The organism is Dactylosporangium sp. NPDC049742 (assembly GCF_040674675.1).
In the GTDB taxonomy this organism is placed as follows: domain Bacteria; phylum Actinomycetota; class Actinomycetes; order Mycobacteriales; family Micromonosporaceae; genus Dactylosporangium; species Dactylosporangium maewongense.
The window spans coordinates 1-57,671 of record NZ_JBFANF010000055.1; the positions used below are offsets into that span (position 1 = coordinate 1).

Annotated in this window: 27 protein-coding genes; 18 read left to right on the forward strand and 9 right to left on the reverse strand. The window is 75.8% G+C overall.

All coding sequences use genetic code 11. The features are described from left to right. From AB0J72_RS44035 to AB0J72_RS44045, 3 genes are all read right to left on the reverse strand, one after another. The coding region (locus AB0J72_RS44035; RefSeq protein WP_363411099.1) for a hypothetical protein at positions 1–242 on the reverse strand (242 nt) is incomplete at its 3' end. A 6-nt stretch (positions 243–248) separates the two neighbouring features. Continuing rightward, positions 249–743, reverse strand: a complete 495-nt coding sequence (locus tag AB0J72_RS44040) for a SigE family RNA polymerase sigma factor (protein WP_363411102.1) — start codon at positions 741–743, stop codon at positions 249–251. 111 nt (positions 744–854) lie between these two features. Beyond that, on the reverse strand, positions 855–3,761 hold the full coding sequence (locus AB0J72_RS44045; RefSeq protein WP_363411105.1) for an ATP-binding protein: 2,907 nt from the start codon (positions 3,759–3,761) through the stop codon (positions 855–857). A 64-nt stretch (positions 3,762–3,825) separates the two neighbouring features. Between AB0J72_RS44045 and AB0J72_RS44050 the strand changes: the two genes are divergently transcribed. Both AB0J72_RS44050 and AB0J72_RS44055 read left to right on the forward strand, forming a co-directional pair. Next, a complete protein-coding gene (locus tag AB0J72_RS44050) occupies positions 3,826–4,677 on the forward strand; it encodes a PIG-L family deacetylase (protein ID WP_363411108.1) in 852 nt (283 codons plus the stop codon). Between the two features lie 70 nt (positions 4,678–4,747). Beyond that, positions 4,748–5,629 carry an expansin EXLX1 family cellulose-binding protein gene (locus tag AB0J72_RS44055; protein WP_363411111.1) on the forward strand — a complete coding sequence of 294 codons (882 nt, stop codon included), beginning with the start codon at positions 4,748–4,750 and terminating at the stop codon, positions 5,627–5,629. Between the two features lie 4 nt (positions 5,630–5,633). On the opposite strand, the gene AB0J72_RS44060 is transcribed toward AB0J72_RS44055, so the two are convergent. Next, positions 5,634–6,581, reverse strand: a complete 948-nt coding sequence (locus tag AB0J72_RS44060; protein ID WP_363411114.1) for a methionyl-tRNA formyltransferase — start codon at positions 6,579–6,581, stop codon at positions 5,634–5,636. A 199-nt stretch (positions 6,582–6,780) separates the two neighbouring features. Here AB0J72_RS44060 and AB0J72_RS44065 point away from each other — a divergent pair, with 199 nt between their 5' ends. From AB0J72_RS44065 to AB0J72_RS44100, 8 genes are all read left to right on the forward strand, one after another. Further along, entirely contained in the window at positions 6,781–8,112 is a 1,332-nt protein-coding gene (locus AB0J72_RS44065) for a lysine N(6)-hydroxylase/L-ornithine N(5)-oxygenase family protein (RefSeq protein WP_363411117.1), read from the forward strand. Then, the gene (locus AB0J72_RS44070) at positions 8,109–9,281 is read left to right on the forward strand and encodes an iron chelate uptake ABC transporter family permease subunit (RefSeq protein ID WP_363411120.1); all 1,173 of its coding nucleotides are present in this window, start codon (positions 8,109–8,111) and stop codon (positions 9,279–9,281) included. The genes AB0J72_RS44065 and AB0J72_RS44070 overlap by 4 nt, the downstream gene beginning before the upstream one ends. Further along, on the forward strand, positions 9,278–10,381 hold the full coding sequence (locus AB0J72_RS44075) for an iron chelate uptake ABC transporter family permease subunit (protein WP_363411123.1): 1,104 nt from the start codon (positions 9,278–9,280) through the stop codon (positions 10,379–10,381). Before AB0J72_RS44070 ends, AB0J72_RS44075 begins: the two co-directional genes overlap by 4 nt. 133 nt (positions 10,382–10,514) lie before the next feature. Further along, positions 10,515–11,321, forward strand: coding sequence for an ABC transporter ATP-binding protein (locus AB0J72_RS44080; RefSeq protein ID WP_344498875.1), 807 nt, complete (start codon positions 10,515–10,517; stop codon positions 11,319–11,321). 30 nt (positions 11,322–11,351) lie between these two features. Then, positions 11,352–11,591: an MbtH family protein gene (locus AB0J72_RS44085; RefSeq protein WP_344498877.1), complete on the forward strand. Its 240-nt coding sequence runs from the start codon at positions 11,352–11,354 to the stop codon at positions 11,589–11,591. A gap of 11 nt (positions 11,592–11,602) precedes the next feature. Further along, positions 11,603–13,330 (forward strand): ABC transporter ATP-binding protein, encoded by a 1,728-nt coding sequence (locus AB0J72_RS44090; protein ID WP_363411127.1) that lies wholly within the window; start codon positions 11,603–11,605, stop codon positions 13,328–13,330. Positions 13,331–13,412: 82 nt separating this feature from the next. Next, a complete protein-coding gene (locus tag AB0J72_RS44095) occupies positions 13,413–15,176 on the forward strand; it encodes an ABC transporter ATP-binding protein (RefSeq protein WP_363411130.1) in 1,764 nt (587 codons plus the stop codon). A 32-nt stretch (positions 15,177–15,208) separates the two neighbouring features. Continuing rightward, positions 15,209–38,125 (forward strand): non-ribosomal peptide synthase/polyketide synthase, encoded by a 22,917-nt coding sequence (locus AB0J72_RS44100; RefSeq protein WP_363411133.1) that lies wholly within the window; start codon positions 15,209–15,211, stop codon positions 38,123–38,125. A 57-nt stretch (positions 38,126–38,182) separates the two neighbouring features. On the opposite strand, the gene AB0J72_RS44105 is transcribed toward AB0J72_RS44100, so the two are convergent. After that, the gene (locus AB0J72_RS44105) at positions 38,183–39,205 is read right to left on the reverse strand and encodes an ABC transporter substrate-binding protein (RefSeq protein WP_363411136.1); all 1,023 of its coding nucleotides are present in this window, start codon (positions 39,203–39,205) and stop codon (positions 38,183–38,185) included. Positions 39,206–39,358: 153 nt separating this feature from the next. Between AB0J72_RS44105 and panD the strand changes: the two genes are divergently transcribed. Genes panD through AB0J72_RS44125 form a run of 4 tightly spaced genes read left to right on the forward strand, consistent with a single transcriptional unit; the run spans position 39,359 to position 45,709 of the window. Then, positions 39,359–39,814, forward strand: coding sequence for an aspartate 1-decarboxylase (gene panD, locus AB0J72_RS44110; protein WP_363411139.1), 456 nt, complete (start codon positions 39,359–39,361; stop codon positions 39,812–39,814). Positions 39,815–39,851: 37 nt separating this feature from the next. After that, positions 39,852–40,190 (forward strand): hypothetical protein, encoded by a 339-nt coding sequence (locus AB0J72_RS44115; protein ID WP_363411230.1) that lies wholly within the window; start codon positions 39,852–39,854, stop codon positions 40,188–40,190. A gap of 57 nt (positions 40,191–40,247) precedes the next feature. After that, positions 40,248–41,117: an alpha/beta fold hydrolase gene (locus AB0J72_RS44120; protein WP_363411141.1), complete on the forward strand. Its 870-nt coding sequence runs from the start codon at positions 40,248–40,250 to the stop codon at positions 41,115–41,117. Between the two features lie 32 nt (positions 41,118–41,149). Next, positions 41,150–45,709 (forward strand): HEAT repeat domain-containing protein, encoded by a 4,560-nt coding sequence (locus AB0J72_RS44125; protein WP_363411144.1) that lies wholly within the window; start codon positions 41,150–41,152, stop codon positions 45,707–45,709. Between the two features lie 47 nt (positions 45,710–45,756). On the opposite strand, the gene deoC is transcribed toward AB0J72_RS44125, so the two are convergent. Next, on the reverse strand, positions 45,757–46,458 hold the full coding sequence (gene deoC / locus AB0J72_RS44130; protein ID WP_363411147.1) for a deoxyribose-phosphate aldolase: 702 nt from the start codon (positions 46,456–46,458) through the stop codon (positions 45,757–45,759). Next, entirely contained in the window at positions 46,455–47,204 is a 750-nt protein-coding gene (locus AB0J72_RS44135; protein WP_363411150.1) for a GntR family transcriptional regulator, read from the reverse strand. The genes deoC and AB0J72_RS44135 overlap by 4 nt, the downstream gene beginning before the upstream one ends. A gap of 124 nt (positions 47,205–47,328) precedes the next feature. On the opposite strand from AB0J72_RS44135, the gene AB0J72_RS44140 reads away from it, so the two are divergent. Next, positions 47,329–47,766 carry a hypothetical protein gene (locus tag AB0J72_RS44140; protein ID WP_363411153.1) on the forward strand — a complete coding sequence of 146 codons (438 nt, stop codon included), beginning with the start codon at positions 47,329–47,331 and terminating at the stop codon, positions 47,764–47,766. 763 nt (positions 47,767–48,529) lie between these two features. Beyond that, the gene (locus AB0J72_RS44145; protein WP_363411156.1) at positions 48,530–50,185 is read left to right on the forward strand and encodes a hypothetical protein; all 1,656 of its coding nucleotides are present in this window, start codon (positions 48,530–48,532) and stop codon (positions 50,183–50,185) included. Between the two features lie 19 nt (positions 50,186–50,204). Here the strand turns inward: AB0J72_RS44145 and AB0J72_RS44150 are convergent, their stop codons facing one another. Continuing rightward, the gene (locus AB0J72_RS44150; protein WP_363411159.1) at positions 50,205–50,885 is read right to left on the reverse strand and encodes a response regulator transcription factor; all 681 of its coding nucleotides are present in this window, start codon (positions 50,883–50,885) and stop codon (positions 50,205–50,207) included. A 1,736-nt stretch (positions 50,886–52,621) separates the two neighbouring features. Beyond that, positions 52,622–53,926 (reverse strand): histidine kinase, encoded by a 1,305-nt coding sequence (locus AB0J72_RS44155; RefSeq protein ID WP_363411162.1) that lies wholly within the window; start codon positions 53,924–53,926, stop codon positions 52,622–52,624. A 178-nt stretch (positions 53,927–54,104) separates the two neighbouring features. On the opposite strand from AB0J72_RS44155, the gene AB0J72_RS44160 reads away from it, so the two are divergent. After that, the gene (locus AB0J72_RS44160) at positions 54,105–54,809 is read left to right on the forward strand and encodes an ABC transporter ATP-binding protein (protein WP_363411233.1); all 705 of its coding nucleotides are present in this window, start codon (positions 54,105–54,107) and stop codon (positions 54,807–54,809) included. Positions 54,810–55,063: 254 nt separating this feature from the next. Continuing rightward, the gene (locus tag AB0J72_RS44165; RefSeq protein ID WP_363411165.1) at positions 55,064–57,547 is read left to right on the forward strand and encodes an FtsX-like permease family protein; all 2,484 of its coding nucleotides are present in this window, start codon (positions 55,064–55,066) and stop codon (positions 57,545–57,547) included. Positions 57,548–57,671: the final 124 nt, after the last annotated feature.

Consider the following 57,671-nt stretch of genomic DNA (forward strand, 5'->3'; position numbering starts at 1 on the left):
GTCCGGCCCAAGCTTCGGCCCCGGGTCAAGCAGGTGCTCATCGTGGTGGCCGTGTGGGCCGTCGTGTGGGCCTTCTTGTACGTGGCCGCTGCGAGGACCTGCAGCGTGCGGCGGCGCCGGGCGGCGCGGCGGCCGGCGGTGACGGCGCCGGCCGAGGTGAGGCCGAGCGGCGGCTCGCCGCCCGTGACGTAGTCGTGCAGCGCCGCCCGCAGCGCGCCGTCGTCGGTGTCGGTGCTGGTCATTGCGGCTCACTCCCTGGAGTGGGTGGATGCGCCGAGGTACGCGCGTAACGTGCGGGTGGCCCGGAAGGTCTGGCTCTTCACCGTGCCTTCGGAGATGCCGAGGAGGCTCGCGGTCTCGGCGACGGACACGTCCTCGACGAACCGCAGCGCGATCAGGGTCCGCTGCTTCGGGGTGAGCGTGGCCATCGCCCGGGCCAGGTCGACCGCGTCGGTCACCGGGACCTCGGCGGCGGGCCGGTCCGGCACCTCGGCGACGATCCGCTCGCCGCGCAGGCCGCGGCCGCGGGACAGGTAGCTGTTGACGAGGACGCGCCGGGCGTAGGCGTCGACGGTGTCGGCCCGGATGCGCGGCCAGTGCTGGTACAGCTTCAGGAACGTGCCCTGAACGAGGTCCTCGGACAGGTGCCAGTCGCTGCACAGGGCGTAGGCCAGCCGGCGCAGGGGCACCGCCCGCAGGGCGAAGTACTCCGAGTACTCCGCCTCCCAGCTCGCGCGTCCCACCCGTGACTCCCTTCGCCGCCGACACCTGTAGTACTCGGTGCGGCGCCGCCGGGTTGTCGCGCCGGACGGAAAAGATTCCGGCGGGGCTCAGGGCAGGGCTCGGGGTGGGGCTCAGGGCAGGGTGAACGTGAAGGTCGTGCCGGTGGGGTCGGCCGGGCCGGCGGCGATCGTGCCGTGGTGGGCGTCGATGATCGCCTTGGTGACGGCGAGGCCCAGGCCGGTGCCCTTGATGCCATGGGCGAGGGCCGTCGAGGCGCGGAAGAAGCGGGTGAAGAGCTGCTGGTACTGCTCGGCGGGGATCCCGATGCCGGTGTCGGTGACGCTGACCGACGCGGGGCCCTCAGCGCCGGCGGCGGTGGCGGCGACGGTGACGGTGACGGTGCCGCCGCCCGGAGTGTACTTGACGGCGTTGGACAGCAGGTTGTCCAGCACCTGCCGCAGCCGCGCCGGGTCGGCCCGCACGGTGAGGTTCGCGGCGGCCTCCAGGCGCAGCGCGACGCCCTTCGCGTCCGCGGCCGGCCGGTGGTCCTCGACCGCCTCGCGCAGGAAGCGGGTCAGCGGCACCGGCCGCGGGTCGACGGCGAGGCTCGCGCTGCCGAGCCGGGCCAGGTCCAGCAGGTCGTCGACGAGCTGCTGCATGTGGCTGCTGTGCCGGCGGATGACCTCGCCGTAGTGGCGCACGTCGTCGCTGACGCCGGGCTCGTCGCCGATGATCTCCGCGTACCCGAGGATCGTGCCGATCGGGTTGCGCAGCTCATGGGACACGAGCGCGACGAGGTCGTCCTTCATCCGGTCGACCTCGCGCAGCCGCCGCACCTGCTGCCGCTGCTCGGCGAGCAGCTCCTCCCGGTGCTCGGCGAGGATCCGGCGCTCGGTGACGTTGGTGCTCATCCCGTCCAGGAACAGCCGCCCGCCCTCCCGCCGTGGGACCGCGCGGGTCCAGACCCAGCGGGTGACGCCGTCGAAGCCGGTGACCCGCACCTCCATCTCCGCCGGCTCGTCGGCGGCGAGCGAGGCGTGGAACCCGCCGTACAGGACGTGGTCCTCCGGGTGGACCCGGTCGGCGAGCACCGTCGCGAGGTCGGTGCCGGCGGGCACCGGCGAGCCGAAGACGCCACCGCCGTCAGGGCTCGCGTAGACGGAGCGGACGGACCGGTCGGGGAGCACCTCGACCGTCCACACGAAGTCGTTCACGTTCGCGACGACCCGGTCGAAGTCGCGGCGCGCGGCGGCGAGGGCGGTGCTGAGGTCGTCGGCGCGCAGCCGCTCGATGTGCCGGGCGATGTGGGCGCAGACGCCGTCGAGCATCGCCAGGACGTCCGGGTCGGGCGGGACGAGCCGTTCGGTGGCGAAGACCAGCACGCCGAGGACGGTGCCGCCGCTGAGGACGGGCAGCCCGATCGCGGCGTGCAGGCCCGCCGCCAGGGCGTCGTCCCGGCGCGGTGACGGGTACGGCAGCTGCCCGATGTCCCCGAGCCACTGCGGCCGGCCCGTGCTCCAGACGCGGCCGATCATGCCGTCGCCGGGGCCGGCGGGCGGCGCGTCGTCGACGAACGCGGGCCGGGCCCGGCCGGGGGAGACCCACACCCCGAGCCGGTCGGCGACGCCGGCGTCCGGGTCGACGTGCCAGTACTCGCCGAGCGCCCAGTCGAGCGCGACGGTGACCGCCTCGACGACGGCGCCCGCCGCCTGCGCCGCCCCGGCCGCGGTCGTCAGCGCCTCCGCGACCGCGAGCTGCGCGCCGCGCAGCCGCTCGGCCCCGTGCGCGTCGGTGATGTCGTGCATCGCGACGACCGCGCCGAGCCGGCCGCCGTCCGGGGCGTCGATCGGCTGGCCGTTGCACAGGAACCGGCGCTGCGGGCCGCCGGGGTCGCCGACGACCATCTCCTCGCCGTGCACGTGCTCGCCGGCGAACGCGCGGGCGAGCGGCACCTGGTCGGGGCGCAGCCGGCGCCGGCCGTCGGCGGCGTAGAGCTGGTAGGTGCCGGCCCAGTTCGGCGCGCTCGTCGGCTCGACCGCCACGCCCGGGTGCGCGTCGCGGAAGGCCCGGTTGACGGTGGCGATCCGGCCCTCGCCGTCGCAGGCGACGACGGCGGTGTCGAGGCTGTCCAGCAGCGCCCGCTGGAAGGTGCGCTCGGCGTCCAGCTGCCGCCGCGCGGCCTGCCGCGGGCTCAGATCGTGCACGAACGCGTGGATGACGGGTCGGTCGCGCTCCACGTACGGCTGCCCGATGACCTCGATCGGGAACCTGCGACCGGCCCGGTCGACCGCGGTCACCTCGAGGGTGCCGGCCGATCCGCTCCCGGCGGCCTCGGCGGTCTCCGTCAGCCACGCGGCGAACGCGTCCCGCGACGGGCCGGCGACGACCACACCGGCCGGCCGGCCCAGGGTCTCCGCCGCCGACCGGCCGAACATGCGCTCCGCGGCGAGGTTCCACGCGAGGACCGTGCCGGCGGCGTCGAGCGACACGAACGCGTCGGCGGCGCTGTCCAGCACCGCCTGCGTCCGGGTCGAGGCGAGCAGCAGCTCGCTGTTGGCCAGCCGCAGCGCCAGCTCGACCTCGGCGGCGCCGGCGAGGTCGGCGACCGTGTCGAGGTCCTCGGCGCTCCACTGCCGCGGCGCGTGGTCGGCCACGCAGAAGCAGCCGAGCACCTGCCCGTCCGGGGTGCGCAGCGGGTACCCCACGAAGGCGGCGACCAGGTCCGGCCGCTCGGCGGCCCGGATCACCAGCGGCGCGCCGTCGTCGACCACGGTCCGGCAGGAGGCCTGGGCGAGCGCGGAGTCCCGCGCGCCGGTGGGGCCGGCGGCGCTCACGAACACCTGGCGGTCGGCATCGACCAGCGACACCAGCGCGACCGGCGCCCCGACCGCGCGCCGCGCGAGCCGGGTCAGCCGGTCCAGCGACGGCACCCCGCCGGCGTGCAGGAGACCGGTGGCGTGCAGCGTCTCCAGGCGCGCCGGATCGCCGGCGCGGCCCGCGGCTGCCGCACCCGCCGGTCGTGACCCACGCCCCCGCACGCCACATTATCGGCGGGCCCGGCGTGGACCTGAGCCGCGCGCGCGAGTGGATAGGGTGGGTCGCATGGCAGAGCGACCCTTGACGCTGATGGCAGTGCACGCACACCCCGACGACGAGGCGACCGGCACCGGTGGCGTGCTGGCGAAGTACGCCGCGGAGGGCATCACGACCGTGCTCGTGACCTGCACGGACGGGCGCTGCGGCGACGGGCCCGGCGGGGTGAAGCCGGGGGAGCCCGGGCACGACCCCGACGCGGTGGCGGCGATGCGCGCCGAGGAGCTCGAGGCCGCCTGCGCGGCGTTGAAGGTGTCGCACCTGGAGCTGCTCGGCTACCCCGACTCGGGGATGATGGGCTGGTCGACCAACGACGTGGCCGGCTCGTTCTGGACCACGCCCGTGCCGGAGGCCGCCGAGCGGCTCGCCGGGCTGATCCGGCAGTACCAGCCGGACGTGATCGTCACCTACGACGAGAACGGGTTCTACGGCCACCCCGACCACATCCAGGCGCACCGGATCACGATGGCCGCGGTCGAGCTGACCGGCAGCCCCGCCAAGGTGTACTGGACGACCGTGCCCCGCTCCGGCATGGAGGAGTTCGGCCGGACGCTGCGCGAGCTCGGCGTCGAGTTCGACGTGCCGGACCCGGAGCCCGACCCCGCGTCGGACACCGCACCGCAGGGGCCGCCGATCGGCCTGCCGGACGAGGAGATCACGACGTGGGTCGACACCAGGGCGTACGGGTCGCAGAAGTACGACGCGCTCGCCGCCCACGCCAGCCAGGGCGAGAACATCTTCTTCCTGAAGATGGGCCGGGAGCGCTTCACCGCGCTGATGGGCGTGGAGACGTTCCTGCGGGTGCGTGACACGACCGGCGCGCCGCTGCCGGAGGACGACCTGTTCGCCGGCCTCCGCTGAGGTTGTGCGGCGCCTTAAGCGTTCCTTTGGCGGCGGCCCGGCGGCCCGGGACCCGGCTACGATGCCGATCGTGCTGGACAACCCCGAACCGCAGCAGCCGTGGTGGACGCGCCGCAGCGCGTGGGTGGTCGCGGCCGCCGGTGCCGTCGTCGCCGGCACCGCGACCGTCGCGCTCGTCGCCCAGGCGTCCGGCGCGGCGTGTGCCGCGCCCGCGGCGTCCTCGGGGCAGGCGACCTTCTACGCGGCCGACGGCGGCGGCAACTGCTCGTTCGACCCGGTGCCGAACCCCCTGGTGGTGGCGCTCGGCAACGCCGAGTACGCGGCCGGCGCGGCGTGCGGCGGCTACCTGGACGTGAAGGGGCCCAAGGGCACGGTCCGGGTCAAGGTCACCGACCGCTGCCCGGAGTGCGCCGCCGGGCACCTGGACCTGAGCCGGCAGGCGTTCGCGAAGATCGGCGACCCGGTCGCGGGGGTCATCAAGGTGACCTACAGCCGGGTGACCAGCCCGCCGGTGCCCGGTCCGATGACCGTCCGGGTCAAGGAGGGCTCGTCGCGGTACTGGCTGGCGCTGCGCCTGGACAACACCGGCAACCCGCTGTCGGCGGTGGAGCTGCAGTCCGGCGGCGGCTGGAAGGCGCTGAGCCACACCGACTACAACTACTGGATCGCGCAGAACGGCGCCGGGAACGGGCCGTTCACGGTCCGCGTGACCGACACCGCCGGCCGGCGCACGACGCTGAGCGGGGTGACGCTGAGCGTCGGCACGGTGCAGCGCCCGGGCGCCACCGCGGCCGCGCCGGCGCCGTCGAAGACCCCTCCGGTCAGCAGGTCCGCGGCGTCGCCCGCGCCGGTGTCGCCGGAGGCCGTCGCCGCGTCCGCCCCGGAAGAGACCGCCGGCGTGCCGGCGACCCCTGAGGCCCCTGAGGCGCAGCCGCCGACCCGCTGCGGCTGAGGGGTCACCGCCGGGCGGTGAGGTATCCGCCCATGGTCGTGAAGTAGTCCTTGGCGGCGAGCTCGGTGCCGTCCTCCGTGCGGATCCGCTCGACGGCCAGGCCGTGGCTGCGGCCGCGGCGGGCCTCGGCGCCGGCGACGATGACGACGGCGTCGCCCTCGCGGATGAAGATGCGGCCCGGGGTGCCGCCGTAGATGCCCTGGGACACCGACGCGGCGACGATCCGGATGCGGTGGCCGCGGTGGTACGTGAAGGCGTTCGGGTACGGGTCGGACTGGGCGCGCACGAGCCGGTCGAGGTCCTCCGCCGGCCAGGTCCAGTCGATGCGGCTGTCCTCCTCGGCGCGCTTGTGGAAGAAGCTGGCCTTGGCGCGGTCCTGCGGGGTCCAGTCGGTGCGCCCGGACGCGATCAGGTCCAGGCCGTCGACGGTGATCGGGCCGAACAGGGCGAGGGTCTTGTGGAACAGGTCGGTCGTGGTGTCGCGGTCGCCGACGGGGACCGCCCGCTGCAGGACGATGTCGCCCGCGTCGAGCTCCGCGTCCATCATGTGCGCGGTGACGCCGACCTCGCGCTCGCCGTTGATGAGGGCCCAGATCAGCGGGGAGAAGCCGCCGTAGGCCGGCAGCAGCGAGTCGTGCACGTTGAGGGTGCCGAGGCGGGGCAGCTCGAAGATCTCCGGCGGGATCCAGGTGCGCCAGTTGGTGGCGACGATCACGTCCGGGTCCGCCTGCTTGAGCCGGCCGAGCAGTTCGGCGTCGTCGGGCCGGTCCCGGACGATCACCTCGACGCCGTGTCCGGTCGCGAGGTCGGCGACGGAGTCGTTCCAGATCCGCTCGTACGGGTGGTCGCTCACCGGGTGGGTCACGACCAGCGCGACCTCGTGCTCGGAGGCCAGCAGCGCCTGGAGCGTGCGGTGCCCCCAGGTCTGATATCCGAACATGACGACGCGCATGGGGCCTCCCAGATGAGTGACGGCATTCGATGCCATAGCCTTCGATCGGGAGTTAGGTTAGTCTACCCTTCATTCACGTGGTAGCCGCAGGGCGGTCGTGACAAGCGCGAAAACTAAGGTTAGGCTTCCCTAACTCCTCGCCGGTCGGTGGTGGAGGCGGAGCGGTCGAGCCGGGCTCGACATGGACGATGGGACTGCGATGCCAGAGCCGCGCGGGGATCAAGGACCGGTCTTCGATCTGGTCGGGGTGGGCTTCGGGCCATCGAACCTGGCGCTCGCGATCGCCGTGCAGGAGCGCGCCGCCGCCGGCGGCCCGCCCGTGAGTGCCGTGTTCCTGGAGCGGCAGGCCTCGTTCGGCTGGCACCGGGGCATGCTCATCGAGGACGCGACGATGCAGGTCTCCTTCCTCAAGGACCTCGTCACGATGCGCAACCCGACCAGCTCCTTCAGCTTCCTGTGCTACCTGCAGGAGCGCGGCCGGCTCATCGACTTCGTCAACCACAAGAGCCTGTTCCCGCTGCGGGTCGAGTTCCACGACTACCTCGAGTGGGCCGCCGCCCGCGTGGACGACATGGTCCGCTACGGCCAGGACGTCACGGCGGTCCGCCCCGTCTTCGACGACGACACCATCAGCGCGTACGACGTCGAGACCCGCGACCGGACGGGTGCCCGCAGGACCGTCCGCGCCCGCAACGTCGTGCTCGCCAGCGGGCTGCGCCCCGCCCTGCCGCCGGGCATCGAGGCGTCGAAGCGCGTCTGGCACAGCCGCGACCTGCTGACCAATGTGGACGATCTGGCCGGCACCGACCCGTCCCGGTTCGTGGTCGTCGGCGCCGGGCAGAGCGCCGCCGAGGTCACCGCGTTCCTGCACGAGCGCTTCCCGTCGGCCGAGGTCTGCGGCGTGCTGTCCCGCTACGGCTACAGCCCCGCCGACGACAGCCCCTTCGCCAACCGCATCTTTGACCCCCTGGCCGTCGACGACTACTTCGACGCCTCCGCCCAGGTGAAGTCGATGCTGCTCGGGTACCACGCCAACACCAACTACTCCGTCGTGGACACCGACCTCATCGAGGCGCTCTACCGCCGGGTGTACCGGGAGAAGGTCCTCGGCTCGCAGCGGCTGCGCCTGCTCAACGTCTCCCGCCTCACCGCCGCCGAGGAGCTCGGCGACCGGGTCGCGGTCACCGTCGAGTCGATGCTCACCGGCGCCCGGACCGTGCTGGACGCCGACGTCCTCGTCTGCGCCACCGGCTACACGCCCGCCGACCCGTTCCCGCTGCTCGGCGAGCTGGCCGGCCGGTGCCACTACGACGAGGAGGGGCGCGCGGTCGTCGAGCGCGACTACCGCATCCGCACCGACGCGAGCGTGCTGGCCGGCATCTACCTGCAGGGCGGCACCGAGCACACGCACGGCATCAGCTCGTCGCTGCTGTCCAACACCGCGATCCGCTCCGCGGAGATCCTGGAGTCGGTCTGCGACCGGCGCCGCGCCTCCGTGCCCGCACTGTCCGGGTCGGGCTCCTACGCGTGAGCCGGTCGACCACACCGGAGCCGCCCGGCGCGGCGGTCCTCACCTCAGAGCTCACTTCAGAGCTCACCTCAGGGCCCACCACGGCACGCCCGCTGCTGGCACTCGGGCGTGCCGTGGTGCCGGACCTCCAGCCGGCCGCCGCCGGGAAGAGCCGGCCGGCCGGGCTGGCCGCGACGAACGCCCGCCGGGCGGGGTGGCTCGCCGGGTCCGTCGGCGTGCTCGCCGTGGTCTGCCTGCTGAGCATCGCCGTCGGCACCAAGAACCTGTCCCCGGCGACGATCTGGGGCGCGTTCGCGCACTACACCGGCACCGGCGACCAGTCGATCGTGCGGGACCTGCGGGTGCCCCGGACCGTGCTGGCGATCCTCGCCGGCGCCTCGCTCGGCATCTCCGGCGCCGTCATCCAGGCCGTCACCCGCAACCCCCTCGCCGACACGCAGGTCCTCGGGATCAACGCGGGCGCCGGGCTGTTCGTCGTCGTCGCGATCGGGCTGCTCGGCCTGTCGAGCATCACCGCGTACGTCTGGTTCGCGTTCGCGGGCGTCGTCGTCGCGATGCTGCTCGTCTACGCCCTCGCCGCCGTCGGCCGGGGACCGGCCACCCCGGTGCGGCTGCTGCTCGCCGGCGTCGCGCTCGGCGCCGTGCTCGACGGCATCGCCTCGGGCATCCGGCTCGTGCGCCCGCGCGCCTTCTACTACCTGCGGTTCTGGGACGTCGGCGCGCTGACCGGCCGCGGCTGGGACGTCATCGGCGCGGTCACGCCGTTCGTGGTCGCGGGGCTCGTCCTCGCGCTGCTCGTCGCCCGGTCCCTCAACACCGTCGCGCTCGGCGACGACCTCGCCCGCTCCCTGGGTGCCAGCCTCGGCCGGACCCGCGCCGGCGCCGTGCTGTCGGTGACGCTCCTCGCGGGCGCGGCGACCGCGGCGGTCGGGCCGATCGGCTTCGTCGGCCTCATGGTCCCGCACGTGGCCCGCTGGATCACCGGCCCCGACCAGCGCTGGATCTTCGCGTTCACGCTCGTCGGCGGGCCGGTCCTGCTGCTGTCCGCCGACATCGTCGGCCGCGTGGTGCTGCGCCCCGGCGAGCTGCAGGCGGGCATCGTGACCGCGTTCATCGGCGCGCCCGTGCTCATCTGGCTCGTCCGCCGCCGCTCGGCGAGCGCCCTGTGAAGCCGCTCGTGTCGCCGCCCGTGCCGGCGAAGTCCACAGTGGATCCGGCGGCGCGGCGGACCGTCGACTTCGGACGGACGGTGCTCACGCTGCGGGCCGGGCGGCGCGTCTCGGTGCGCGCCGGGGTGCGGGTCGCCGCCACCTGCGCCGTGCTGCTGCTCGCCGCCGCGGCGGTCGCCGTCCTCGCGCTCGGCACCGGAGAGTTCACCGCGACGCCCGCCGAGGTGCTGCAGGCCCTGTCCGGCGACGGGTCCCGCGCGGTGCGGCTCGTCGTCGTCGAGTGGCGGCTGCCCCGGGTGCTGCTCGCGCTGCTCGTCGGCGCCGCGATGGGCATCTCCGGCGCCATCTTCCAGGCGCTGACCCGCAACCCGCTCGGCAGCCCCGACATCCTCGGGTTCAGCACCGGCGCGTACACCGGCGTCCTGGTCTGCGTCGTCTTCATCGGCAAGAGCTACCCCGCGACCGCCACCGCCGCGCTGGCCGGCGGCATCGCGACCGCCGCGCTGGTCTACGTGCTGTCGCTGCGGCGCGGGGTCCAGGGCTTCCGGCTCATCATCGTCGGCATCGCGGTCAGCGCCGTGCTGAGCTCCGTCAACCAGTGGTTCATCATCAAGATGGACCTGCAGACCGCCGTCGCCGCCACGATCTGGGGCAAGGGCACCCTCAACGGCCTCGGCTGGGACCAGGTCACGCCGGCCGCCGCCGCGATCGGCGCGCTGTGCCTCGGGGTGGCGGCGCTCGGCCGGCGGCTGCAGGTGATGGAGCTCGGCGACGACGCGGCCGCCGCGGTCGGCGTCGGGGTCGAGCGGACCCGCCTCGCCTACCTGGCGCTCGGCGTCGCGCTCATCGCCGCCGCGACCGCCGTCGCCGGGCCGATCTCGTTCGTGGCGCTCGCCGCGCCGCAGCTGGCGCACCGGCTCGCCCGCACCGCCGGGATCGCCCTCGTGCCGTCCGCCGCCATGGGCGCGCTGCTGCTCATGGCGAGCGACTTCGCGGCGCAGCGGGTGTTCGCGCCGACCCAGCTGCCGGTCGGCGTGGTCACCGTGTCCATCGGCGGCCTGTATTTCGTGTGGCTGCTGGCCCGCCAGGCGAGGAGATGAGGATGAGCGGACAGCGAAGCGGCTCGGGCCGCGAATCAGGTGGCGGCGTGAGCGGCCAGCGGAGCGGCTCGGGTCGCTCACTGAATTGCAGGTCTGGGTCAGGCCGGCGCCGGGGCGCAGCGGAGGTGGCGGCATGACCCGGTTGCGCGCCGACCGCATCACCGTCGGCTACGACCGCAGGACGATCAGCACGGACCTGGACCTCGCCGTCCCCGACGGCCGGTTCACCGTGATCGTCGGCCCCAACGCCTGCGGCAAGTCCACGCTGCTGCGCGCGCTGTCGCGGCTGCTCACCCCGGCCAAGGGGCAGGTCCTGCTGGACGGCCGGGCGATCCACGCGTACCCGGCGAAGGAGGTCGCCCGCCGGCTCGGGCTGCTGCCGCAGTCGTCCGTGGCGCCCGACGGCATCACCGTCGCCGAGCTCGTCGCCCGCGGCCGGTTCCCGCACCAGCGGCTGCTGCGCCAGTGGTCGGTCGACGACGAGGCCGCGGTCGCCGCGGCGATGGCCGCGACCGGCGTCGCCGAACTGTCCGGGGAGCTCGTCGACACGCTGTCGGGCGGCCAGCGGCAGCGGGTGTGGGTCGCGATGGTCCTCGCCCAGCAGACCCCGATCGTGCTGCTCGACGAGCCGACGACGTTCCTGGACATCGCGCACCAGGTCGAGCTGCTCGAGCTGTGCCTGCGCCTCAACCGCGAGCAGGGCACCACGATGGTCGCCGTCCTGCACGACCTCAACCACGCCTGCCGCTACGCCGATCACATCGTGGTGATGAAGGCGGGCGTCGTCGTCGCCGAGGGCGACCCGCGGGAGGTCGTGACCGGCGACCTCGTCGAGGACGTCTTCGGCCTGCCGTGCCGCATCATTCCCGACCCGGAGACCGGCACGCCGCTGGTCATCCCGCGCGCCGGCGCGCTGCACGCGGCCACCGCAACGCTCTGAACCGACCTTGTGAGAAGGGAACCATCAACCATGTCCAGCAACCCGTTCGACGACGAGAACGGCACGTTCTTCGTGCTCGTCAACGACGAGGAACAGCACTCGCTGTGGCCGACGTTCGCCGCGGTGCCGGCCGGCTGGCGGATCGTGTTCGGCGAGAGCGGCCAGACCTCCCGCCAGGAATGCGTGGACTACGTCGACCGCCACTGGACCGACCTGCGGCCGAAGAGCCTGCGGGACAGTATGGCGCAGGACGTCGCAGCGGCCGTCTGACGATGCCGTCGATGACCGGACCCCGCATCCTGCGGCGCTCCCTCACCCGCAACCGGGCCCGCCTCACCGCCGGCACCGGCCTCATCAGCCTGCACCAGCTCGCCGAGGCGACCGTGCCGGTCCTCATCGGCGTCGGCATCGACCGTGCCGTCGCACCTGGCGACGGCTCGGCGCTGCTGCTGTGGGTGGCGGCGCTCGCCGCGCTCTTCGTCGGCCTGCACCTGTGCTACCGCTTCGGTGCCCGCCAGCTGATGCTCGCCATCGCCAACGAGGCGTACCTGCTGCGTGGCGAGCTGGCCGCGAAGATCGTGCATCCGCGCCGGCTGCGCACCGACCTGCGCGCCGGCGAGCTGCTCACGGTGTCCAGCACCGACGCCGACAACGTCTCCTACCTGCTGGACTACGTGCCGCGCATCGCCGGCGCGATCACCGCGACCGTCGCCAGCGCCGCCGTGCTGCTCGCCGTCGACTGGCGGCTCGGCCTCGTCGTGCTCGTCGGCACGCCGGTCGTGCTCGTCGGCATGCAGTTCGCCGGCCCGCTCATCACCCGGCGGGTCACCGAGCAGCAGGAGCTCGCCGGCAAGGCCACCGCGCTCGCCACCGACCTGGTCGGCGGGGTCCGTCCGCTGCGCGGCCTCGGCGCCGAGCGGGCCGCCGCCCGCCGCTACCGCGACGTCAGCCAGGCCTCGCTGCGCGCCGCGCTGCGGGCCGCCGGCACCCAGAGCCGCTACCTGGCGTTCTCCACCGCCGGCAGCGCGCTGCTGGCCTGCGGGGTCGCCGTGCTCGCCGGCTGGTTCGCCCTGGACGGCCGGATCAGCGTCGGCGAGTTCATCATGGTGATCGGCCTGGCCCAGTTCCTGCTGGAGCCGATCGGGCTCCTCGCGATCGTGCCGAGCTGGGTCGCCGAGGCGCGCGCCTCCGCGGACCGGTGCGCCCTGGTCCTGGGTGCTGACCTGCTCCTGCCGGCGGGGGCAGAGCAGAAGACCGTCACAGAGCCGCATCTTGTACTGGCTGCGGTGCGCCACGGCACTCTCGAAGGCCTCGACCTGACGGTGCGCCCCGGCGAGTTCGTCGGCGTGGTGACCCCCCGCTCCGCCGACGGCGAGGCCCTCGTGCGACTGCTCGCCGGCGGTGTCCCCCCGGACGAGTTCGAAGGGACGGTCACGCTCGGCGGGGTGGCCCTCCACGACCTGGAGCCGGCCGGCGCACGGGCGCTCATGCTCGTCGAACCGCACCACACGGACCTGTTCACCGGTACCGTGGCGGCCAACCTCGCCCTGGTGGAGGCCGGCGGGGCAGCGGACCCGGCAGTGGACCAGACAGGGGACCAGGCGGCGGACCAGGCAGCGCTGGCGGCCGCGCTCGAGGCGTCGGCCGCCGCCGAGGTCGTCGACGGCCACCCCGACGGGATGGAGCGGCACGTCGCGGAGCGCGGCGCCACCCTGTCCGGCGGGCAGCGGCAGCGGCTCGCCCTCGCCCGCGCGCTCCTCGCCCGCCCGCCGATCCTCGTGCTGCACGACCCGACCACCGCCGTCGACACCGTCACCGAGCACTCGATCGCGCGGTCCGTCCGCGCGCTCCGGCAGGGCAGCACCACCGTCGTCATCACCAGCAGCCCCGCCATGCTCGCCGTCACCGACCGGGTCGTCGTCGTCGACGACGGCAGGGTGTCGGTCGAGGGCGCCCACGCCGAGCTCGGCGCGACCCACGACGACTACCGGAAGGTGGTATTGCGGTGAGCGGCCAGCGGAGCGGCTCGGGCCGATCACCAGGATTGCAGGGTTGCTCGGGCCGGCGCCGGAGCGCAGCGGAGGTGGCGGCGTGAGCACTGAACAACTTCCGATCGCCGACCGGCGCGAGACGCTGCGCTGGCTGCGCGGCGAGCTGCGGGCCCGGTGGGGGGAGGCGGCCGGCGCGTTCGCCGTCGGCCTGCTCGCCGCCGCGGCCGGCGTCACCCCCGTCTACGCCCTCGGCGTGCTCGTCGACCGGGTCCGCGCCGGCGCGCCCGCCTCCGACATCGTCGGCATCACGGTCGTCATCGTCGCCGCCGCGATCGTCGCCGGCGTCACCACCGCGCTGTCGACCTACCTCATCGCGCGGCTCGGCGGCCGGATCCTCGCCGCGCTGCGGGAGGACGTCGTGGCCCGCGCCGTCACGCTGCCCGCGACCCGCCTCGAACGGATCGGCAAGGGCGAGCTCATGTCGCGGGTCGGCCCGGACGTCGCCGCCGTCAACAAGGCCGTCACGGACGTGCTGCCGACGATGACGTCCTCGGTGCTCCTCGCGGCGCTCAGCGTCGCCGCGATGGCCGGCATCGACTGGCGGCTCGGCCTCGCCGGGCTCGTCACCGCGCCCCTGTACGTCCTGGCGCTGCGCTGGTACCTGCCGCGCTCCGGCCCCGGCTACGCCGTCGAACGCGCCGCCGTCGGCGAACGGTCCCAGCTGCTGCTGGAGAGCGTGCAGGGGCTGCGGACCGTGCACGCGTACCGCCTGGAAACCCCGCACCTGCGGGGGATCGACGCCGCCTCCGCCCGCGCCCGCGACGTGTCGGTGAACGTGTTCGGCCTCTTCACCCGCTTCGTCGGCCGGATCAACCGGGCCGAGTTCGTGGGGCTGACCGTCATCGTCGTCACCGGCTTCCTGCTGGTGCGGGACGGCTCGGTCACCGTCGGCGGGACCGCGGCCGCGGCCGTGCTGTTCCACCGGCTGTTCAACCCGGTGTCGATGCTGCTGTACACGTTCGACGAGCTGCAGGCGGGCGGCGCCGGCCTGGCCCGGCTCGTCGGGGTCGTCACCATCCCCGACGAGCGCCCGGCGACCGTCGCGGGACAGTCCCCATCGGACAGTTCGCTGGAGCTGGCCGGCGTCCGGTTCGGCTACCCCGGCGGCCCCGAGGTCCTGCACGGCGTCAGCCTGCGCATCGAGGCCGGGCAGCGGGTCGCGCTGGTCGGCTCCACCGGCGCCGGCAAGTCGACCCTCGCCGCCGTCGCCGCCGGCATCCTCCAGCCGGCCGCCGGGTCGGCGGGCGTCGGCGGGATGCCGGTCGCGCACATGGGCCCGGAGCTGCTGCGCTCCCAGGTCGCCATCATCACCCAGGAGACGCACGTCTTCGCCGGCGAGCTGGTCGAGGACCTGCGCCTCGCCCGGCCCGGCGCGACCGACGCCGAGGTCGACGCGGCCCTCGCGACGGTCGGCGCCGCCGACTGGGTCCGCGCGCTGCCCGAAGGGGTGCGGACCGTCGTCGGCGAGGGCGGCCACGAGCTGACCGCCGCCCGCGCGCAGCAGATCGCGCTCGCCCGGCTGGTCCTGGCCGACCCGGCCGTCGCGATCCTCGACGAGGCCACCGCGGAGGCCGGCAGCTACGGCGCCCGCGACCTGGAGGACTCCGCGCTCGCCGCGACCGCCGGCCGCACCACCCTCGTGGTCGCGCACCGGCTCACCCAGGCCAGGTCCGCCGACCGGGTCGTCGTCCTCGAGGACGGCCGGGTCGCCGAGGAGGGCGGCCACGACGAGCTGCTCCTGGCCGGCGGCCGGTACGCGCAGCTGTGGGCGGCGTGGGAGTCCCGCACGCCCACCTTCCCGTAACCGTACGAAATCACATAGAGGCAGGAACAACCGTGTCCACAGTGGACGTGCTGCGGCAGCTGGACGACTGGAACGACCCGACGGAGCCCGGCCACCGCAGCACCGTCGCCGCGGCGTTCACCGCCCAGGTCCGGCGGACCCCGGAGGCGCTCGCCCTCGTCGCGGGCGGCACCCGGCTCAGCTACGCGGAGCTCGGCGCCCGGGTCTTCCAGCTGGCCCGGGCGCTGCGCCGGCGGGGGCTCGCCGACGAGGAGGTCGTCGGCATCGCCGTGCCACGCTCCGCGGAGATGGTCGTCGGGGTCCTCGCCGCGATGGTCGCCGGCGGGGCGTTCGTGCCCGTCGACCCGTCCTGGCCGGCGGAACGGCGCCGGCAGGTGCTCGCCGACGCGGGCGTCCGCGTCGTCCTGGACCCGGCAGCGTTCGAGGACCCGGCGCTCGCGGACGAGTCGCCGGAGCCCCTGGACCTGGACCTGGCGCCGGCCCGCCTCGCGTACGTCATCTTCACCTCCGGCTCGACGGGCCGGCCGAAGGGCGCGATGATCCGGCACGAGGCGATCTGCGAGCGGCTGCGCTGGCAGATCGAGGAGATCCTGCTGTTCGGGCCCGGCGACGCGAGCCTGTTCAAGGCGCCGCTCGCCTTCGACATCTCCGTCAACGAGATCCTGCTGCCGCTGGTGTCCGGCGGCACCGTCGTCGTCGCCGAGCCCGGCGGCGAACGCGACCCGCAGTACCTGCTCGACCTCATCGCGGCGGAGAAGGTCACGTTCGTGTACCTCGTCTCCTCCATGCTGGACGTGCTGCTGGAGATGGACCGGGGGCACGGCCGGCTGTCGGGCCTCAAACACGTCTGGTGCGGCGGGGAGGTGCTCACCCCGGAGCTGTTCGACCGGTTCCGCAACCAGCTCGGCACCACCCTGTACCACGGCTACGGCCCCGCCGAGGCGACGATCGGCGTCTCCCACGTCATCTACCGCGACGCCGCCGAACGCATCGCCACCTCCATCGGCCGGCCCAACCCGCACACCCAGCTCTACGTCCTGGACGACACGCTCACGCCGCTGCCGCCCGGCGAGACCGGCGAGCTGTACGCGGCCGGGTTCCTGCTCGGCCGCGGGTACGTCAACGCGCCGGCCATGACCGCGGCACGGTTCGTCGCCAACCCCTTCGCCGCGGGCAGCCGCCTCTACCGGACCGGCGACCTGGCCCGCTGGACCCCGGACGGCACCCTGGAGTTCGTCGGCCGCGCCGACAACCAGGTGAAGATCCGCGGCATGCGCCTGGAGCTGGAGGAGGTCGAGGCGGTCCTCGCCGCGCACCCGTCGGTCCGGCACGCGGCCGTCGCCGTGCGGCGCAACGCGGCCGGCGCCGCCCACCTCGTCGGCTACGTCATCGCCCCGGCCTCCTCGACGGGCGCGGACCTGCTCGCCTGGTGCTCCGAGCGGCTGCCCGAGTACGCGGTGCCGAGCGTGATCGTGCCGCTGGACGCGCTGCCGGTCAACGCCAACGGCAAGGTCGACCGGGCCGCGCTGCCCGCGCCGGCCCTGCCGGGCAGCGGCGGCGGGCGGGCGCCGGAGACCGCCATGGAGCGGGCGCTGTGCGACGTCTTCGCCGCCGTGCTCGGCGTGCCCGTCGCCGCCGACGACGACTTCTTCGCCCTCGGCGGGGACAGCATCGTCGCCATCGGCGTGGTCCGCGAGGCCCGCCGCGCCGGGATCGCGCTGCGCCCCCGCGACCTGCTCACCCACCGCACCCCGGCGGGTGTCGCCGCCGTCACGTCGGTCGCCGCCGCCGCGGCGCCGTCCACGGTGGACCGCGCCGGCGCCGTCCCCGACACCCCGATCGTCGCGTGGCTGCGCGAGCACGGGCCCGCCCTCGACGGCTTCTACCAGGCGGTCACGCTGCACACCCCGGCCGGCCTCACCCTCGACACGCTGCAGCGGATGGTGGCGGCGCTGCTCGCCGCCCACGACGCGCTGCGGGCCCGCGTCGACGCCGCCGGCGGCCTCACCGTCGCGCCGTTCGACCCCGCCGCCGTGCCCGCGGTGGCGCCGGCCGGCACCCTGGCGGAGACCGTCGCCCGGCTCGACCCGCGCGGCGGCGTCATGGCCGCCTTCACCTGGGACGAGCAGGCCGGGCACCTGCTCGTGGCCGTGCACCACATCGTCGTCGACGGCGTCTCCCTGCGGGTCCTCGCCGAGGACCTCGGCGCCATGTGGGACGGCGGCACCGTCGCGCTGGAGCCCGCCGCCACGTCGCTGCGGCAGTGGGCCACCGCCCTGCACGGCGCCGCCCGCGACGGGAGGTTCGCCGCCGACGTCGCGTACTGGCAGCGCGCCGCCGCCGTCGCCGACCCGCCGCTGGGCCGCCGCCCGCTCGACCCGGCGCGCGACCTCGTCGCCACCGAGGAACGGCTGACCGTCAGCCTGTCCACGGCCACCACCGCGCGGCTGCTCGGCGCCGTCCCCGCCGCGATCCACGGCGGCGTCGACGACGCGCTGGTCACCGCCGCCGCCCTCGCCGTGCACCGCCGCCGCGGCGCGGCCGGGCCGGTGCTGCTGGAGCTGGAGGGGCACGGCCGGCAGGAGGACCTGGTCGGCGACCTCGACCTGTCCCGGACCTTCGGCTGGTTCACCACCCTCTACCCGGCCGTGGTCGACCCCGGCGACGGCACCGACCTCGGCGCGGCGGTGAAGGCCGTCAAGGACCAGCTGCGGGCGGTGCCGTCGCAGGGCCTCAGCCACGGCGTGCTGCATTACCTCGCCGGCCGGGCGGACCTCGCCGCCGCGCCGCAGGTGCTCGTGCACTACCTCGGCCGGTTCGGCGCCGGCGACGGCCGCCCCTGGACGCAGGCGTCCACCGTGGACGAGGACCGCGACCCGCGGATGCCGCTGCCCCGCGTCCTGGAGCTCAACGCGGTCACCCTCGACACAGCCGACGGGCCGGTGCTGTCCGCGACGTTCAGCTGGCCCGCCGGGGTCCTCGACCGGGCCGACGTGGAGGCGCTCGCCGGCCACTGGGCCGGGCTGCTCGACGCGATCGCCGCCGACCCCCGCGTCGCCGGGCACACGCCGTCGGACTTCCCCCTGCTCGCGCTGGACCAGTCCGATGTGGACCGCTTCGACGCCGGCGCGCTGCGGGACGTGCTGCCGCTGTCGCCGCTGCAGGCAGGGCTGTACTTCCACGCCACGTACACCACCGGCGCCGACCCGTACGTGGTGCAGCAGCGGGTCGAGCTCACCGGCCCCCTCGACGCGGACCGGCTGCGCGCCGCCGCGGACCGGCTCCTGGACCGGCACCCGAACCTCGCCGCCGCGTTCCGCCCCACCGCCGCCGGTGACGTCGTCGCCGTGCACGCCGGCGGCACCGCCGCGCCGTGGCGGACCGTCGAGGTCACCGACCCGCGGGATCTGGACGGGATCGCGGCGGTGGACCGGTCCCGGCCGTTCGACCTCGCCGAGCCGCCGGCGATGCGGTTCACCCTGGCCCGCCTCGCCGCCGACCGGCACGTGCTCATCCACACGATCCACCACATCGTCGCCGACGGCTGGTCGGTGCCGGTGATGTTCAACGACCTGCTCGCCCTGTACGCCGGCGCGCCGCTCCCGCCGCCGGTGCCGTTCCGGGACTTCCTGGCGGCGCTGGATGGACAGGCGCCCGACCTGGCGGTCTGGGACCGGCTTCTTGACGGCGTGACCGAGCCGACCCGGCTCCTCGCCGCGCTGCCACCCACGGGCGACGGCGCCGACGGGCACGGCCGCGTCACCCGCGAGCTGCCGGTCGCGCTGGTCGCGTCGGTGCGCGAGTTCGCGACCGCGCACGGCCTCACCGTCGGCAACGTCGTCGGCGGCGTCTGGGGCGTGTTGCTCGGCCGGCTCACCGGCCGGGCCGACGTCACGTTCGGCTCGACGGTCGCCGGCCGGAGCCTGGCCGTGCCCGGCATCGAACGCATCGCCGGCCTGCTCATCAACACTGTCCCGGCGCGGGTGCGGTGGGCGCCCGGCGAGCCGCTCGCCGCCGCCGTCGGCCGGTTCGCCGCCGACCAGCGCGAGACCATGGAGCACGAGCACGCGCCGCTGACCGAGCTGCAGCGCCGGCTCGGCACCGGGGAGCTCTTCGACACCCTCGTCGTCGTCGAGAACTATCCGGACATCGAGGTGGCGGGCGGGGACCTGCGGGTCACCGGCATCGACGTCGTCGAGGCGCCGCACTACCCGGTCACCCTCATGGTGCGCCCCGGCGACCCGTTCACCGTCACCGTCACCCACGACCGGCGGCACGTCGACACCACCACGGCACGGCGGCTGCTCGGCATGTACGAGACGCTGCTGGCCGCCCTGGACGGCACCTGCGCCGCGCCGCTCGCGAGCCGCGCCGCCGCTCCCGCGCTGCCCGCCGCGCACGACGGGACCGTGCTGGACCTCCTGACCTACCCCGGCGGCACGGCCGTCGTCTGCGGGGACCGGGAGCTGACCTACGCGGCGCTCGACCGGCGCTCCGGCCGGCTCGCGCACGCCCTCGCCGCCGCCGGGGTGCGCCGCGGCGACCTGGTCGCGGTCGCCGCCGCCCGCTCCGTGGACCTGCCCGTCGCGGTGCTCGGCGTCCTGCGGGCCGGCGCGGCCGTGCTGCCCGTGGATCCGGCGTACCCGGCGGCCCGCATCGAGCTGATGCTCCGCGAGGCGGCACCCGTCTGCGTCCTCACCGACGACGCCGTGCCCACCGAGCCCACCCGGCCCGGCGGGCACGGGCTGCCGGTGCTGCGGATCGGCGCGGCGGTCGACGGGGCCACCGGCCACCTGCAGGTGCGCGGCCTCACCGGCGCCGACGCGGCCACCGTGCTGTTCACGTCGGGCTCGACCGGCGTGCCGAAGGCGGTCGTCGGCACCCACGCGGCGCTGGCCAACCGGCTCGCCTGGGCCCGCGACGCCTGGGGCCTGCGGACCGGGCAGGTGCGGATCGCGAAGAGCTCGCTGAGCTTCGTCGACGGCACCACCGAGCTGCTCGGCGGGCTCGTCGCCGGCGCGACCGTCGTCCTCGCCGACGACGCCACCGCCGCCGACGGCGCCGCCCTCGGCCGGCTCGTCGAGCGCAGCGGCGCGACGCAGCTGCTGGCCGTGCCGAGCCTCGCCGCGGCCCTCGCCGACAGTGCCCCGTCCCGCGTCCGCGGGCTGCGCCGCTGGATCACCAGCGGCGAGGCGCTCACCCCGTCCGTCGTCCGGGCCCTCACGGCCGCGTCGCCCGGCGCCGAGATCGTCAACTCGTACGGCTCGTCCGAGGTCGCCGGCGACGTCCTCACCGCCGTCGTCACCGCCGCGGACCGGCCCGTCCCGCTCGGCACCGACGTCCCCGGCGTGCGGGTGCACCTGCTCGACGCGGCGCTGACCCTGGTGCCCGACGGCGCCGCCGGCGAGATCTACGTCGGTGGCGTGCAGAACGCCCGCGGCTACCTCGGCCGGCCCGGCATCACCGCCGGCCGGTTCGTCGCCGACCCGTTCGGTGCGCCGGGGGACCGCCTGTACCGCACCGGCGACCTCGGCCGCCGCGATGCCACCGGGCGGATCGAGTTCCTCGGCCGCGCCGACGACCAGGTGAAGATCAACGGGTTCCGGGTGGAGCTCGCCGAGGTCGAGGCGGCCCTCACCCGCCGGCCCGGTGTCACCGACGCGGCCGCCGCCGTCCGCGGCAGCACCCTCGCCGCGTACGTCGCCGGCACCGGCGTCGACCCGGCCGCCGTCCGCGACGCGCTGCGCGCCGAGCTGCCCGCGCACCTGGCCCCCGCGACCGTCACCGTCCTGGACGCGATCCCGCTGCTGCCCAACGGCAAGCGTGACCGCGCCGCGCTGCCCTCGCCGGTGGTGCCGCGCCAGCGGGGCGCGCAGGGCAGTGGCTCGGGTGGCTCGCCGCGGGCGGCGCGGATCAGCGCCTGCTACACCGCCGTGCTCGGCACCGAGGCCGGGCCCGGCGACGACTTCTTCGCCCTCGGCGGCGACAGCATCGCCGCCATCCGCGTCATCAACCGCCTCGCGCAGGACGGGATCGTGCTCACCACCCGCGACATCTTCGACCACCGGACCCCGGGCGCCCTCGACGCGCACCTGGCCGCCGCGGCTCCCGGCACCGCGGCGGCGCAGGCGGACCCGGAGGCGGTCGGCCCGCTGCCGCTGCTGCCCGCCGCGGAGCGGCTCACCGACGTCCCCGACGGCGCACCCGCCCGGGTCGCGTTGTTCGAGGCGCCGCCGGGGCTCACCGGACCCGTGCTCGAGCGGGCCCTGCAGGCCGTCCTCGACCACCACGACGGGCTGCGTCTGCGGATCACCCGGGAGTCCGGCCTGTTCCTGACCCTGGAGCTGACCGCCCCCGGCACCGTCGAGGCCCGCACCGTGCTGCGCCGCGCGCCCCTCGAGGCGGGCGCCGTGGACCGGGCGCTCGCCGCCCTCGACCCGGCGGCCCCGCTCACGGTCGTCTGGCTCGACGCCGGTGCCGGCGCGGCCGGGCGGGTGCTGCTCGCCGGGCACCCGCTCGCCGCCGACGACGTGACCCTGACCCTGGTCGCGGACGACCTCGCCGCCGCGTGCGCCGCCATCGCCGACGGGCGCACCCCGCGGCCGGCGCCGGTCGGCACGCCGCTGCGCGCCCACGCCCGCGCCGCGCAGGAGGACGCGGGCCGCCCGGCCCGGGTCGCCGAGTTCGCGCACTGGCAGGACGTGCTCCGACCGGGCGCCGACGTCGCGCCCGGCTTCCACGGCGCCGCGCCGGGAGTCGCCGGCCGGCACACCCGGGTCTTCGACGGGGCCCTCGCCGCGAAGCTGGCCGCCGCGCCGGAGCTCGCCGCGGTCGCCGCCCTCCGCGTCGCCGTCCAGGACCCCGCCGACCTCGTCGTCGAGGTCGAGCGCGCCGCCCGCCACCTGGTGCGGGTCGGCGCCGACGAGGACCTCACCCGCACCGCCGGCCTGTGCGCCACGGTCGTGCCCGTCCGCGTCGCGGCGGCCGCCGACGCCGAGGCCGCGCTGGTGCACGCCGCCGTCGCGCTCGGCGCCGCACCCGACGGCGGCGCCGGCTTCGGCCTGCTGCGGCACGGCAACCCCCGGGTCGGCCGCGCCCTCGAACGCCTGGAACGCGCCGCCGAGCCGCGGATCCTCAGCCGCAGCTCCGGGTTCGGCGCCCCGGGCGGCTGGCCCAGGCTGCCGGTGGCCGCGTCTGCCGACCCGCTGCTCGGCACCCGGTACGCCATCCAGTGCGACCTCGCGCTCACCGGCGGCGGCCGGGTCGAGGCGACGCTCCAGCACGTGTCCGAGGTGGACGGTGCCGGCCTGGCCGAGCGGTGGTGGCGCGCCCTGGAGGCGATGTCGCAGCAGGCGCAGCCCGCCACCGAGGTGTGGGACCTGTCGCCGCTGCAGCTCGGCGTGTACTACCAGGCGACGTTCGACCAGACCGCCAACACCTACATCGCGCAGAACGTGTTCGAGCTCGACCGGCGCGTCGACGTCGACGCGATGACGGCCGCGTTCGGCGCGCTGCTGCGCCGGCACCCCACGCTGCGGGCCGCGTTCGTCGGCGAGGGCGTCCCCGCGCCCGTCCAGGTCATCGCCCCCGAGGTGCCGGCCGTGGTGGCCGTCGTCGACACCCCGGACGACGCCGCGTTCGCCGCGCTGGTCGACCGGGACCAGACCGAGCCGTTCGACCTCGCGGCCCCGCCGCTGGTGCGCCTCACCGTCGCCCGCCGCCCCGGCGACCGCGACACGCTGCTGCTGACCAGCCACTTCCTGCTGTGGGACGGCTGGTCCCGGGAGCTGGTCCTGCGGGACCTGTTCGCCCTCTACGCGGGCCGCACCCCCGCGGCGCCCACGGCGTCGTTCACCGACTACCTGCGCTGGCTCACCACCCGCGACACGGCCGGGTCCGGCGCCGCGTGGCGGAAGGCCCTCGCCGGGATCACCGAGGCGACGCTGGTCGCGCCGGAGGCCGCCGGCCGCGCGCCGATGCTGTCGGAGCGGGTCCACGCCGCGCTGCCCGCCGACGTCACCGCCCGCCTCACCGAGCAGGCCCGGCGCGGCGGCGTCACCCTCAACTCGCTGCTCACCGCCGCGCTCGGCCTCGTCATCGGCTACGAGACCGGCCGCGCCGACGTCGTGCTCGGCACCACCGTCGCCGGCCGCCCGACCGAGCTGCCCGGCATCGACCAGGTCGTCGGCCTGTTCCTCAACACCGTGCCGGCGCGGGTCACCGCGGCCGCCGGCGCGACCGTGCTCGACCTCGCCCGCCGCGCCCAGGCCGACCGGCTCGACCTCGGGCCGCACGAATACCTGGGCCTCGGCGAGATCCAGCGGGCCGCCGGCCACGAGCAGCTCTTCGACTCCCTGTACGTGCTGCAGAACTTCCTCGCCGACGACACGTTCGCCGACCTGGAACGCGAGCAGGGCATCGCCGGCGTCGGGTACACCGACACCACCCACTACCCGCTCACCTGGGTGCTGACCCCGGGCGCGCACCTGCGGCTGAAGCTCGAATACCGCCCCGACGTGTTCACCGGGACGCGGGCCGCGGCCCTCGCCGACCGGCTCATTCGGCTCCTCACGACCCTGGCCGGCGGGCTCGACGTCCGCGTCGGCGCCCTCGACCTGATGTCGCCCGGCGAGGCGGACGGGCTGCGGGCGGCGTGGCGGTCCACCGAGCACCCGATCGTCGACGCCACCATCGCCGACATGCTCGCCGAGCGGGCCGCGGCCTGCCCCGCCGACACCGCGCTCGTCGCCGCCGGCGAGACCCTCACCTACGCGCAGCTCGACGCCCGCGTGAACCAGACCGCGCGGCTGCTGCTCGACCGGGGCGCCGGGCCGGAGCGGATCGTCGCGCTCGCCCTGCCCCGCGGCATCGACATGGTCGTCGCGCTGTTCGCCGTGCTGCGGGCGGGCGCGGCATACCTGCCCCTGGAGCTCGACCACCCCGTCGACCGGCTCGCCGAGATCCTGCTCGACGCCCGCCCGGCGCTGCTCGTCGCGCTGCCCGGCACGCCCGTCGCGGCCCGGCACGACGGCGCCGTCGTCAGCCCCGCCGACGCGGCCGCGTTCCCGGCGGACCCGCCGCCGGCGACCGGCGACCCGCACCGCCTCGACCGGCCCGCCTACGTCATCTACACGTCCGGCTCGACGGGCCGGCCGAAGGGGGTCGTCACCCCGTACCGCGGCCTCACCAACATGCAGCTCAACCACCGCGCCGAGATCTTCGCCCCGGCGGTCGCCCGGGCCCGGGCCGCCGGCCGCGACCGGCTGCGGATCGCCCACACCGTGTCGTTCTCCTTCGACATGTCGTGGGAGGAGCTGCTGTGGCTGGTCGAGGGCCACGAGGTGCACGTCTGCGACGAGGAGCTGCGCCGCGACGCGGTCGCGCTCGTCGCCTACTGCCAGGAGCAGCGGGTCGACGTCATCAACGTGACCCCCACCTACGCCCACCACCTCTTCGACGAGGGGCTGCTCGACCCGGCCGGGCACCCGCCGTGCCTGGTCCTGCTCGGCGGCGAGGCCGTCTCCGACGCCGTCTGGTCACGGCTGCGCACCACGGACGGCCCGACCGGCTACAACCTGTACGGGCCGACCGAGTACACCATCAACACCCTCGGCGCGGGCACCGGCGACAGCGCGACCCCGACCGTCGGCCGCCCCATCTGGAACACCCGCGGCTACGTCCTCGACGCGTTCCTGCGGCCCGTCGTGCCGGGCACCATCGGCGAGCTGTACATCGCCGGCGCCGGCCTCGCCCGCGGCTACCTCAACGCCGGCGGGCTGAGCGCCGCCCGGTTCGTCGCCGACCCGTTCGCCGCCGGTGGCCGCATGTACCGCACCGGCGACCTCGTCCGCGAGCGCCCCGACGGGAACCTCGACTTCCTCGGCCGCAGCGACGACCAGGTGAAGATCCGCGGCTACCGGGTGGAGCTCGGCGAGGTCGAGGCCGCCGTCGCGGCGCTGCCGCAGGTCCGCCAGGCGGCCGTCGTGGCCCGCGCCGACGCGTCGGTGCCGGGCCTCAAGAAGCTCGCCGCCTACCTCGTGCCGGCCGGCGACGGCACCGACCTCGCGAGCACCGTGCGGGCGGCCCTGGCGGAGCGCCTGCCGTCCTACATGGTGCCGTCCCTGTACGGCGTCGTGCCGTCCCTGCCGCTGACCGTCAACGGCAAGCTCGACGTCGCCGCCCTGCCCGAGCCGACCGCGCCCGGCGCCGCCGCCGGTGCCGTGCGAGGCCCGCGCAACGACCGCGAACGCGTGCTGTGCGCGATCTACGCCGACGTGCTCGGCCTGCCCGCCGTCGGCGTCGACGAGGACTTCTTCGTCGCCGGCGGGGACAGCATCTCCTCGATCGCGGTCGCCGGCCGGGCCCGCCGCGAGGGCCTGCCCGTCACCCCGCGCGACATCTTCCGCCGCCGCACCGTCCAGGCGGTCGTCGCCGGCCTGCCCGCCACCACGGAGGTCGCCGCGGCCGCCGCCGACGACGCGGTGGGTGTCGTCGCGCTGACGCCGATGCTCGCCGAGACCCGCGCGGCGGCGACCCCGCTGACCGGGTTCTACCAGGCGATGACGTTCCGGACCCCAGCCGGGCTGACCCGGCCCGCGCTCGACGCCGTCCTGCGCGGGCTCGCCGGCACCCACCACCTGCTGCGCGCCGTGGTCGACCGCGACTGGACGATCACCGTCCCGCCGGCCGGCGCGCCCGTGCCGGTGACGGAGAGCGCCGACCTCGACGCCGAGGCCGCCGCCGCGCGGCTCGACCCGCACCGCGGCGTCATGCTGCAGGCCGTCTGGTCGCCCGGCACCCGGGAGCTGCTGCTGGTCGCGCACCACCTCGTCATCGACGGCGTGTCGTGGCGGATCATCGGCGCCGACCTGGCCCGCGCCTGGCAGGACGCGGCCGCCGGCCGGCCCGTGACCCTCGACCCGGTGCCGGCGTCGTTCCGCGGCTGGTCCCGGCTCACCGCCGCGCGCGGCGACCGGTTCCAGGCCGAGCTCGGCCACTGGCGGGACGTCCTCGCGACCCCCGACCCGCTGCTGGGCTCCCGCCCGCTCGACCCCGCCGCCGACACGGGCGCGACAGTGCGGACGGTCACCGTGACCCTGCCGGCCGCCGACAGCTTCCTGTCCCGGGTGCCGGCCGCCATGTACGGCACGGTCAACGACGCCCTGCTCACCGCGTTCGCCCTCGCCGTAGGCGCCTGGCGGCCGACGCGGGCCGGCTCGGCGGTCCTGGTCAGCCTCGAAGGCCACGGCCGGGAAGGCGACGTCTACGACGCCGACGTCGACCTGTCCCGCACCGTCGGCTGGTTCACCGCCATCTACCCGGTGCGGCTCGACCCCGGCGCCGTCGCCTGGGACGAGGTCCTCGCCGCCGGGCCCGCCCTCGCCGGCGCCGCCCGCGCGGTCAAGGAGCAGCTGCGGGCCGTGCCCGGCAAGGGACTCGGCCACGGCGTCCTGCGCCACCTGCGGCAGGAGCTGACCGGCCCCGTGCCGCAGATCCTGTTCAACTACCTCGGCCGGTTCCCGGCCGGGTCCGCCGGCGACTGGGCGCCGACCGGGCCGCTGCGCGAGGGCGTCGACCCGGCGAACCCGGCGATGACCCTGGAGGTCAACGCGTTCGCCGCCGACGGCCCCGCCGGCACCACGTTCACCGCGGCGCTGTCCTACCCGTCGGGGCTCTTCACCGAGGCCGACGTGGCCGGGCTCGCGGACCGCTGGCTCGCCGCGCTCGCCGCCCTCGGCCGCTGCGAGGACCTCGGCCACACCCCGTCGGACTTCCCCCTGGTGCGGCTCACGCAGGAGGACGTCGACGACCTCGCCGGCTTCGAGGACGTCCTGCCGCTGCTGCCGCTGCAGGAGGGCATGTACGTGCACCAGGCCATGGCGGAGCCCGGCGCCGACACCTATGTGGTGCAGCAGGTCGCCCGCCTGGCGGGCCCGGTCGACCCGGCGCGGCTGCGGGCCGCGGTCGAGGCGACCGTCCGCCGGCACGCCGCCCTGCGCGCGGGCTTCCGCGAGCTGCGCGACGGCCGGATCGTCCAGGCGGTCGCGCCGTCGGTCGAGGTGCCGTGGCGGGTCGTCGCCGGCGGCGACCTCGCGCTGGTCTGCGCGGAGGAGCTGGCCCGGCCGTTCGACCTGGCCCGGCCGCCCGCGCTGCGCTACGCCCTCGTCTCGCTCGGCGACACCGACCACCGGCTCGTCGAGACGATGCACCACGTCCTCGCCGACGGCTGGTCCTACCCGCTGGTGTTCAGCGACATCGTCGCCGCCTACGAGACCGGCGTGGACCTCCCGGCGCCCGCGACCACGTTCCGCGACCACGTGGAGGCCGTCGCCGCCCGGGACAAGGACGCGGCCCGCGCCGTCTGGGCCCGCGCCCTCGACGGGGTCGCGCCGTCGCTGCTGTACCCGTCGGGCAGCCCCGTCGCCGCGCACGACAGCGTCCACAGTGCACTGTCCACCGAAGACACCGCGGCCCTGTCCGCCGCGGTCCGCGCGCACGGCGTCACGCTCAGCACTGCCGTGCACGCCGCGTGGGGGCTGCTCCTCGGCCGGCTCCTCGGCCGGGACCGGGTCGTGTTCGGCTCGACGGTCTCCGGCCGCGGCGGCGAGCTGTCCGGCGTGGAGACGGTCGTCGGGCTGCTCATCAACACGCTGCCGCTGCCGCTGTCGTGGCGGCCCGGCGAGACCCTGGGCGCGGTCCTGACCCGGCTCCAGGACCTGCAGACCGAGGTGCTCGACGCGCAGCACGTCGGCCTCGCCGAGCTGGCCCGGCTCGCCGGCGTCCGGGAGCTGTTCGACTCGATGGTCGTCGTGGAGAACTTCCCGGCGGTCCGGGCGGGCGAGGACTCGCCGCTGCGGGTCGACGGGTTCACCGGCACCGACTCGCCGCACTACCCTCTGGCGCTGGTCGCGTTCCCCGGCGACGAGCTGACCCTGGAGGTCAAGTACGACGTCGAGCTCGTGGGCGCCGCCCGGGCCGCCGAACTGCTGGCCATGGTCGAGGAGATCCTGCGCGGCTTCGTCACCGGTCTCGACCGCGCTGTGGACACCCCGTCCGCGCGGGCAGGCGTGGACGGCACGCTCGCCGACCCGCGCTCCACCGTGGACCCGGCGGTGGTGGCGGTCAGCCACGGCGGCGACCACCTCACCTACGCCGAGCTCGACGCCCGCGCCAACCGCCTCGCCCGCGAGCTGATCGCCCGCGGGGTGCGGCCCGAGTCGCGGGTCGCGGTCGCGCTGCCCCGCGGCCTCGACCTGATCGTCGCGCTGGTCGCCGTCGTCCGCGCCGGCGGCTGCTACGTCCCCGTCGACACGGGCGCGCCGGCGAGCCGCATCGCGTACATCCTCGCCGACGCCGCACCGGTGTGCCTGCTCACCGACGCGGCCACCGCCGCGGAGCTGCGCGGCGACGTCCCGGCGGTCCTCGTCGACGGGCCGCTGCCCGCGCACGACACAGGGCCCGTCACCGGCACGGGACTCGCGCCGGACAACACGGCGTACATCATCTACACGTCCGGCTCGACCGGCCGGCCGAAGGGCGTCGCGGTCACCCACCGCAACGTGCTCACCCTGTTCGCCGCCGCCGAGGAGCTGTTCACGTTCGGCGCGGGCGACGTGTGGACGATGTTCCACTCCTACGCGTTCGACTTCTCCGTCTGGGAGCTGTGGGGCGCCCTGCTCCACGGCGGCCGGCTCGTCGTCGTCGACGGCGACGTCGCCCGCGACCCGCGCCGCTTCGCCGCGCTGCTGCGCGACGAGCGCGTCACCGTGCTCAACCAGACGCCGTCGGCGTTCTACCCGCTCATCGCCGAGGACACGACCGGCCTGGCGCTGCGCTACGTCGTCTTCGGTGGCGAGGCGCTCGACCCGTCGCGGTTGCGGCCGTGGTACGAGCGGCACTCCGACGACGCCCCGCGGCTGATCAACATGTACGGCATCACCGAGACCACGGTGCACGTGACGTTCCGCGCGCTGAGCCGGGCCGACGCGGCCGCCGGCAGCGTCATCGGGGATCCGCTGCCGAGCCTGCGCGCCCACGTGCTGGACGCCCGGCTGCGGCCCGTCCCGCCCGGCGTGACCGGCGAGCTGTACGTCGCCGGCGACCAGCTCGCCCGCGGCTACCTCGACCGGCCCGGCCTGACCGCGTCCCGGTTCGTCGCCAACCCGTTCGGCCCCGGACGGCTGTACCGCAGCGGCGACCTCGCGATCCGGACCGCCTCCGGCGATCTGGTCTACGCCGGCCGCTCCGACCAGCAGGTGAAGGTCCGCGGCCACCGCGTCGAGCTCGGCGAGATCGAGGCGGCGATCCTCGACGTCGACGGCGTCACGAACACCGCCGTCAACCTGCACGACGGACGGCTCGTCGCCTACCTCGTCGGCGCGTCCACCGTGGACACCGACGCCGTGCGGGCGCTCCTTGCGCAGCGGCTGCCGTCCTACATGGTGCCGGCGGCGTACGTGCGGCTGCCCGCCCTGCCGCTCACCGTCAACGGAAAGCTCGACCGGGCCGCGCTGCCCGCGCCGACCGGCGAGCGGGCCGCGCCCGTCGAGGTCGCCGCCGACGAGTCCGACACCCAGCGGCTGCTGCGCACGCTCGTCGCGGAGGTCGTCGGGCTGACCGAGGTCGGCGCCGACGAGGACTTCTTCACCGTCGGCGGCGACAGCATCATCGCCATCCAGCTGGCGAACCGGGCCCGCCGCGCCGGCCTGTCCATCAGCCCGCGCGACGTGTTCGTCCACCGCACGGCGGCGGCGCTCGCGGTGCTCGCGGCGCCGGACACCCCCACGCCGCCGGTGGCGCCCGCCGCCGCGGGCGACGGGGTCGGTGAGGTGCCGCTGCCGCCGATCGTGCAGCGCCTCGCCGAGCTGGGCGGCCGCATCCACCGGCACAACCAGGCCGACCTGCTCGTCACGCCCGCCGGGCTCACCCACGAGGACGTCACCGCGCTCGTCGACGGCCTGGTGCGCCGGCACGACGCGCTGCGCCTCCAGCTGCACCGCCCGTCGCCGATGCTGTGGTCCCTGGAGGCCCGCCCGTCCGCCGCGGTGTCCACCGTGGACGTCCGACGGGTCGGCGCGGCCGGGCTCGCCGATGCCGCGCTCCGCGAGCTGGTCGGGGCCGAGTCCGACGCGGCCACCGGCCGGCTCGACCCCGACGCCGGCGAGGTCCTGCAGGCCGTCTGGTTCGACCGCGGGCCGGGGGAGCGCGGCCGGCTGCTGCTCGTCGCCCACCACCTCGTCGTCGACGGCGTGTCCTGGCGGATCCTCACCGAGGATCTCCGCGACGGCCTCGCCGCCGGCCCGGTGACGGGCACCTCGCTGCGCGCGTACGCCCGGCTGCTGCAGGAGCAGGCCGGCCAGGCGGCGCGGCTCGGCGAGTTCGAGCACTGGGCCGCGACCCTCGCCCCCGGCGGCGAGCTCGACCCCGCGAAGCACACCATCGGGCGCACGGTCGGCCAGACCCGCGACCACGACCTCGTCCTCCCGCCGGACGTCACCGGGCCGCTGCTCGGCGCGGCCGGCGCCGACGTCACCACCGCGCTGGTCGCGACGCTGGCGGCGGCGGTCGCCCGCTGGCGGTCCGCGCGCGGCGGCGACCCGTCCGCGCCGCTCACCGTCGACCTGGAGCGGCACGGCCGGGAGGAGCTCGACGGCACCGACCTGTCGCGGACCGTCGGCTGGTTCACGGCGATCGCGCCCGTGCGCCTGCCGGCCGTACCGGACGCGCACCAGGCACTGGCGGAGGCCCGCCGGCTGGTGACGGCCGCGCCGGACAACGGGCTCGGGTTCGGGCTGCTGCGCTACGCCAACGCCCGCACCGCCCCGGCGCTCGCGCGGCTCGGCACGCCGCAGGTGCTGTTCAACTACCTCGGCCGGTTCGCCGCGCCGTCCGACGCGGACTGGGACACCGCCCCGGAGGCGGACGCGCTGCGGACCGCGCCGGACCCGGACCTCGGCACGCCGTACCTCCTGGAGGTCAACGTCGCCGTCCGCACCACGCCGGACGGCCCCGAGCTGCGGGCCGTGCTCACCTACGCCGACGAGGGCCTGGACGTCCCCGGCCTCGCCGCGCACTGGGCCGGCGCGCTGCGGGAGCTGGGCGCCCCCACCGAGGAGGTGTGGCCGCTGTCGCCGCTGCAGGAGGGCCTGTACGTGCAGGCGGGCCTCGCCGGCGACGCCGACGTCTACATCGCGCAGAACGCGTTCGACTTCACCGGCCGCCTCGACCGCGACCGCCTCGCCGCCGCCTGGACCCGCGTCCTGGAGCGGCACCCGGCGATCCGGCTCGGCTTCACCGTCGCGGGCACCCGGCCGGTCGCGGTGCTCGCCGCCGCGCTCCAGGGTTCGGTCGCCGTCGTCGAGGCGGACGATCTCGACGCCGTGATGGCCGAGGACCGGACCCGGCCGTTCGACCTGACCGCGCCGCCCCTGGCGAGGCTCACGATCGTGCGCCGGCCCGACGGCACCGACCGGCTGCTGTTCACCTACCACCTGCTGCTGTGGGACGGTTGGTCCCGCGAGCTGGTCCTGCGGGACCTGTTCGCCCACTACGCCGGGCAGACCCCGGCGCCGCCGAAGGGCCGGTTCACCGACTACCTCGACTGGGTCGCCGCCCAGGACGCCGCCGCGTCGGCGAAGGCGTGGGCGGACGCGCTGCGGGGCCTCGACGAGCCGACCGTGCTCTACCCGGCCGCGGCCGGCACCCGGCCGGTCCTCGCGACCAGCATCGCCCGGCAGCTCACCGAGGAGCAGACGGCCGGCCTCACCGCGCAGGCCCGCGCGGCGGGCGTCACGCTCAACGCCGTGCTCAGCACCGCGCTCGGCGTCGTCCTCGCCCACGCCGCCGGCCGCGACGAGGCCGTCTTCGGCACCACGGTCGCCGGCCGCCCCACCGAGCTCGACGGCATCGACGAGGTCGTCGGCGTCTTCCTCAACACCGTCCCCGCCCGGGTCACCCTCGCCCCCGGCGAGGCGGCCCGCGACGTGCTGCGCCGCGTGCAGGCCGACCGGATCGACCTGATGCCGCACGAGTACCTCGGCCTCGGCGAGATCCAGCGGGCCGCCGGCCGCACGACGCTCTTCGACAGCCTGTACGTGCTGCAGAACTTCCTCGACGACGACACGTTCACCGACCTGGAGACCGAGCACGGGATCGTCGGCGTCACCGCGGTCGACGCCACCCATTACCCGCTCACCTGGGTCGCCACGCCCGGGAAGCGGCTGCGGATCCGCCTGGAGTTCCGCGCCGACGTCGTCCCGCCCGCGGACGCCGACGCGCTGCTCGACCGGCTCCAGCGGGTCCTGCTGGCGCTCGCCGAGGACGTCACGGGGCCGGTCGCCGCGCTGCCCGTCGCGGACCCGGCCGTGCTGGAAGGCGTCCGGGGGGAGATCCTGCCGGAGACGGTCGCCGAGCTGATGGCGGCGCAGGCGGCGCGCACCCCGGACGCGCCCGCGCTCACGTCCGGCGCCACCACCGTCACGTACGCCGACCTCGACGCCCGCGTCAACCGGCTGGCCCGGCACCTGCTGCGCCTCGGCGCCGGCCCGGAGCGCGTGGTCGCGCTCGCGCTGCCCCGGTCGATCGACATGGTCGTCGCGCTGTTCGCCGTGCTGCGCACCGGCTCCGCGTACCTGCCGCTGGAGCTGGACCACCCCGACGAGCGGCTGCGGGTGATGCTCGACGACGCCCGCCCGTCGCTGGTCCTGACCGCCGGCCGCCTCGACGGCGTCCGCCTCGACGAGCTGGACCTGTCCGGCGAGTCCGGCGCCCCGCTCACCGGCGCGGAGCTCGGCGCGTTCGCGCCCGGCACCCCCGGCCGCATGCGGCACCCCGCGTACGTCATCTACACGTCCGGCTCGACCGGGCGGCCCAAGGGCGTCGTCACCCCGTACCTGGGGCTGACGAACATGCAGCAGAACCACCGGCAGGCCATCTTCGCCCCGACGATCGCCGCGCACGGCGGCCGCACCCTCACGATCGCCCACACCGTGTCGTTCTCCTTCGACATGTCGTGGGAGGAGCTGCTGTGGCTCGTCGAGGGCCACCACGTGCACGTGTGCGACGAGCACCTGCGCCGCGACGCCGTCGCCCTCGCCGGGTACTGCGCCCGGCACCGCGTCGACGTCGTCAACGTCACCCCGACGTACGCGGAGCACCTGCTCGACGCGGGCCTCCTCGACGGACCGCACCGGCCGGCGCTGGTCCTGCTCGGCGGCGAGCACGTCCCCGAAGGGCTGTGGGCGACGCTCCGCGACACCGACGGGGTGCTCGGCTACAACCTGTACGGGCCCACCGAGTACACCATCAACACCCTCGGCGGCGGGACCACCGACAGCGCGACGTCCACCGTGGGCACCCCCATCTGGAACACCCGCGGCTACGTGCTGGACGGCTGGCTGCGGCCCGTGCCGCCCGGCGTCCCCGGCGAGCTGTACATCACCGGCGCCGGACTCGCCCGCGGCTACCTCAACCGGCCAGCGCTCACCGCCGACCGGTTCGTCGCCGACCCGTTCGTGGCCGGCGGCCGCATGTACCGCACCGGCGACCTCGTCCGGCTCCGCACCGACGGGCTGCTGGACTTCCTCGGCCGCACCGACGACCAGGTGAAGATCCGCGGCTACCGGATCGAGCTGGGCGAGGTGCAGGCGGCGATCGCCGCGCAGCCCGGCGTGCGGCAGGCCGCCGTCCTCGCGGTCGCCGACGGGGCAGGGGGCAGGCGCCTCGTGGCGTACGTCGTGTCCACCCCGGACCGCCTGGACGTGCCGGACGGCCTGGACGTGCCGGACGGCCTGGACGTGGCGGCGCTGCACGCGGCGTTGAAGGCGACGATGCCCGCCTACATGGTCCCCGCCGCGTACGCCGTCGTGCCCGCGCTGCCGCTGACCGTCAACGGCAAGCTCGACGCGGCCGCGCTGCCCGAGCCGCGGCCCGTCGCCACCGCCGGGCGCGCCGCCGCCACCGACACCGAACGGCTGCTGTGCACCGTCTTCGGCGAGGTGCTCGGCATCGACGGCTACGGCGTCGAGGACGACTTCTTCGACCGCGGCGGCCACTCGCTCATCGCGATGCGCCTCCTCGGCCGGCTGCGCGCCGAGCTGGCCGCGGACCTGCCGCTGCGGGCGCTCTTCGACGCGCCCACCCCCGAACGGCTCGCGCTGCGGCTCACGTCGGCCGGCGGCACGGTCCGCCCGGCGCTGACCCGGCGGCCGCGCCCCGAACGGATCCCGCTGTCGCCGGCCCAGGAGCGGCTCCTCCTGCTGCACCACCTCGACCCCGCCTCGACCGCGTACAACTACCCCCTGGTCATGCGGCTGCGGGGCGGCGTCGACGGCGCGGTGCTGCGGGCCGCCCTCGCGGACGTCACCGCCCGGCACGAGGTGCTGCGGACCCTGGTGACCCTCGACGGGCAGCACGTGCTCGAGGCCGTCGACGTCCCGGTGCACGACCGGCTCGACGCGGCCCTGTCGGCCCCGTTCGACCTGGCGGCCGAGGCGCCGATCCGGGCCGCGGTCGTCGCCGAGCCCGGCGGCGACACGCTCCTCGCCCTCGTCCTGCACCACATCGCGATGGACGAGTGGTCGGACCAGCCGCTGCTGCGCGACCTGACCACCGCCTACACGGCCCGCCTGGCCGGCCGGGATCCACAGTGGACGCCGCTGCCGGTGCAGTACGCCGACTACGCCGCCTGGCAGGCCGACCTGCTCGGCGACCCCCTGGACCAGGCCAGCGGCCACGCCACCGCCCGCCGGTTCTGGCTGGAGCAGCTGCGCGGCCTGCCGGAGGAGATCCCGCTGCCCGGCGCGCTGCCGCGGACCGTCCCCGGCCCCGCCGGGCAGGTCGGCGCGACGCTGCCCGCCGCCCTCGTCACCCGGCTGCGCGCCATCGCCGGGGAGCAGCAGGCCAGCCTGTTCATGGCCCTGCACGCCGGCCTCGCGGTCCTGCTGTCCCGGCTCGGCGCCGGGGAGGACGTGCCGATCGGCACGCCCACGTCCGGCCGGGGCGACCCGGCGCTCGCCGACCTCGTCGGGTTCTTCGTCAACACCGTCGTGCTGCGCACCGACCTGTCCGGCGCGCCGACGTTCACGCAGCTGCTGCGGCGGGTCCGCGCCGCCGACCTCGCCGCGTTCGAGCACGCGGAGCTGCCGTTCCAGCAGGTCGTCGAGGCCGTCAACCCGCCGCGGGCGGCCGGCCGCAACCCGCTGTTCCAGGTGATGATCGGCTACCACCACCGGCCCGCCGACGCCGGCACCGACGGCACCGTCCTCGGGCTGCCGCTCGGCCCGGAGCCGGAGTTCCCCGCCGACCCGAAGGTCGACGTCAACGTCACGTTCGTCGACGCGGGGGAGACCGTCGCCGTCACCGTCGAATACGACACGGCCCGCTTCGCCGCCGGCACCGCCGCGCGGCTGACCTCGCGGCTCATCCGGCTCCTCACCGACCTGGCGGCGCAGCCCGACGCGCCCGTCCGCGACGCGTCGCTGCTCGCGGCGGACGACGAGACGGACCTGGCCGCGTGGCGGGACGGCGGGCCGCTGCCGCCGACGGGCTCGTGGGTCGCGGCGTTCCGTGGCCACGCCGCCCGTGCCCCCCACGCCGACGCGCTCGTCTGCGGTGGCCGTACGTGGAGCTACGCCGATCTGGACGCGGCGTCCGACCGGCTCGCCGCGGCGCTCGTCGCGCACGGTGCGGGGCCGGAGCGGCTGGTCGGGATCTCGCTGCCGCGCACCGCGGACCTCGTCGTCGCCGTCCTCGCCGTGCACAAGGCGGGCGCGGCGTACCTGCCGCTGGACCCGGCGTTCCCGGCGGAGCGCCTCGCGTACATGGTGCAGGACGCGGGGCCCGTCGTGGTGCTGACCGCGGACACCGCGCTGCCCCCGGCGGATCCCGTGGGCCTGCCGCACGCGGAGCCCGGCAACGCGGCGTACGTCATCTACACCTCCGGGTCGACCGGCCGGCCGAAGGGTGTCGTGGTCACCCACCGCGACCTCGACGCGTTCCTCGCCGCGATGGACTCGGCGGTGCCGATGACGGCCGCGGACCGGCTGCTCGCCGTCACCACGCTGTCGTTCGACATCTCCGTCCTGGAGCTGATGCAGCCGCTGCGCACCGGCGGCTGCGTGGTCCTGGCGTCGGGCGAGGAGGTCCGCGACCCGGCGCTGCTCGCGCCCCTCGCCGCGGCGGCGACCGTCATGCAGGCGACGCCGTCGCTGTGGGCGGCGCTGCTGGAGGCGTCCGAGGTGGACCTCACCGGCGTGCGGGCCCTGGTCGGCGGCGAGGCGCTGCCGCCGTCCCTCGCGGACCAGCTGCGCCGGCGGACCCGTTCGGTGACGAACCTGTACGGGCCGACCGAGGTCACCGTGTGGGCGACCGTGTCCGCCGTCGGGGAGGGCCGGCCCACCATCGGCGGGCCGCTGCCCGGCACGACCGCGCACGTCCTGGACGCCGCCCTGCGGCCGGTGCCGCCGGGCGTCGCCGGTGAGCTGTACCTCGGCGGCGCGCAGGTGACCCGCGGCTACCTCGGCCGCGCGGCGCTGACCGCCTCCCGGTTCGTCGCCGCCGCCGGCGGGGCCCGCCTGTACCGCACCGGCGACCTCGTCCGGTGGCTGCCCGGCGGCGACCTCGAGTTCCTCGGCCGCACCGACTTCCAGGTGAAGGTCCGCGGGCACCGCATCGAGCTGGGCGAGATCGAGGCGGCCCTCGCCGCGCATCCGGCGGTGACCCGCGCGGTCGTCGTCGCCCGCGACGACCGGCTCGTCGGGTACGTGACCACGGACGGCACCGACCCCGGCGACCTGGGGCGGCACCTGGCCGAGCGGCTGCCCGCGTACCTGGTGCCGGCCGCGTTCGTGGTGCTGGACGCGGTACCGCAGACACCCAACGGCAAGGTCGACCGGGCGGCGCTGCCCGCGCCCGACTTCACCGCCACCACCACGGCGGACCGCCCGCGCAGCAGGACCGAGGCGCGGCTGTGCGCGCTCGTCGGCGAGGTGCTCGGGGTGGCCCGGGTCGGCGTCACCGACGACTTCTTCGCCCTCGGTGCGCACTCGCTGCTGCTGGTCAGGCTCGCCGCGGCCGTCCGCCGCGAGCTCGGCGCCGACGTGCCGGTCGCCGACCTGTTCACGGCGCCGACCGTGGAGGGCCTGGCCCGCCGGCTCGCCGGCGACCTGCCACCCGGTGACGCCCTCGCGCCGGTCGTCACGCTGCATCCCGGCGCTGGGCGGCCGCCGCTGTTCTGCCTGCCGCCGGCGAGCGGTCTCGTCTGGCAGTTCGCCGGGCTGAAGCGGCACCTGCCGGCGGACGTGCCGCTCATCGGGCTGCAGTCGCCGCGCCTGAGCCGGACCGCCGGCCTGCCGTCCACACTGGACGAACTCGCCGCGGAGCTCGCCGGCCGGGTGCGCGAACTCGCGCCGGACGGCCCGGTGCGGCTGCTCGGCTGGTCGTTCGGCGGCGCCGTCGCGCACGCCGTCGCCCGGCTGCTCGTCGCGGCCGGCCGGTCGGTGACGTTCGTCGGCATGCTCGACTCGCGCGTCACGCTGCCGGCCGTCGAGGGGGAGTGGGACGGGCCGGCCGCGATCGCCGCGCTGCTGCAGGAGCTGGGCTACGACGTGCCGGCGACCTCGGTGCCGACGGTGCGGGACGCGGTGTGGTTCGTGCGGGCCGCCGGCGGCGGCGTGGCCGCGCTCACCGACGAGCAGATCGCCCGGGTCGTGGAGAACTACCTCGACAGCGACCGGATGATGGCCGGCGCGCGGCCCGGCGTCCTCGCCGCGGACGTGCTGTTCGTCGACGCGACCGTGCCGGAGCCCGGCTTCACGGGGACGGCGTCGGACGGGTGGCGGTCCCTTGTGGACGGCCGGCTGACGGCGGTCGGGCTCGCCTGCGGGCACTCGGAGCTGCTCGACCCGGCGGTGCTGGAGCAGCTGGGGCCGCTGGTGGCCGAGGCGCTCTGACCGCGGACAGAGAGGGGCGGCGCCACGACGGCGCCGCCCCTCTTGCGTGGTCGCGTGCTACGCGGCGGCGAGGTCCGGGACCTTCGTGGCCGGGTCGTTGTCGGCGGCGGCGGCGAGTGCCGGCACCAGGATGTCGAGGGCGAAGAGCAGCGCGTTGGGGCCGCTGTAGGCCAGCGCGCCGGACAGCGGGGTCTCGAACGTCGTGTACAGGGCGCGGTCGGTGGTGACGACCTTCAGCTTGGCGAACACCGGCGAGGCGGTCATCGTGGCCTTGGTGGCGCCGTTGACGAAGAGGATGTCCTTGTCGAGCAGGTCGAGCCGCTCCTCGCTGATCTCGTCCTTCTCGGCCTGCGCGGCGAAGCCGAGCGCGTCGAACAGGGCGCGGCGCGGGTCCTTGGCGGCGATGAGCCAGTGCTGGCCGTTCTCCGGGCCGAAGTCCTCGACGAGCACCTTGCCGGCGAACTCGGGGTGCGCCTTCTTGACCTCGGCGAGCTTCGCGTTCACCTTGTCGACGAGGGCCTTCGCCTCGGCCGACTTGCCGAGCGCCTTGCCGGTGGTCAGCGTCTGTACGTCCCACGGGGTCTGCTCGTCGGCGTAGTCCTTCGACTGCACGACCGTCGGCGCGATCTGCGTGAGCCGGTCGTACGTCTCCTTGTTGACCGTCTCGTAGATGGCGATGATCAGGTCGGGCTTCTCCTTGAGGATGGCCTCGAAGTTGATCTCGGCGGAGAAGGTCGGCAGCGTCTTGCCGCCCAGCGCCGACTTGACCCACGGGTAGTTCGGGTACTCGGTGAACCACTCGCGGGTGCTGACCGGCGTGACGCCCAGGGCGAGCACGAAGTCCTGGTCGTTCCAGCCGACCGTGAGGACCCGCTTCGGCTCGGATTCGATCTTCGTGGAGCCGAACTTGTGCTCGATCGTCACGGGGAACGCGGCCGGCGCGGCGGAGCCGCTGGGCGTCGCGGCGGCGGAGTCCTTCGCGTCGTCGCCGCAGGCGGCGAGACCGGTCACGGCGAGCAGGGCGGCCGCGGCGAGCGCCGTGCGGCGCGACCATGTCCTGGGTCGGGGGGTGCGGGTCATCAATGCTCCTTGGAGAGTTCGGGGTCGCGGCCGGCCGCGCCGGAGGGTGGCGCGCCGAGGCAGGAATGTAGGTTAGCATTGCCTAACTTAGGATGGGCTTCCATGTCCGTCCTTTCGGGACCTCCATGTCTGCCCCTCGGAGAGGACGACTCAATGCAGCGCACCCTGCTCGGCGGAAAGATCCACCGCGCCACGGTGACCCAGGCCGACCTGCACTACGTAGGATCGATCACCATCGACAGCGCGTTGCTGGAGGCCGCCGGCCTGGTCGAAGGGGAACAGGTGCAGGTCGTCGACATCGACACCGGCGCCCGCCTCACCACGTACGTGATCGAGGGTGCCCGGGACAGCGGGGTCATCGGCATCAACGGCGCCGCCGCCCGCCTCGTCTCGCCCGGCGACCTGGTGATCATCATGTCGTTCGAGCTGGTCGACGCCGCCGAGGTCGCCTCGCACCGGTCCCGCGTCGTCCACGTCGACAGGGCCAACCGCATCGTCGAGCTCGGCACCGACCCGGCCGCACCCGTCCCCGGCGACCCCGACCAGCGCTCCGGCCGGGACGCCGGCCCGGCTGTGCCGGCCGACGCCGTGCTCGCCGCGAGCCGCTGACGTCATGGCCCCGCCGTGGGGGGACGACGCCTGCACGCTGACGGTGTGCCGCGACTGCTGCTGCGGCAGCACCGACAAGCACCCCGACGTCGACCACGACGCGCAGCTCGCCGCGCTGCGGTCCGGCGCCGGCCGGCACCGCGTCCGGGTCAGTGAGTGCCTCTCGGTCTGCGAACGCTCCAACGTCGTGGTGGTCCAGCCCTCCCGGGCCGCCCGCCGCGGCGGGGCCAGACCCGTCTACCTGGGCGACATCCTCGGCCACGACACCGTCGACGCGGTGAGCGCGTGGCTCACCGCCGGCGGCCCCGGCGTCGCGGAGATGCCGTCACGGCTGGGCGGCCACGTGTTCGACGCCGCCTCCTGCGTCGGCTGCTGACACCCGGCGTCGCGGCGGGCCTTCCCGAGATCGCGTCTCATCACCGATGCTGAGCCGATGGTCATCGCCCTGGCCCGCCGCGACGACGTCGCCATCGCCTACGAGCGGCTCGGCCCGCCCGGCGGCGAGCCCCTGCTGCTCATCATGGGGCTCGGCATGCAGCTGCTGTCGTGGCCCGACGAGCTGTGCGCCGAGCTCACCGGCCGCGGCTACAGCGTCGTCCGCTTCGACAACCGCGACGCGGGCGAGTCGACGCACTGGTCGCAGGCCGGCAGCCCGAGCCTGTTCGACCTGCTGGCCCGCCCGCGGGCCGTGGCGCCGTACCGCCTGACCGACATGGCGCTGGACGCCGTCGCCGTCCTCGACGCCGTCGGCTGGCCCTCCGCCCACGTCGCCGGCGCCTCCCTCGGCGGCATGATCGCGCAGACCCTCGCCATCGGCCACCCGGACCGCGTGCGGACGCTGACCTCCATCATGTCCACGCCGACGCCCCAGATCGGCCGCGCGCGGCTCGGCGCCCTCCGCGCCCTCGGCATCCCGCCGGCCACCACCCGCGACGAGGCCGGCGAGCGCATGCTCCAGGTCTTCACCGCCATCGGCTCGCCCGCCTACCCGCGCGACGAGGCGTGGCTGCGCGACGTCGGCCGCCGCGCGTACGACCGCGGCCACGACCCGGCCGGCGCCCGCCGCCAACTCGCCGCCATCCGCGCGTCCGGCGACCGCCGCCCGGGCCTGGCCACGGTCCGCGTCCCGACGCTGGTCGTGCACGGCGACGCCGACCCGCTCATCCGCGTGGCCGGCGGGCGCGCCACCGCCGCCGCCGTGCCCGGCGCCCGCCTCGTCGTCCACCCCGGCATGGGCCACGACCTGCCGCGCCCGCTGTGGACGCCGATCCTCGACGAGATCGGCGCCCTCACCGCGGCCTGATTCCGGTTGCGGGCCCGCATAGGATCGGGCACGTGACCGAGCCGACGGATCCGCACGTCACAGCCGCTGTGGACCGGGGCGACGTGGACTGGCTCGCCGCACACGTCGACGGCACCGCCTGCCCGCCCGCGCTGCTGGCCCGGCTCGCCCGCCACGGCGACCCGTCCCTGCGGCTGCTCGCCGTGCAGTGGCTCGGCGCACGGCTCACCGGCGGGGACGCCGACGAGGATCTCCTGCGGCTGCTCGCGACGGACGAGACGCCGGAGGTCGCGCTCGCCACGGCAACGCTCTTCCAGCGGCACGGCCGGCTGCCGGCGTCCGCCTGGCCCCGCTGGCGCGAGCACAGTCCGGTGGCGGTGGTGCGGGTGGCGTGGCTGCGGGCCGAGCTGCTGCACCTGCCGGGCCGCCTTCCCGCCGAGCCGGCCGGCGAGCCGCTGTTCCAGGCGGTGGCCGGCCTGGCCTGCGCCGACGCGTCCGACCCGCCGCGGCTGATCGAGGAGCTCACCGGCCGCGACGACCCGGTCCTGCACGGCGCCGCGCTCCGGCTGTGCCGGGAAGGCCTGCGCGCCGCGGTGCTCGCCCCCGCCGCCGCCCGACAAATCCTGGGGCGGCTGCTCGACAGCGGCACGCCGGCGGTCGTGGCGGGCGCGCTGACCGAGCTGGCCGAGCCCTGGGCCGCCGTCGACCCCGTCGCCCCGCACCGCCTGCGCGCGCTCCTCGCCCCCGCGCCCACCGGTCCCGGCGTTTCGCCGCCGGGCGTCGCCGGCCCGTTGGGCGTCGCCGGGCCGTCGGATGTTGCCGAGGCGGCGGTGGCGGCCGCGGCGCGGCACGGCCTCCGGGAGCCCTTGCTCGATGCCGCCGCCGACGTCCGGGTGCCGCCCCGGGTCCGGCAGCGCGCGCTCGAAGCGCTCGGCGAGCTGCTCGACCGCGACCACATTCCCGCCGTCGTCGGTCTCGGCGCCACCGATTCGTTGCTGCTGGGCCCGGCCGCCGTCGCCTGCCTCACCACCATGCACCACCGCGGGCTGATCGTGGCCGCCGCCGACGCCGCGGGGGTCGTGGTCCTCGCGCTCGCCGACCACGCGATTCCCGCCGGCGACGTCGCGGCACTGCTGTACACCGCCCGGCACGCCACCCGCGCCGCCCTCCTCACCGTGACCGCTTCCGATTCCTCTGCGGGGGCTGGTGACGGGAGTGGGGCGGACTGGGCGCGGCGGCTCGATCTGCTGGTCGCCCTCGCGGGGCAGGGGGCGCCGGACCTCGACATCGGCGGGGACGTCGCCGCGTTGCTGCCTCGTGCCGCCGAGCCGGAGCCGTTCCTGGCCGCGATCCGGGCGCTGCGCCACGCCCCCGCCGAGGACGCCGTGCTCGCCGCCCTGCCCCGCGCGCCGGCCGCGGCGCTGCACGCCCTCGAAGCGGTCGGCGGTGACCGTACCGTCGCCGTGCTCGCCGACGGTCTCGCGCAGGACCTGCCGTTCCTGCGGCCGTGGCGGCACCAGGCGCTCGAACTGTGCTGGCTGTTGCAGCCCGACCCGGCCCGCCGGCAGGCGCTGCTGCTGCGGCTCGACCCGGCGGCCCTGCCCGACCGGATCGCCGCCGACCTCGGCCGCCCCGACGAACGCGAGCTCGCCGTCCTGCGCGCCCGCGCCACCCCCGACCGGCCGCTCCAGGCGCTGATCTGGCTGGCCGGCCACGCCGCCGCCGTGGACGACGTGACCGAGCTGCTGGGCCGGATCGTCGCCGAGCTGGCTCTCGCGTACGACACCCGCGGGAACCCGCCGGACGAGCAGCACCAGCTCCCCGCCGACCTCGCCGCCGTCGACGCGGACCGGGACCGGCCGGCGGCCACGAAGCGGATGCCGGTCGTGCCGCAGGAGGCGCTCGCCGCGCTGCAGGGGCTGGGCCGCCGCCTGTACCGCGACGGCCGCATCCGCCCCGTCTGCCTCCTCGACGCCGCCGAACGTGTCACCGGCCCGCCCGACGCGGCAGGACGTTTCTCCGGCCCGCCCGACGTGGCAGGACGTTTCTCCGGCCCGCTCGATGCCGCTGGACGTTTTTCCGGCCCGCACGACGCGGCTGGACGCTTCACCGGCCGGCATGACGCCGCTCAGCTGGACGCCGCCGAGCGGGCCGCGGGGGACGCGTTCGCCGCGAGCGTCGCGCTGGACCTGCTCGAGCGGCCGGGGACGCCGCCGACCGAGCTGGCGGTGCTGCTCGAGCTGCTGGAGCGGGCACCGTACGAGCGGACCCGCGCCCGCACCCACCGGCTCCTGCGCCACCGCGACCCGCACGTGCGCAAACACGCCGTCGCGGTCCTCGCGCGCGACGGGATCGAGGCACTCGCCGCGACGCTGACGCCGCTCACCGCCGCCGGGGACGTGCAGACGGTCCGCCAGGCCCTCATCGCGCTCGGCCGGGCCGGCGCCCGCTGGGCCGGTCACGCCGTCGCCGCCTGCCTCGACCACCCGAACATGAACATCAAGAAGGCCGCGGCGGAGGCGTTGCGCACCACCGGAACCCCCGCCACGGTGCCGCACCTGCTCGGCTGGCTCGGCCGGCACGACAACCCCGGCCTGCGGGCCGCGCTCATCGCCGCGCTGCGGGCGATCCTCGCCGACGCGGCCGACGCGACCGTCATCGCCGCCTTCGAACGCTCCGGCGAACTCCCGCTGCTCGAATCCCTCGACGGCGCCCTGACCGCGCGGTCGGTCGCCGCGCTCACCGACCAGGGCTCGCCGGCCGGCCCGGCGCTGCTGCACCTCATCGCCGGCGGCCGGCTGCGGCTGCGGGACGGCGCCGCCGCCTCGCTCGCCGGCCGGATGGCGGCGCACGGCATCACCCCGTCGGCCGCGGCCGCCGTACGTGAGCCGCATCCAGACCTCGTCGCCCTGACCCGCGACGGGTGGCACGCCGGGACCGCCCGCCGGGTCGCCGCCGCCGGCGGGGACCTGCCCGAGGCGCTGCTGCCCGGGCTGCGGCGGCTGCTGCCCGACTGGCTCAGGCTCGCGGCCGCCGAGCCGGACCTGCGCCCGTCCGTGCTGCGGCTCATCGCGCGCTGCTGCCCGGCACCGTGGACGCCCGAGGAACGGATCGCGTTCGGCCGCGCACGGTCCACTGTGGTCACCGGGGTGGCCGAACTGCCGCCCGCCGCCCGCGACGCCCTCCTCGCCGTCCTCGAGGACCTGGCCCCGCACCTCACCCCCGCCGCCGCGCTGGACGTGGCGTCCAGGTTGCGGGCGGCGCCGCCCGCGCCCGCCGGCCTCCGCTCGACCCTCGCCGCGCTGCGCCGCTGCGGCGCCGTCCTCACCCGCCGCGACGTCGAGCGTGCCCTCGCCGACGCCGCGCTCGGCGCCGACCCGTGGCAGGCCGAGACGCGTGTCCTGCGCGAGGCGTTCGGCTTCCGGCCGTCCGCGGGAGACGCGTGCGATGCCACACCGTCCACAGCGGATTCACGGGAGCACCTCGCCGCCCTGATCGAGGCATGGCCCACCACCGCCGCCGGCGAACGGCCCGCGCTGCTCGACCGGATGGTGGCCCTGCAGCCCATCGACGCTCCACTGTGGACTCTCGGTGAGGAGGCCGGTCGCCCGGACACGGCGCCGCGGACCCCGCACGACGGCGACCTCGACCAGCCCCGCTCGGCCGCCCTGCGCGACCGCCTCCTCACCATGCTCGACCACCCGCAACCCGGCACAACCCAGCGTTCGCGTGCGGCCGAGGCGCTGCGCTCATGGCCCGAACCGGCCATCCAGCGTCGTCTGCTGCAGGTGTACCTGCAGCGCGACACCGACCTGTCACCCACCCCGGCACTGGCCCGCGCGCTGACCCCCGGCGACCTGGCCGCCGACGCCCCCGTCCCGCGGCTGCACCGGGCGATGCGGCTCACCCTCTGGCTCGTGCCGGAGGACCTGCCGCCGCTCGTCCCGGCGCTGCTCCGGCTGCGCGACCACCCGGACCCGTCCGTCGTGGCCGCCGCCGGCACCGCGCTGCACCGGCTGCCGCTCTCCACGGCCACCACCCTGCTCGGCGAGCCCGTCCGGCCGCTGCTGCTGGCGGACCCCGAAGCGCCCCGGCTGCCGGACGGGCTGCTGGACCGGCCGTCGGCGACGGTGCGCCCGCCGACCCGCGACGAGCTGCTGCACCTCGCGCGCGACGGCGACGCCACGCGGATCCGCGTCGCCCTGGCCGGATTGGCCGAGACCGGCGACGGGACCGGCCTGGCCGAGCTGCTCGGGGACCTGCTGCGGCACCCGGAGGCGAAGGTCCGGCTGCACGCCCACCGCGTGTCGCGCCAGCTGCTGGACCGGCCCACGTACCTGCGGCACAGCGAGGTCCTCCTCGCCGACCCGCAGCCGGACATCGTGCGCGCCGCGGTCCGCGCGGTCAGCGGCGCCGCCTGGACGCCGGCGATCGGCGCGGTCGTCGGCCTGCTGCTGCACCCCGACCCGACGGTCCGCCGGACCGCCGAGGCGGGCCTGACCCGCTTCGGCCCCGCCGCCGCGCCGGCCCTCACCAAGGCCGCCGCCCGCGCCCGCCCCGACCGTCGCGCCGCGTACACGAAGATCCTGACCGCCGTCACGACGGCCCGATAGCGCTTGCCCGTTGCCTGCCCCGGCGGTCCTGGCCGACGTCCTACGGCTCAGTAGCCGCTGCCGGTGGACGGTGCGGCCGCCGGCCGCTCCCCGCGCTCGCGGGCGGCGAAGTCGTCGAGGATCGCCTCGGTGACGGTCGCGCCGAAGCGGGTGGCGCCGGCGCGGTGCAAGGTGAGCAGGGTGTCGAGGCTGCGGACCCCGCCGGCGGCCTTGACCTCGACGTGCGGGGAGACCGTGGCGCGCATCAGCTGGATGTCCGCCAGGGTGGCGCCGCCGCCGGCGAACCCGGTGCTGGTCTTCACGAACCCCGCACCGGCCCGCTCCGCGATGCGGCAGCCGGCGACCTTCTGCTCGTCGGTGAGGTACACGTTCTCCAGGATCACCTTGACGACCCGCCCCTGCGCCGCGGCGACCACGGCCGCGATGTCGTCGTGCACGTACGCGTCGTCGCCGTCGCGCAGCCGCCCGATGTGCAGCACCATGTCGATCTCGTCGGCGCCCGCCTCGACCAGCGCCCGCGTCTCCGCGACCTTGACCGCGGTGAGGGTGTCGCCGTGCGGGAACCCGGCCACGGTCCCGACGAGCACCCCCGTCCCGTCCAGCGCCGCCCCGGCGAGGCCGACGTCCGACGGCCGGACGCACACCGAGGCGACCGCCCGGCGCGCCGCGACCTCGCACCCGTGCCGGACGTCGGCGGTGGTCAGCTCGGGGCGCAGCAGCGAGTGGTCGATCATCTTGGCGACGTTCATCGGGACTCTCCTGTTCCGGGTGGCTGCACGTCTGTTCCGGGTGGCCGCACGTCGAACGTGACGCGCAGGTCGTAGCGGGCGCCGACATACCGGCTGACCGTGTGCTCCAGCGGCGCCGAGTGCTGGTCGACGATCAGCCGGGTCTCGACCAGCAGCGGCTCGTCCGCCGGCACGTGCAGCCGCTCGCCGTCGGCGCCGGCCCGCTGCGCCGTCAGCGTCGACGAGCCGAGCGTGGGGCGCAGCCCCAGCCCGTGCAGCGCGTGGTGCAGCGAACCGGCCTCCAGGTCGAGGTCGAGCAGGGCGCTCAAGTGCGCGGGGAAGCAGGCGTACTCGACCGCGACCGGGACGTCGTCGGCGAGCCGTACCCGGGCGATCGACACCACCCGGGGTGCGGCGGCCGTCAGTCCGAGCGCCGCCGCCTCGGCCGCGGAGGCCGCCCGGACCTCGCCCTCCAGCAGGCGCGAGCGCGGGGTGCGCCCCCAGCCGCGCACCTGGTCGTGGAAGCTCATCAGGGTCCCGGCGGCCCGCGGCTCGGGCCGCTGCCGCACGAACGTGCCCCGCCCCTGGATCCGCTCGATGAGCCCGTCGGACTCCAGGGCGTTGAGCGCGGCCCGCACCGTCATCCGGGCGACCCCGAACTCCGTGGCGAGCACCGACTCGGCCGGCACCGTGTCGCCGGGCCGCGCGCCGGCGAGCCGCGCCCGCAGCTCCCGCTCGATCCGCACGTACAGCGGCGCCTTGCTCACGAGTCCTCCAGGTCCTCTAGACAACCTAGACAGTGCCAGACGCTGTAGGGAAGCGTCAACCCGACCGGGTGATCGACGGTCGATACCGTGGAAGCCCGGGGCGGCCCGTTCCTATGGTGGTCCGATGAGCGCAGCCGGAGCGGCCATGTTGGGTCTGTTCGCCGCGCTCACGCTCGAAGCGCTCGACCTGCTCGCGGCCCGCCGCCGGACCGGGCGGCCGCCGTGGCGCGGGGCGGGGGAGCCGGGCCCTGGGGCGTACGCGGTGTCCGTCGCCGTCCGGTGCCTCGCCGGCGCGGGGCTGGCCGCGTGGCTCGGAGCCTCCGGGCAGGCGTCCGGCCCGGCCGGGGCGGTGGCGTCGGGGATCGCGGCACCGTTGCTGCTGACGCAGATCGCCCGGGTTGCCGTGCCGTTCCTGAGTTTCGCCGCCGTCGCCGGTACGACTGCCGCCACCGCTTCCGAGACCGCCACGCCGATGCTGAGCGACACCGGACGGGTGTCACGCCTGCGCGTCAAGCTGCCCGCGGCCCGCAAGAAGACCGGCGACGACCACCGTGCGAGTTGAGGCCTTCCTTGCGCGGCTGCTCACCGCGCTGGGACGTCACGACCGGTCGGCGCCCGCCCGCGGGCTGGTGCTGGCCGCGCTGAGCCGGGACACGCCCGCCTTCGGCGGCACGGTCCAGGCCGGCGGCCCGCGTCAATGGCCTGCACCGCGCCACCGGACCGCCCCGCCTGACCAGCCCGTTGCCCCGGTCCGCCGCGGTACGCCACTGTGGCGAGCCCGGACCGCCGACCCGACGCACCCCGCTGCCTTCCCGTCAGATCGGCCGGGCTCCTCGGACAACGACCGGCCGGCCCTGACCTCCGCGCTGCCGGACCAACCAGACGCGTCGGCCGCCTCGTCCGCCTCGGACCGAGCACCGGCCGGCCGTCGGCGGTCACTGTGGCGCGGCCGGAACTCGTCGCCCGGTCTCACGTCCGGCGGGTCGGTGGCGGATCAGCCCGGCATTCCGGATGGCGAGCCGGCGCGTCGTGGGCGGTTGCTGTGGCGCGGCCGGGGTGCGTCGCCCCGCGGTTCGGCGGCGGATCAACCGGGTGCTCCGGGTGATGAGCCGGCGCGTCGTGGGCGGTCGTTGTGGCGCAGCCGGGCCGGCTCGCCCGGTTTCGTGCCCGGCGAGTCCGCGGGGCGGGACCGAGGCGGTTCGGTGGCGGATCAGCCGGGTGCTCCGGGCGGTGAGCCGGCGCGTCGTGGGCGGCTGCTGCGGCGGGGCCGGGGTGCGTCGTCCGACGTCGCGTCGGCCGGCTCGCGGTGGCCCGGGCAGGGGGCGGTGCCGGATGTCACGCCCGCGGGATCGTGGCTCGGCGACGCGGCGCCTGCCGGGGTGCGGTGGCCGGCGTGGGGTGGGTCGCCCGCGGAGCAGTCCGGCGCGGATGTCGTGCCCGCGTTGCCGCCGCGGCAGGCGAAGCGTGAGGCTGCCTGGCCGCCGCCGCTGTTCGCGATGCCCGACGCGAGCCCGGCGCGGCGCTCGCCGTCGACCACGACGCGGCGGCTGTGCGCGGCAGTACACCTCGACTCAGGCCTCGCAGACCAGGTCGTCGCCGAGCTCACCGACGACCCGCGGCGGGCCGTGGCGCCGTCGGTCGGCCTGGATCTGGAGCCGGTGCTGTGCCACGCGCTGCGGGCCAGGCTGCTGGGCACGGTCAGGGACGCGTTCCTCACCGCGGCGGTGGTCGTCGCGCTGATCCTCGCGCCGCGCACCACCGTCGCCGTCCTGCTCCTCGGCGCCGTCGCGGGGCTGTGCCGGTCGAAGGCGGTGCGAGGGGCGCCGCCCGCCGGGAGGGCGCTGCTGGCCGCCGCGCTGGTCTTCGGTCTCGTCACGGCCGTCGGCGCGGTGCTGACGGTCGCCGGCTCGACCGTCGCTATGCCGGGCGGTGAGCTCGACCGGGTCGTCGCCGCCGTCGGCGCGGCGCCCGGGGGACGGGTGTGGGCCGCGCTCGCGGTCCTGGCCGGGTGCGCCGTCGCCGGGCACCTCGCGCACCTGTGGTGGACCGCCACGACCCTCACCGCCGCGGCCCATCCGGCCCCGGTGCGGGCCTCGACCGCCCGGCGGGTCGCGGTCGTCGCGGCCGCGCAGCGGGGCAACGTCGCGTTCAGCCGGGGCGACCCGTTCGTCGGTGCCGGGCCGCGGGTGCGGGCGTGGTCGGTCGCGGTGGCGCTGCGCGCGGTCGACTCCGGCGGCTACCGCCCCCGCAGCCCCGCGACCCTCGACCCCGTCCTGCTGCGCCGGCACGTCGGCCAGGCGCTGCAGGGCCTCGGCGACGGCACCGGGCATCACGGGGTGCCCGGGCTGACGGTGACGTCGTACCTGGCCGCGGACGGGGTCCGCGGCGGCGGCGACCCGCTGCTCGACGACGGTGTCCCGCTGCCGCTCGCCTCCCGGGAGGCCGTCGACGCCGTCGTCCGGGCCCCGCAGGAGGGCCTGCGCCACTACGACCGGGTCGTGATCGTGCCGCGTGCCAGGGCCGTCACCACCGCGGAGGGCCGGCCGGTCGTGCCGCCCGACGACGGCGACGGGCACGTGTCCGTGTTCGTGCACACGTCGATCGAGGCTTCGGTGGTGTACGTCGAGCTCTCCGCCCACGTCCTGCCACCGGTCCGCACCGCGTGCTTCGTGCCGGCGCCAGTCGTACACCTGGAGCTGCTGACACAGCTGACGGCCGCGCCGTGGCGACTGACCCGCACGGCGGCCCACCGGCTGCGAGTCCTGGCGCGCCGGCCCGACCCCGGCGGCTGGCACGACCACAGCGCCCGCCTCGGCATCCGCGACCTCGTCGGCGACCCCACCGCCGCCCTGCCCGCCCTGGAGGCGACGAAGTACGTGAAGATCGTCGAACGCGTCCTGGTCGAAGCCGTGGCCGACTTCCTGGAGCGTTACGACCTGGACGCCACCACCTTCCGCGCCGAGGTCCCGACGGCCCACTGAGCCTCTCCGCCGGCCGTGCTCACGGGGCACCCGAGCCGGGGGTGACCAACCCGGTCTCGTACGCGGCGACGATCGCCTGGGCGCGATCACGCAGCTGCAGCTTCGACAGGATCCTGGCGATGTGCGTCTTGACCGTGGCGTCGCTGAGCTGCAGCTGCGCCGCCAGCTCCGCGTTGCTGAGCCCCCTGGCGAGCAGCCGCAGCACCTCCACCTCGCGCGGCGTCAGCCCGGACAGGTCACGATGGAGCGTGGCGGTGCGGGCGTCCCGGGTCGCGTACCGCTCGATGAGCCGCCGCGTGATCGACGGCGCCAGCAGCGCGTCACCGTCCCGGACCAGCCGCACCGCGCCGACGAGGTGCTCGGGGCTGACATCCTTGAGCAGGAACCCGCTGGCCCCCGCCGACAGCGCCGCGTAGACGTACTGGTCGAGGTCGAACGTCGTGAGGATGATGACCCGCGGCGCGGCCCCCGTGACGGGCCCGCCGAGGATCCTGCGGGTCGCCTCGAGCCCGTCCATGCGCGGCATCCGCACGTCCATGAGCACCACGTCGGGCCGGGTACGCCGGACCGCGTCGACCGCCTCGGCCCCATCGGCCGCGTCCGCGACCACCTCGATCCCACTCGCCGTGAGAATCATCCGGAACCCGGTCCGCACCAACGCCTGATCGTCAGCGACGACCACCCGCAACGGCTCGCTCACGAACCCTCCCTCCACCACACTCCGGACCACGATGCACCGCCCCCGCCCACCCGGCGTTGCCACTGTAAGGATTCACGGGGCCATCCCGACCGACCGTGCCGCTCGCCGGAGATCGCCGGCCGTCGCCGCGATGCCCGGACACTGCCCTTCACGCCGCCGCCATGATCGAAGGACAGCCCTGGCCACGGGCACGGCCGGAGCCATCCTTCGATCATGACGTGGGTGGCAGCGTTCAACGATGGACGAGGCCCGGCAGCAGCCGCGCAGATCGCCGGACCACCTCGGGGACCGCGGCATCGCCAACTCACCACAACCACCACGGACAAGGTCGCACCGACCCCACCGCCGCGCCCGCAATGTCGGCGAACGGCGTTGCACCCGCGCTGCTGGGGTGGTGGCGGCGTATGTAGGGGAACGGCGTGCTGTCGGTGGTGCTGCTGGGGAACGGCGCGGTGTTTGCGTTGCGGGATGGCACGTTCGCAGAGACGGGGGCAAGTGCCGCGCTGCTGAGGGCAGCGCTGAGGGGACGGGCGCTCTCCGCACTGGGGATTGACGCGGTGTCGGCACGGACGGCGCGTCGGTGCGGGACCGTGCACTGTCTGCGTTGCTGGGGAACGGCGCACGGAATGGCGCGATGTCCGTGTTGCTGGAGACGGCGCTCTGTCCGGGTCGTTGCGGGACGTCGCGCGGATTGCGCTGCTCGGGAATGGCGCGTTTTGCAGGGGGTCGGCGCTGCGTCCGGGAGTTGGGGACGGTGCGCTGACAGGGGGTGGCGCAAGGGGCCGGGTTGGAGATGCTGCGTTTGTGGAGGACGGGTGTTGTTGGGGACGGCGCAGCGGTCGGGTGGTTGGGAGGCGGCGCAGGTGCTGGGTCGGCACGGCGCGTTGTGAGAGGAGGGTGCGGTGTCCGCGTTGCCGGGGCGGTGTGGTGTTGGGACGGTCCAGCGGCCGGGTATTGAAAGACGGTGCGTCGGCGGGGAATGGCGCAGGGGTCGGGTTGGGGACGGCGGGCTGTCTGCGTTGTGGAGGACGGTGTCGGTGCTGCCGGGGCGGTGTGGTGTGGTGTTGGGACGGTGCAGCGGCCGGGTGGTTGGGGTGGCGCAGATGCTGGGTCGGGGACGGTGCGTTGCGGGAGAACGGTGTGGTGTCCGCGTTGCCGGGGCAGCGTGGTGTCGGCGGCGGCGCAGCGGTTTGGGTAGTTGGAAGACGGTGCGTGCGTTGGCGGGGACGGCGCAGGGGCCGGGTTGGGGACTGTCGGCTGTCTGCGTTGTGGGGACGCTGCGTCGTTCGTGCTGATGGGGCGGGCGCAGCATCCGGAAAAGTTGGGGGACGGTGCGTTCAGGGTTGGTGCAGCGTCTGTGGAGCTGGGGGACGGCGAGGTGTCGGTGTTGGGGCAGCGCGGCGTTGGGGACGGCGTGCAGCCCGGGTGGTTGGGGGACGGTGCAGCGTCCGGGGTGATTGGGAACGGTGTGCAGCGCGGGTAGTCGGGGGACGGCGCGGCCGCAGGGAAGGGTGCAGCGTCCGGGTAGGTGGGGACGGGGCGGTCTGCTGGTGCGGGGGAAGTGCGGGTGGCGGTCAGTTCATGTCGGAGAGCCGCTTCAGGTGGCGCAGCATCGCGGTCTCCCGGTGAGTGGCCGGGGAGGAAGGCGTCGCCCGTGACTGCATGGATGGCCAGCAGCGCCGAGGCGGCGGGGAAGGGGGCCGGGGATGGGGGCGCCGGGTGGTGGGGTGGGCGGGTCATGGGGCGGGGATCGGGATGGTGGCGTGGACGCGGAAGCCGCCGGTGGGGGTCGGGCCGGCGGACAGGGTGCCGTCGTGGACGGTCAGGCGGTCGCGGAGGCCGGCCAGGCCGCGGCCGCTGCCAGGGTCGGCGGAGGTGTCGGCGCCGCCGCCGGTGTCGGTGACGTCGACGTGCAGGGTGTCGGTGGTGTGGTCGACGGTGACGGTGACCGAGGCGCCCACGGCGTGCTTGACCGCGTTGGTCAAGGCTTCCTGCACCACCCGGTACGCCGCCAGCTCCACCCCCGCGGGCAGTGGCACCCGCGTGCCGGTCTGGACGACCTCGACGGGGACGCCGGTGCGGCGGACGCGGTCGGCGAGGACGTCGAGCTGGTCGAGGCCCGGCGTCGGGGCGAGGTCGGGGCCGTCGCCGTCCATCGTGAGCAGGCCCATGACGTGGCGCAGCTCGACCATCGCGGCGCGGCCGCTCGACTCGACCGCCAGCAGGGCCTCGCGGGCCAGGTCGGGCTCGGTGTCCAGGACGGTGCGGGCGGCGCCGGCCTGGACGACCATCATGCTGACGCTGTGGCTGACCACGTCGTGCAGCTCGCCGGCGAGCCGGGCGCGCTCCTGCTGGACGGCGAGGCTCGTCGCGGTCGTCTGCTCCCGCTGCAGGGCCAGGGCCCGCTGCTTCCAGACGTGGATCGCGTTGGCGGTGAGGCTGACCGCGCACAGCAGCAGGAACACCGCCAGCCCCGGCCCCGCCTCCGTCTCCGCGTCGCCCCGGCCGCTGGCGAGCAGGGCCACGGTGGCCACGATGACGCTGCCGATCGCGAGGGCCCGGTGGCGGCTGTACAGCGCGGCACTGTAGGCGGCGATGACGAAGCACACCAGCGCCGGCGTCGGGTCGAACCCGGGCTCCGCGCGCAGCAGCAGCGCGGCCACGACGATGACCCACAGCGAGGCGACCGGGAACCTGCGGCGGGTCACCAGCGGCAGCGCCAGGAGGGCGGCCAGGACATACTGCCCGGTGGACGGCTCGTCGGGGACGAAGTGCGGGCCCGGGTCCAGGTCCGGCGGCTCGGGGACCGGTGGCAGGCGCAGGTCGGGCACCCGCATGTGCCGGTCGTCGTCGAAGACGAAGTCCGGCGCGGGTGCGTCGCCGGGCTGTGACGTGCTGCTGACCGTGACCAGCGTGAGCACCAGCGCGAGGACGGCGTCGGCGGCCCACGCCCACCTGCTCAGCTTCGGCATCGGGCCGCTCACGCGCCACAGCTCGGCGCCGATCGCCCGCAGCTGCCGCCGCACGAACCCGATGTCCACGGCCCAAGTCTGCCAAGCGCCCCGCCCCCTGGCATCGGCTTCAAAGACCACACGCCGCCGCGCGGTGTAGTCCAAAAGGATGACCCACCCGCCGGAGACCGTCACCGTGGCCGACGTGCCGGAGGCCGCCCGCTTCCTACGGTCGGAGCATCCAAGCGAGACGACCGCGGAGGTACACGTGAGCGCGCCACTCATCCAGATCAGCGACGTGAGCAAACGGTACGACGACGGCCCACCCGCCCTCGCCGGGCTGACGCTTCGGATCGACGCCGGTGAGGCCGTCGCCGTGCTGGGCGCGTCCGGCAGCGGCAAGTCCACGCTGCTCAACCTGATCGCCGGGCTGGACCGGCCCACGTCCGGCAGCGTCACCGTCGACGGCGTGCGGGTCGACGGGCTCGGCGAGGCCGCGTCCGCGAAGTACCGCCGCGCCCGCATCGGCATGGTCTTCCAGTTCTTCAACCTGGTCGACGACCTGACCGTGCACGACAACGTCCTGCTGCCCGCGCAGCTCGCCGGCGTACCGAGGGGCGAGGCCACCGCGAGAGCCGGCGAGCTGCTGGAGAAGCTGGGGGTGCGGCGGCACGCGAAGGCGTTCCCGGGCCGGCTCTCCGGCGGTGAGCGGCAGCGGGTCGCCGTCGCGCGCGCCCTCATGAACCGCCCGTCGCTGCTCCTCGCCGACGAGCCGACCGGCGCCCTGGACACGGCGTCCGGCCGCGAGGTCCGCGACCTGCTGACCGCCCTGCACCGCGACGGGCAGACCGTCGTCCTCGTCACCCACGACGTGACCCTCGCCCACGAGTGCGCCACGAGGACCGTGGAGCTCGTCGACGGCCGCCTCAGCCGCGACGTCAAGCACGGCATCCAAGCGGAGGTGGTGGCGTGAGTGGCCAGCGGAGCGTCTCGGGCCGCTCACCGGTATGGCTGGTTGGCTCAGGCCGACGCCGGAGCGCAGCGGAGGTGGTGGCGTGAGTGGCCAGCGGAGCGTCTCGGGCCGCTCACCGGTATGGCTGGTTGGCTCAGGCCGACGCCGGAGCGCAGCGGAGGTGGCGGCGTGAGCGGCCAGCGGAGCGTCTCGGGCCGCTCACCAGTATGGCTGGTTGGCTCAGGCCGACGCCGGAGCGCAGCGGAGGTGGCGGCGTGAGCGGCGTGGGCAGTGTCGTGCGGGCCGGCGGGCGGCGGAGGGTCCAGTCGGTCGTGATGGCGTTGACGACCATGCTCGCCGTTTCCGCGTCGGTACTGGCAGCAGGCCTCCTCGACGCTTCCCGGGCGCCCTTCGACCGGGGCTTCGCCAAGCAGCAGGGCGCCCACCTGACGGCCACGTTCGACGCGGGCGCCGTCACCGCGGACACCGTCGCCGCCACCGCGAAGGCGGCCGGCGCGACCGCGTCCGCCGGCCCGTTCAGGACCGTGTCGCTGCGCCCGACGACGGTCAGTGGCAGCCGCATCCCGCCGGGGCTCCAGCTGCCGCCCGCGATCCTCGCCGGCCGCGCCGACCCCGGCGGGCCCGTCGACCGGCTCGACCTGACCGCCGGCCGGTGGGCCACCGCCGCGGGGGAGATCGTGTGGGCGGCCGGCCGGTCGCCGCTGGAGGTCGGCGACCGGCTCACGTTCACCGATTCGCCCGGCAGCCCCACGCTCACCGTCGTTGGTCTCGCCAGGTCGGTCGGGACCAGCGCCGAGGCGTGGACGACCCCCGACCAGCTGACTGCGCTGCTCAGCGGCGACGTCAAGGGCGGTTTCCAGATGTTGTACCGCTTCGCCGACGCCGCCACCGACGCGCAGCTCACCGCGCACCGGACCGCCGTCGCGGGCGCCGTGCCCGCCGACGCGATGACGGGCGCCGCCTCGTACCTCACCGTGAAACGCGACGCGGAGCGCCGGGCGGCGACGTTCGTGCCGTTCGTGGTCGCGTTCGGGGTGCTCGGGCTGTGCATGTCGGTGCTCATCATCGGCGTCGTGGTGAGCGGTTCGGTCGGCGCCGCGACCCGCCGCATCGGCATCCTGAAGGCCGTCGGCTTCACCCCGGCCCAGGTCACCCGCGCGTACATCGGCCAGGCGCTGATCCCGGCCACCGTCGGCGCCGCGCTCGGCGTGCTGCTGGGCAACCTCGCCGCGGTGCCGGTCCTGGCGGACGAGAGCGACGCGTTCGGCACCGCCTCGATGACGGTGGCGCCGTGGGTGAGCGTGGTCGTGCCGCTCGTCGCGCTCGCCGCGGTCGTGCTGACCGCGTTCGTGCCGGCGCTGCGGGCCGGCCGGCTGCGCACCGTCACCGCCCTGGCCGTCGGCCGCACCCCGGCCAGCGGGCGCGGGCGGACGGCGCGGCGGCTGCTCGGCCGCCTGCCGCTGCCCCGGCCGGTGAGCCTGGGGCTGGCGAACCCGTTCACCAGCCCGTCCCGCTCCGCGACGATCGTGGCGGCGGTCGCCCTGGGCGCGCTCGGGGTGACGTTCGGGGTCGGCCTCGCCGCGTCCCTCGCCGGCATCCAGGAGGGACTCAACCGCCGCACCGCCGGCGCCGTCGTCGCCCACGCGTTCACGTTCGGTCCCGGCCCCGGTGGTCCCGCCGGCCCGCCGGCACCGGGCCAGCCAGGCCAGCAGGGCGGTCCGGGCGGTTTGGGTGGCCCCAGCGCCCCGGTGAACGCCGGCCAGCCACCCGGTTCGGGGCAGAACGGCAAGGGCGGCCCGCAGACGGACGCCGAGGCCCTCGGGAAGGTGCAGGCCGCGATCGACGCGCAGCCCGGCACCCGCCGGTGGTTCACCACGGGGCACGCCGAGGTCGGGGTCTCCGGCCTCACCACCCCCGCCGACGTCGTCGCCTTCACCGGGGACTCCTCCTGGGGCGCGTACAAGATGATCTCCGGGAAGTGGTTCGACGGGCCGGGCCAGATCGTGGTGCCGACCGCGTTCCTGCGCGCCACCGGGCTCAAGGTCGGCGACACGGCCACGCTGACCGACGCCGGGCGCTCGCTCAAGGTCCGGATCGTGGGGGAGTCGCTCGACCTGAGCGACGACGGCCGGGGCGTCGTCACCGACGCGGCCACCCTCACCGCCCTCGGCACCGTCGTCGAGCCGGAGTCGGTCGAGTTCCACGTCGACCTCGACCCGGGCGTCACCGCCAAGTCCTATGTGGACGCGCTGAACAAGGTCCTGGAGCCGCTCGGCGGCGGCGCCGACGTCAACGTCGGGGAGATCAGCGAGACCGTCGTCGCCATGGACACGCTCGCCGCGACGCTCACCCTGATGCTCGTCGTCGTCGCCGGGATGGGCGTGCTCAACACGGTCGTGCTCGACACCCGCGAACGCGTGCACGACCTCGGCGTGTTCAAGGCCCTCGGCATGTCGCCCCGGCAGACGGTCACGATGGTCCTCACCTCGGTCACCGGCACCGGCCTGCTCGCCGGCGCGATCGGGGTCCCGCTCGGCATCGTGCTCCACCACGCGGTCCTGCCGGCGATGGGCCGCGCCGCCGACACCGGCATCCCGGCGTCCTACATCGAGGTGTACGCCCCGCTGATGGTCCTGCCGCTGGTCCTCGGCGGTCTCGTCATCGCCGGCGCCGGCGCCCTCCTGCCGGCGGGCTGGGCCGCCAAGACCCGGACCGCCACGGCACTACGCACCGAGTAGCAGCGGATCCCAACGGGGCCGGGCGAGAAACCGCCCGGCCCCAGAGGTGCGTGTTCAGCGCGTGGCGGGCACCACCCACCGCGGTGCCGCACCGGTCAGCGCGGCGGGAGCGCCCTGCGTACAT

Coding starts and splice junctions, on each gene's coding strand:
- AB0J72_RS44050 (WP_363411108.1), top strand. CDS start 3,826: ATGGCAGAGCGACCCTTGACGCTGATGGCAGTGCACGCACACCCCGAC.
- AB0J72_RS44060 (WP_363411114.1), bottom strand. CDS start 6,581: ATGCGCGTCGTCATGTTCGGATATCAGACCTGGGGGCACCGCACGCTC.
- AB0J72_RS44065 (WP_363411117.1), top strand. CDS start 6,781: ATGCCAGAGCCGCGCGGGGATCAAGGACCGGTCTTCGATCTGGTCGGG.
- AB0J72_RS44080 (WP_344498875.1), top strand. CDS start 10,515: ATGACCCGGTTGCGCGCCGACCGCATCACCGTCGGCTACGACCGCAGG.
- AB0J72_RS44085 (WP_344498877.1), top strand. CDS start 11,352: ATGTCCAGCAACCCGTTCGACGACGAGAACGGCACGTTCTTCGTGCTC.
- AB0J72_RS44090 (WP_363411127.1), top strand. CDS start 11,603: ATGACCGGACCCCGCATCCTGCGGCGCTCCCTCACCCGCAACCGGGCC.
- AB0J72_RS44105 (WP_363411136.1), bottom strand. CDS start 39,205: ATGACCCGCACCCCCCGACCCAGGACATGGTCGCGCCGCACGGCGCTC.
- panD (WP_363411139.1), top strand. CDS start 39,359: ATGCAGCGCACCCTGCTCGGCGGAAAGATCCACCGCGCCACGGTGACC.
- AB0J72_RS44120 (WP_363411141.1), top strand. CDS start 40,248: ATGGTCATCGCCCTGGCCCGCCGCGACGACGTCGCCATCGCCTACGAG.
- deoC (WP_363411147.1), bottom strand. CDS start 46,458: ATGAACGTCGCCAAGATGATCGACCACTCGCTGCTGCGCCCCGAGCTG.
- AB0J72_RS44140 (WP_363411153.1), top strand. CDS start 47,329: ATGAGCGCAGCCGGAGCGGCCATGTTGGGTCTGTTCGCCGCGCTCACG.